Raw genomic sequence first — 56,764 nt, forward strand, 5'->3', positions numbered from 1 at the left:
CCTGCCTCCTGCCTCCTGCCTCCTGCCTCCTGCCTCCTGCCTCCTGCCTCCTGCCTCCTGCCTCCTGCCTCCTGCCTCCTGCCTCCTGCCTCCTGCCTCCTGCCTCCTGCCTCCTGCCTCCTGCCTCTTGCCTCTTGCCTCTTGCTCCTTGCCCCTGAAGCAGCGCAACGCGCCGCGCTGCGTTAAGCTTCGTCCTGACCCCACGAATGCCCGGCCCTGACCGCGCCTCGATCGATGGCCTCCCGGCACGAACTCAAACGCTATCGCACGAACCTCGCCGACGAGCTCGACAGCGCCGCGCTGTACGAGACGCTGTCGCGCGTCGAAAAAGATCCGCGGCGCCGCACGCTGTTCAGCCAGCTCGCGAGCGCCGAGCGCGTGCACGCGAACGTGTGGGCCGACAAGCTCCATGCGAACGGCGTGCGCGTGCCGCCGCACCGGCACAGCGTCAAGACACACCTGATGCGCGGCCTGATCCACACGTTCGGGCCGAACTACGTGCTGCCGTCGCTCGCCGCCGCCGAATATGCGGACCGCGACAAGTACGCGAATCAACCCGACGCCGAGCAGCTGTCTAAAGACGAACAGCATCACGCGGCCGTGATGCAGCAGATGGTCGCAGACGTCAAAGGGAGTGATCGGCCGCCGTCCATCGGCGCACAGATCGCCGCCGCCGAGTCGTGGCACAAGAACGTGACCTCGGGCAACGACCTGCGCGCGGCCGTGCTCGGCGCGAACGATGGCCTCGTGTCGAACTTCTGCCTGATCATGGGCGTCGCGGGCGCGGGAACGGGCAACAAGGCGATCCTGCTGACGGGCCTTGCGGGGCTGATCGCGGGCGCGTGCTCGATGGCGCTCGGTGAGTGGCTGTCGGTGACGAACGCGCGCGAGCTGGCGCGCACGCAGATCGCGAAGGAAGCGGACGAAATCGAGCACACGCCGGAAGCCGAGCAGCGCGAGCTGGCGCTGATCTTTCAGTCGAAAGGGATCGACGCGAGCGAGGCGAAACGCGTCGCCGAGCAGGTGATGCGCGACCGGAACAAGGCGCTCGATACGCTGGCGCGCGAAGAACTGGGCCTCGATCCGGCCGAACTGGGCGGCAATCCGTGGACGGCGGCGGGCGTGTCGTTCTGCCTGTTCTCGCTCGGCGCGATCTTTCCGGCGATGCCGTTCCTGTGGGCGCACGGCACGCCGGCCATCTTTCAGTGCATCGCGCTGAGCGCCTTCGGGCTGGCGGCTGTCGGCGTCTTCACGTCGCTGTTCAACGGACGCAGCGCCGCGTTCTCGGCGTTCCGTCAGATCGTGATCGGACTCATCGCGGCGGCCTTCACGTTCGGCGTCGGCAGGTTGCTGGGCGTGTCGATTTCGTGAGCACGATGGCGAGCGAGGATTTGTCCCGCGACGGGCCGCAACGACATGAACGAACCTTCGCGGTGCGCGTCGAGCCGCTCGGCCGCAGGTTCGACGCGCCCGAATCGCTGACCGTGCTCGAAGCGGCAGGCTTCGCGAATCTTCATCTGCCGCGCATGTGCCGCAACGGCACGTGCCGGACCTGCCTGTGCAAGATGACGTCGGGCCGCGTGCGCTACACGATCGAGTGGCCGGGCGTGAGCATCGAAGAAAAGGCGGAGGGCTACATCCTGCCGTGCGTGGCTATCGCGCAGAGCGATCTCGTGATCGAAGCGCCCGATGCTGCCGATCTGCCGACGCCCGCATCGCGGTGATAGGTCCGAACAGCCCCTGAATCGCGCACACTCGCCGCACCAGGCGGAAACCACTAGTTAATCGGCGAAAACCGCGGAACCTTATCGCCTTCGTGCTCGATCACCTCGAAGAACACCGACGCCGGCCGTGTCCAGATGGTGCCGTTTTCGGCGCGATAGACGATCATCGTAATGCTCGGGTCCGATTCGAGCGTCGCTTCGCAGATGAATTCGTAAATACCGCCTTTGTAGTGTCGATATCGCACGGTCACGGTCATGTCCTCGAAAGTGTCTGGAACGGATCAGGCAGCGCGGGCCGCGCGCCACAACCGCCGTCAGCTCGCGCCCTCTTTCATCTGCTTCAGATGCTTATAAACCGTCGCACGCCCCATGCCAAGCACGTTCGCGACATAGTTGGCCGAGCTCTTGCCGCGAAACGCGCCTTCCGCATACAGCGCTTCGACCAGTTCGCGCCGGTGCTCGCGCGTAAGGCCGTTCAGGCCGATCTGCCGCTCGCGCAGCCAGGCGTGCAGGAACGTGTTGATGCGCTCCTGCCAGTCGTCTCGGAACAGCTCTTCCGGCTGCGCGACGACGCCCGCGCCCTTGATGAACAGATCGAGCGTCGAGCGCACGTCTTCGAACACGGCGATGTTGAAGTTAATGCACATCATGCCCGCCGGCTGCCCGTTATCGTCGAACAGGATATTGCTCACGCAGCGCATGCGGCGGCCGTCCCAGTTTAGCTTTTCGTATGGGCCGATCACGCGCTCGCGCGCCGAATGATCGATCTCTTCGAGCGCGGAATCGTCGCCGATCTCCCGCTTCGACAGATTGTTCGCCAGATACAGCACCGTCTGGTCGTGCAGATCGTGGATCACGACTTCCGCGTACGGGAAGAACAGCGCGGCGATACCGTCCGCAATGGGCGCATAGCGGGTCAGCAGCAGGTCCTTGACGGGCGACGTTTTCTTCTTGCGCATCGGCGGGCAGTGGCAGTGTTCGCAGTGTCTCTCTGCGGTGTTCGTCGTGATGCCGCGCGTGCCCGACGGAAGAACGGCGCGCGGCGGCGGCTGATCGACATTGTAGCTATTGTGCGTGCGCCCGATCGCGCGTCAGATGCCGGTAGAGTTCGCTGGCGATCGCGACGTCCTCGATCCCCAAGCCGATCGAGCGGAAGAACGCGTGCCGCTCATAGCCTGGCTTTCCGCAAGTGCCCGCGACGAGCGACGGCAAATCGCCCTTCAGCGTCTCCGGCGACCAGCCGTGCTGCGCGGCGAGCTTCATTTCGCCCGCGCTGCCGGGTGTCGTCGCGCGATAGTCGCAGTACACGTCCATCTCGGGCAGCCACGCCGGATCGATTTCGTGCGCGTTGGCGGCGTTCGTGCTGATCGACGTGATCAGCGCGGGCTTCGTCAATGCGTCGCGCGGCAGAACGGGCGTGCCCGACGACGTGCACAGCATCACGACATCCGCATCCTTCACGCAGTCTTCGATGCTCGTGCTTGCGGCGGCGCGCGCGTCGGCGGCCCTGAACGCGGCGCGCTTCGCGTCGTCGTTCGCGAGACCGGGCGACCAGACGCGAATCGACTCCCACGCGCGCAGCGGCGCGACATGCCGCAGATGCGCGAGCGCGACAGCGCCCGCGCCGACGATCGCCAGCCGCGTCGCATCGGCGCGCGCGAGCCGGTCGACGGCGAGCGCCGTCGTGCCCGCCGTGCGTTCCGTCGTCAGCAGGCCCGCGTCGCACCACATCAATGGCTGGCCCGTTTCCATCGACATCAGCGCCGTCCACGCCGTGATGATCGGCTTGCCGCCCGTGACGATATACGGCGAGAGCTTCGCGCCGAACACTTTCGCGTCGGCGAGCGCGCCAAGATAGGTAATGAAGTCGCCGGCATCGTTCGGAAACAGCGTCAGCGTCTGCGGCGGCTGCACAGCGTCGGCGCAAGCCAGCGCGCGGAACATCGCAGTCAGCGCGCCGCGCACGTCGAGCGCGGGCAACGCTTCGCGGACGGCCTGTTCATCGACGGCAAGTGGCAAGGCGGTCATCATCGGGTCTGTCTCCTTCAGCGGCGAGTGATGTGTATGGTGCGAACGGTGATCCGTTCAAACGTAGACTTATAGTCTACTTGAGACTTTCCCAATCTGGACAAAAAATCTCCGTCGAGACACCCGTTTTGCGAGCGCCATCAGGCCGCTCAACGAGCCTTTTCGCGGCGCTCTTCCGCTTCCCGCAAGGCGCCGCGCGATGCGCGCGGGCATTTTTGATCACTGGACTATCGTATTCCCTATAGTCCATACTGGACTTTCCGTCTATATTTCATCTGCGCCGCCTGCCGCGTCCGCACCGATCATCAACGACAGGAACCGTCATGAACCTGAAGCTCTCTCTCGCCGCCGCCGTCCTCGCAATGACGGCAGGCGCCGCCCACGCGCAATCCGATACGCTGCGCTTCGGCATCGAAGCCGCCTACCCTCCGTTCGAAAGCAAGACGGCATCCGGCCAGCTTGAAGGCTTCGATGTCGACGTCGGCAACGCGGTCTGCGCGAAGCTGAAAATGAAATGCGTGTGGGTCGAGAATGCGTTCGACGGCCTGATTCCCGCGCTGCAGGCGCGCAAGTTCGACGTGATCAATTCGGCGATGAACATCACGACCAAGCGCAAGGAAAGCATCGCGTTCACGCCGCCCATCTATGTCGTGCCCATCGTGATGATCGCGAAGCACGGCTCCAGCCTGCATCCCGACGTGAAGAGCTTGCAGGGCAAGCGCGTCGGCGTGCTGCAAGGCTCGTCGCAGGAGGACTTCCTCAAGGCGCACTGGGCGAATGCGGGCGTGCAGATCGTGTCGTATCAGGATCAGGACCAGGTGTACGCGGATCTCGTCGCCGGCCGGCTGGATGCCGCCGTGCAGGAAGCGCAGACGGCCCAGGACGGCTTCCTGGGCAAGCCGGCAGGCGCGGGCTTCGAGATGGTCGGCGAGCCGCTGAAAGATCCGTCGACGCTCGGCGAAGGCACGGGCTTCGGCCTGCGCAAGGGCGACAAGGCGTTGCAGGCGAAGGTCGACGCCGCGCTCGACGCGCTCAAAAAGGACGGCACGCTGACGGCGCTCTCGCAGAAATACTTCAAGCGCGACATCATCGCGAAGTGATAGGCTTTCGAGCGGAAGCCGGCCGATCCGGCTTCCACAGGCGAGCGCGTGGCGACACGCGCTCGTTGCGCTTTGTGCTTCATCACACATCACATCAAAGACCACTCTGATCGCTATGGATTTCGACGTCATCGTGCTGGGAGCGGGAATTGTCGGCGTATCGTCGGCGCTGCATCTGCAGGATCGCGGACGGCGCGTTGCGCTCGTCGACCGGCGCGCGCCCGGCGAAGAGACGAGCTTCGGCAACGCGGGCCTGATCGAGCGCTCGTCGATCGTGCCGTACGGCTTTCCGCGCAAGCTCGGCACGCTGCTGCGCTACGCGCGCAACCAGTCGACGGATCTCTACTGGGACTACAAGGCGTTGCCCTCTTACGCGACGTGGCTCGCGCGCTTCTGGTGGGAATCGGCCCCACAGCGGCTCGCGGGCGCCGCGCACGACATGCTGCCGCTGATCGGCGCATGCGTCGAGGAACATGACCGGCTGATCGCGCGCGCGGGCGTCGGCGAGCTGGTGCACGACGGCGGCTGGATCGAGGCGTTCCGCACGCGCGCCGAATTCGACAACGAAGCGAGGGCGTCGGAAGACGCGATCCGCGAGCACGGCCTGCGCGTGAGCGTGCTCGACGCGGCCGCGCTGCGCGCGCAGGAGCCCGGTATCGGCGAAGGCCTCTGCGGCGCGCTGCACTGGAAGGACCCGAAGAGCGTGAAGAATCCGGGCGCGCTCGTCAAAGCGTACGCACGGCTTTTCGAAGCAGAAGGCGGCACGTTCGTCACCGGCGACGCGACGACCTTGCGTTCGTCAGGCGATGCGTGGACCGTCGACACGCAACACGGTGCGATCAGCGCGAAGGAAGTCGTGCTCGCGCTCGGGCCGTGGTCCGACACCGTGTTCGGCCCGCTCGGCTATCGCATTCCGCTGCGCGCGAAGCGCGGCTATCACATGCACTATCGTCCCGCGCGGCAGATGCTGTCGGTGCCCATCGTCGATACGGAACGCGGCTACGTGGTCGCGCCGATGGAAGGCAACCAACTGCGCCTGACCACGGGCGTCGAGATCGCGCAGCGTGGCGCGCCGCCGACGGGCATCCAGCTCGAACGCGTCGAGCCGCTCGCGCGCGCGACGTTCGGCCTCGGCGAACGCGTCGACGACAAGCCGTGGCTCGGCATGCGGCCCTGCACGCCGGACATGCGCCCCGTGATCGGCCCTGCGCCGCGCCATCGCGGCCTGTGGTTCGCGTTCGGGCACAACCATCATGGGCTGACACTCGGGCCCGTCACGGGCCGCATGCTCGCGGAGATGATGACGGGCGAGACGCCCTTCACCGATCCGAAGCCCTATCGCGCGGAACGCTTTTGCTAGGCTTCGCGCGCCACCTCAACCCGGCGCGCGCAGATAGAACAGCAAGAGCGACAACGAAACCAGCGAGCCCAGCGTCGACAGCAAAATGGTCTGCGACGTGATGCGCGCCTCGCGCCCGTAGAACTCGGCGAGCATGTAGGGGCCCGTGCCCGTCGGCAGCGCGGCGAGCAGCACGGCCATATCCACGACGTGCGCGGGCAGCGAAAAGACACGCGCGGCGATCCACCATGCGAGCGCGGGCTGCGCGATCAGCTTGATGGCCGTCAGCACGAGCGACGTGACGGACCCGGACGAGCCCTCCGCCGCCGGACGCCTTTCCGCGAGAAAGAGCCCGAGGCTCACCAGCGCGCAAGGACTCGCGGCACCGCTCAACAGCTTGAGGAACGACCCGGCGCTCTGCGGCAAGCTCACACCCGCGCTCGCGAACAGCACGCCCATGATCGGCGATGCGATCAGCGGATTCTTCATCAGCCGCCACAGCACTTTCGCGCCGAGCTTGTGCGGCGTGCGCTCCGTCTGCAAGCCTGCTTCGATCAGCACGATCGCGAGCGCGAACAGCACGCACGCGACGAGGATCGTGGCGATCGTCGTCGGCGTGAGGCTCGCCTTGCCGAACGCGAGCAGTCCGAGCGGAAAACCGATGTAGCCCGTATTCGGATACGACGCCGCGATCGCATCGACGCTCGCATCCGCGAGATTCCGCCCGCTCGCAAGGCGCGCGATCAGCACGACGACGAACACACCCGCGCATGCAATCGAAAACGTCGCGATGAATGCGGGCTGATCGAGCTGCCGCCACGTCGAGTGAGCCATCGTGTCGAACAGCAGCGCGGGCAGCGCGAGCCATACGACGAAGCGATTCAGTTCGGAAGCGGCCGCCGGCCCGAGCAGGTTGCGACGGCGGCAAAAGAAGCCCGCGAAGATCAGCGCGAACACGGGCAGCAGGATTTCGAGCGTGGACAGCATGAAGAGTGACGGCGCGCAGAAATGTCCAAAAGCGGAGACGTGCAAGCGTAAGCCGTTTACCCCGATACAATCCAATACCGAATCAAACCATCGACGATACCTTTTCTGCATCATGCTCGACGTCAAGCCGCTTCGCTATTTCGTCACGCTCGCGCAGACGCTGCACTTCGGCCGCGCGGCTGCCCGCCTCCACCTGTCGCAACCGCCGCTCAGCCGGCAACTCGCGTCGCTGGAAGCGTCGCTCGGCGTCACGCTGATCGAGCGCACTCCGCGCAGCGTCACGCTGACGGCCGCGGGCGAGCGCTTTTATGCCGACGCGAAAGCGATCCTCGCGTCGATCGAACAGGCCGCAAAGAATGCGCGCGCGGCGTCCGTCGGCGATACGGGCCAGTTGACCATCGGCTTCACGATGTGCGCGGCGCACAGCGTGCTGCCCGCCTATGCGCGCGCCTATGGCAGCGCGCATCCCGACGTCACGCTGAATCTGCGCGAAGTCGTGTCCAACGATCTCGCATCGCAGGTGCTCAATGCGCAGATCGACGCGGCGATCATGTTTCCGGGCGCGCCCGACAAGGGGCTCGACACGCGGACGATCTTCACCGAGCCGCTGTGCGTCGCGCTATCGCGCGATCATGCTCTCGCTCGCGCACGGCATCTGAAGATCGCGCAGCTCGCGCGCGAGCCGTTCGTGATGGCATCGGAGGCCGTTGCGCCGAGCCTGCGCGCGACCATCGTCGATCATTGCCTGCAAGGCGGCTTCACGCCCGATGTGCGCTTCGAGGTGCAGTTGCAACAGACGGTGCTGAGTCTCGTCGACGAAGGCGTGGGCATCGCGCTCGTGCCTGAGTCGATGCGCAAGGCGCAACTGCCGGGCGTGGTGTTCACGCCACTCGTCGATGCGCCGACGATCTCCCAACTGCTCGTGTGGTCGCCGTCGAACCGCAATCCGTGTCTTGCGCGGTTTCTGGCGATGGCGGTCGAACGGAAGGGAAGCGGGAAAAGCAGCGGGAAAGGAAGCGGAAAGGACACCGGAGCGCGCCCGCGCGTTCGTGCGCGGACGCGGCGATGACCCGTTACGGATAAGCTGACTTGCGCGCCGCCGTGTCCGACGCGCGCGCAATGCGTTCGCTGCGCTCGACCATCGCGCCGAACAGCAGGCCGATGGTCGCCCACATGAGCGCCTGCATGCCGAGCGCCGTCACGCGGAACTTCCACAGCATGACGGCCGGGAACGCTTCGGGCACTTCGTTGACGGTCGGCAGCGCGATCTGGATCGCAGCGATGATCGCCACGAACACGATGCCGCCCACGATCGACGCGTTCCACTCCCCGAGCCGCGCCAACAGATGCTTGCGGACCTTCATCGCGAACACCATCACGACGAGCGACGTGACGATCATCAGAAAGAAGAGCCCGGTGCGCATGCCGATCGTGTCCGGGTCGCCGACGGAAGGCGGATTCGCCGGATACTTGATGGTCGGCACGAGCACGACGGCGACGAAGGCGCCGAGCGCGAGCCATGCCGACAACGCGCGCGCGCCGAGGTTGCCCACGCGGCCATGCAGATACGCGAAGGTCAGCGCGAACAGCCCGCCGAACGCCATGCCATACGCGACGATGCCCGTCAGCAAGCCTAAGCCCGCCTGCGTGCCGCGACTGACGAGTTCTTCTTCGTGCGCGTCGCCGTGATCGTGTGCCGCATGCATCTTTTCTTCGAGCGAGATTGCCGTATCGACCAGCGGCTCGCCCGCGACGCGCGCGAACGCGAACGTGAGCAGGCCCGCGACGATGCCTGCGAGCATTCCTCGCATCAACAGCTTCCCAGCCATGGTGACGACTCCCCTATGCGATCAATGACCGATCAATGGCAAGGAAAGCCGAGCAGATGGCGGCCGTCGTGCACGAACTCATGCACATACATGCCGGGAATCAGCGAAGTCGCGCCCTGTTCGGCGCCGATGAAATACAACATGAGCAGCAACAGCAGCCCGCCGAAGATCACCCACGGCAGCAGTTCGCGCAGCGGGATCGGCGTGGGTTGGGCGGGTTGGACGGATTGACCGGCGTGGTCGAGAACGGCGTCGTTCATGACGGACATCTCCTTGGGGTTGCGCGCCCCGATAGTCGATTGAGGATGAAGTCGAAGCTTGGGTCTGGCTTCCGGCTTGTGTACTGCATGTCTGTGTACGCATTCACTACCGATTACAGTGGCGCGACCGCGCCGGGCTTGCACCGGCTTCCGCGCTTCGAGTGGCGTCTATTCTACGCGTTAAACTCGCGGACGATTTTCATTTTCTTCCCGTTCCCTGGATAAGAGCCCGCCATGCGCACACGCCTGTTGTTGATCAGCCACCCGGCGACGGCCGCACAGCGCAAAGGCGCATTCCCCGCCGACGAACGGCTCGACGCGCGCGCCATCGCCGACACGGCGCGCTTTCGCGCGTCGAACGGTATGCTGTTGAACGCCGATACTGCGCTGAGCAGCCCCGCTGCGTGCGCGCTCGAAACCGCACAGGCGCTCGGGCTCGACGCCGCCATCGCGCCGGAGCTGGCCGATATCGACTATGGCCGATGGCGTGGCCGACGTCTGAGCGACCTTGCAAACGAAGAGCCCGAAGCACTCGCTGCATGGATGCGCGATCCGTCGGCGGCCCCGCATGGCGGCGAATCGTTCGATGCGCTGATGCTGCGTGTGGGCCGCTGGCTCGGCGCATTCGAGCGCGACGGCATCGCACTCGCGATCACGCACGCGCCCGTGATCCGTGCGGCGCTGCTGCATGTGCTGCATGCGCCAACCGATGCGTTTGCGCGGATCGAGATCGCGCCGCTTTCGATCGTCGAATTGCAGCGCGGCGAGCGCGACTGGACCTGGTGGCCCGCGCAGCGCTCGTAAGCACATAAACTCATAGACCCCGTAAAGCTCATAAGGCCGGGCACGACAACACCTGCTGCGCATTGACGGTCGTGCCGGGCATGCCGCTCGTGGCAGGCGTGCCTTGCACCGGCATCGCGATCAGGCGCACGGCATCCGGGCTCGCATTCGCGAGCACATAGCGTTCGGGGCGGCCTTGCGGCTGCCAGTACGCGCGATAGACGCCGTCATCCGACATCACATGCAGCGTGCCGCGCACCGTCTTGCCGCCTGCGATGAAATCGACGGGCTCGCCGTTGCGCAATGCAAAGCCGCTCGCCGCCGTGACGCTCGATGCGCCCGACGCGGCCGCGCCGCCGCTCGCGCCCGACAGCACGCCGCAGGATGCATCGCCCGTCGCCGCGACCGACAGTTGAGCGACCGTCCATAGCGCGAGGGGCGCAATCGTTCTGAATGTCATGAAGTGCCTCGTGTCGCCTGGGGCATCAGATTGATCCGGCTTGAGCATGAGTGTTGAGAACGCAGATTTCGAGCTTAAAGTGCTGGACTTCGTTCCGGGGATTTGATCGGAGATCGAGCGCCATACGAAGGGTCGTATCCAACATCTCGTGCGCGTGCGCAAATCGCGCGTCATGCACGCGCGCGAATCTGGACCGCATGGCACTGCACATTTTGACTTGCGATAAGGGTCGAGTCCTTCAAAAGCATCCACCGACAAGAGGCAACCGATGGCTACGCTCGAAGCGTTTCGTACCGTGCTCGACGATGCACGCATACCCGGGATCATCCGCAATCGCATCATCGATTCGCTGCGATCTGCGCTGCGCAATCACGGCCAGATCTTCACGTCGAAGGAGATCGAATGGATCGCGAAATGGGACCACGCGCGAATGCCCCTCGCCGCGGCGCGCGAGCTGTGAAAGCGCAGGACCCAAGACGCGCAATAGCCCGACCATCGCGTGCGCTGAGGCCGCCGCTTGATCCGCTTTGCCTGACAGATGCCGGCCCAAGAAAGCCTGCGCTACACAGAGGCCTGTTTTTAGGGCATAATATGTGCATTGCAGTAACTCGCCGGCATAATCTGGCGATCTGCCTGATCGCAACGTTTCAATGTTGTTCAAACGTCTTCATCGCGTTGCGTCAGGTTGCACGAATCGTTGAGCCAATCGTGTTACATCGCAGCCGTTCAGCCACCGCAATAAAAACAGGCGGCAGGCGTCGGCGGTCCCCGTCACTCCGGCAACGCGCTACGCGCCAATACCAAACAGGGTGACATTCGTCATGCGTCCGGTGCCTTCGCGGCATCAACGTAGTGTTCTCCATGGTTCCGCGTGTATCGCGGCTGCGTTCGAGTCAGCGCTTACGGCTCACGCCAACATTTTTCCATTGCGGCGCGCTCATATTGCCGCGCCGCCGGTTGCCCCGTTCGTCGCGCATCGCTCGTCCATTGCGCGCGCCGGCAGCCCGCACGACAGGAGTACGCATATGGTCAAGACCTACAAGGGCTATGAAATTCATCCGCTCGTCTATCCGCGCCGCACGGCGAGCGGCGTGACCAATCGCAATTCGATCGACGGCGGTTACGACGCGTCGGTGCGCATCTGCCGCGTCGGCGCGAGTGCCGCCGACGAAGGCCGGGTGTTCCGCATCGCGCAGTTCCGGCCGTTCGAAGGCGCGGGCAAGGCGCGCATGGCCTGCATGGAACATGCGGCGCAGGTGATCGACGGTCGGGTCGACGGTCAATCCGTTTCCGATCTCTGACGCACGCGCGCCACCCAAGGCGCGTTCCCGCTGCTTCACACGCATCACCGCGACAGCGTAAGGGCTGCCGCGCAAGACACGCTGCGCGCCGCGCGCAGCTCCCTTCCCTCATCGACCAGGAGTTTGCATGGCGAAAGAAGACCTCATTGAACTGGACGGCATTGTCGACGAAGTGCTGCCCGATAGCCGCTATCGCGTGACGCTGGATAACGGCGTCGTCGTGGGCGCGTATGCGTCGGGCCGCATGCGCAAGAATCACATCCGTATCCTCGCGGGCGACCGCGTGACGCTCGAGCTGTCCGTCTACGACCTGACCAAAGGGCGCATCAACTTCCGCCACAAGGACGAGCGCAGCAGCGCACCGCGCAGCGCACCCATGCGCCGCCGCTGACGTCCTCTCTCATCGTTTCCTCATTCACTCACGCGCGTCGCGCCCGACACGGCCGGACGCTGACAACGCTTTGGCGCACGATGCATGCGCATGGTGCGTCGACGCTGCGTTGATGATGCGCCGGCAATACAGGCAACGTATCGCGCGCAACACCTCCCTCCCGCTCACGCGCGGAATACGGCGCTCATATCGTCGCTCGCGCCCGTCTGCATGCGCGTCACGACGCGCTCTTCCAGCTCCGCGAGATGTACACGCATTGCTTCGAGCGCGGCAGGCAGATCGCCGCTGTCGAGCGCCTCGACGAGTTGCGCGTGCTCATCGGCGGAACAGGTCGTGCCCTTCGACGGATCGTAGAGCGCCTTGTACAACTCCGTCTTCGCAACCAGTTGCGCGACGAAGCCCTGCAACTCGGCGCCGCCCGCGATCTGCGTGAGCAGCACATGAAACTGCCCGGCAAGGCGCACCTGCTCGTCCACGCGCCCTTGCTTCAAGACCTTCTTCTCACTCGCGACATGCGCCTTCAGCAGACGCCTGTCCTGCGCCGACAACGCGCCGCATAGCGCCGTGACGATGCCCGCCTCGACGATCTGCCGCGCGCGGTAGACCTGCCGCACGTCGCTCTCCGACGGCGACGGCACGAACGCGCCGCGATTCGCTTCGAGCACGAGCTTGCCTTCGAATCCGAGCCGCGCGAGCACCTTACGCAGCGCACCGCGCGTGCAACCGAACGCGGCTGCGAGATCGCGCTCGACGAGTTGCGCGCCCGGGCGCAGACGGCCTTCGAGCAGTGCCTTCGTGATCGACGCGTAGATGCGTTCTTCGACGTTGTCGTCGTCGGCGGCGGATGGCGGAGTTTTCGGGCGTGAGGCCATGGTGACGTGAGGTAAGCGGATGTAGCCAGGCACGAGCCGCGCAGGCAGCGGCAGAAAAAAGCACCTGAAGCGGCCGTATTGTAGCCATCGGCGCGCGCGGCTGCATCCACATCGGACGATGCCGGTGCAAATACCGGCCATATCGGCTCACGGAAAAATGGTTAACCATTTTAAGCTATCATGGTTGACCAAAATCCACGCTTCTCTTGCGAGGCATTCCAGTGAACCAGACTCCCGGCATCGACACCACGCAGATTTCTCGCCCCAAGGCAGCCACGGGCCTATCGTGGAGCGACGGGATCTGGCTTGCCGCGATCGTCGCGATCGGCCTCAATCTGCGGCCGCTGCTGACGTCCGTCAGTCCGTTGATGGCGACGATTCGCGCCGCCACGGGCCTGAGCTTTTCCGGTGCATCGCTTCTGACGAGCCTGCCTGTCGTCGCGATGGGATTCGGCGCGCTCGGCGCGGGCATGCTCACGCGCATCGTCGGCGAGACGCGCGGCGTCGCGCTGGGGCTGCTGGGCATCGCGCTTGCGTGTGGCGCGCGCTTTACCGCATCGAGCGGCGTGGCCTTGCTGATGACGGCGCTGCTCGCCGGCATCGGCGTCGCGGCCATTCAGGCGCTGCTGCCCGGTGTGATGAAGCAGCGCTTTCATGCGCGCGTGCCGCTTGCGATGGGCCTGTTCTCCGCATCGATCATGGGCGGCGGCGGCCTCGGCGCGAGCCTGAGCCCCTTCATCGCGCGAGCGTTCGATTCGTGGCAGGCCGGTCTCGCCGTCTGGGCCGCGCCCGCCGCGCTCGCCTGCGCATGCTGGCTCGTGCTGCATCGTTCGGCGTCGGGCGATGCTCGCGCCGTGCGTGCAGCGGACCCGCTGTCCCGCGCGCCACACGTCGCGATGTGGCGCAAGCGCCGCGCGTGGTCGCTCGGGCTGCACTTCGGCCTCGTCAACGGCGGGTACACGACGCTCGTCGCCTGGCTGCCCGCTTACTATCAGCAGCGCGGCACGAGCGTCGCGCACAGCGGCTCGCTGCTCGCGGCGATGACCGTGTTCCAGGCCGCATCCGCGTTGCTGCTGCCGCTCGTCGCTTCGTCGTTCCGCGACCGCAGGCCGTGGCTCGTCGCGGGTCTGTCGGCGCAGTTGCTCGGCATCGTCGGCTTGCTCGCGTTTCCCGACGATGCGCCGCTCGCGTGGATCGCAATCGCCGGCGCCGGACTCGGCGGAACGTTCTCGCTGACGCTCGTGACCGCCCTCGATCACGCCGACGATCACCGCATCGCGGGGCGGCTCGTCGCGTTCGTGCAGGGCATCGGCTTTATCGTTGCGGCGATTTCGCCCGTGGCCGCGGGGCGTCTGCGCGATCTGACGGGCAGCTTCTCTGCCGCGTGGATCATGCTCGCGGTCTGCATCGCCGCGATGATCGCGCTGACCTTCGCGTTCTCGCCGCGCACCTACAAGCGATGGCTCGGGCCGCGATAACGCGCCCGCTTCACGCACAAAACACAATGCGCACACAACACGACGCGCGCGCCGTCAGTGCGCTTGCCCGCGCTAAATGAGTGCAGCGTGCCACGTCGCGCACTGCTGCGGTGCAATACAAGAAATCGCTGACCAATCCGCGAAGCCTTGTCCAGCAAGCCTCCCAGCCATTGCTGCCTGATGGCATGCAAGTTGCGAATAGGTGAGCGCTACTTGCAAGGGCGCAAGGCGGCACGAGTGGCGGCGACCGGAAAGCGCGGCCACGCAGGAATCTGGCAACGCGGCACCCTCCCGCGCGCTGCATCGCGCGAGAGAACAGAGAGCCGTAGAGAGCCATAATCGGTCGGGCAATGACGTTCGACGTTCGTCGCATCGGGCAACGCACCCCGGCGCGATCCACGACAGAACATCGATCATGAGCAAACCCCGACTCGTCGTCATCGGCAATGGCATGGCCGGCATCCGCACGCTCGAAGAGTTGCTGACGATCGCGCCCGACCATTACGACATCACCGTCTTCGGCGCCGAGCCGCATCCGAACTACAACCGCATTCTTCTCTCGCCCGTGCTCGCGGGCGAGCAGACGTTCAACGACATCGTTCTCAATCCGCTCGAATGGTACGAAGAGAACGACATCACGCTGCACATGGGCAAGACGGTCGAGCGCATCGACCGCGTGCGCCGCATGGTCGTCGCGAGCGACGGCACCGAGGCGCACTATGACCGCCTGCTGATCGCGACGGGCTCGACGCCCTTCATCCTGCCCATCCCCGGCAACACGCTCAAAGGCGTGATCACGTATCGGGATATCTACGACACGCAAGCGATGATCGATACGGCTGCCGTGAAAAAGCGCGCGGTGGTGATCGGCGGCGGGCTGCTCGGGCTCGAGGCGGCGAACGGTCTGAAGCTGCGCGGCATGGACGTGACCGTCGTGCATCTCGCCGACACGCTGCTCGAACGCCAGCTCGACGCGACGGCGGGCAAGCTGCTGCAACGCTCGCTCGAAGCGCGCGGCCTCGACTTTCAGTTGAGCACGGCGACGACGGAAATCATCGGCAACGAAGCGGGCGAAGTGACGGGCGTGCGCTTCAAGAACGGCGATACGCTCGCGACCGATCTCGTCGTGATGGCAGCGGGCATTCGTCCGAACACCTCGCTCGCGGAAGCGGCAGGCCTCTATTGCAATCGCGGCATCGTCGTGAGCGATGCGCTGCAAACGTACGATCCGCGCATCTATGCCGTCGGCGAATGCGTGAGCCATCGCGGCATCGCGTATGGTCTCGTCGCGCCCCTCTTCGAGCAGGCGAAGGTGTGCGCGAATCACCTCGCGCTGATGGGCATCGGCAGCTACAAAGGCTCGGTGATGTCGACCAAGCTCAAGGTCACGGGCATCGATCTCTTCTCGGCCGGCGACTTCATGGGCACCGAAGGCACCGAGGAAATCGTGCTGTCGGACCCATCGGGCGGCGTCTACAAGAAGCTCGTGATCAAGGACGATCAGCTCGTCGGCGCGTGCCTCTATGGCGATACCGCCGACGGCGCGTGGTACTTCAAGCTGCTGCGCGAAGGCCGCAAGCTCGGCGAGCTGCGCGATCACATCATGTTCGGAGAATCGAGCGTCGGCGATGCGGGCGTGCAAGGCCAGAGCCGCGCCGCCGCGATGGCCGACAGCGACGAAGTGTGCGGCTGCAACGGCGTATGCAAGGGCACCATCGTCAAGGCGATCACCGAAAAAGGTCTCTTCACCATCGACGACGTGAAGAAGCACACGAAGGCCGCGAGCTCATGCGGCTCGTGCACGGGTCTCGTCGAGCAGATCCTGATGAGCACCGTCGGCTCCGACTTTCAGGAAACCCCTAAAACGAAGGCCATTTGCGCGTGCACGGACCGCAATCACGGCGAAGTGCGCAAGGCAATCCGCGACCAGCATCTGCTCACGCATCGCGACGTGTACGACTTCCTCGAATGGCGCACGCCGAACGGCTGCGCAACGTGCCGCCCAGCGATCAACTATTACCTGCTGTCGACCTGGCCGCGCGAAGCCGTCGACGATCCGCAAAGCCGCTTCGTCAACGAACGCGTGCACGCGAACATTCAGAAGGACAACACGTTCTCCGTCATCCCGCAGATGAAGGGCGGCGTGACGAACCCGGCGGAATTGCGCCGCATCGCCGATGTCGCGGACAAATACAACGTGCCGATGGTCAAGGTGACGGGTGGCCAGCGCATCGACCTGCTCGGCGTGAAGAAAGAAGACTTGCCGAACGTCTGGAAGGACCTCGGCATGAAGTCGGGCCACGCATACGGCAAGTCGATCCGCACTGTAAAGACCTGCGTGGGCAGCGAGTTCTGCCGCTTCGGCACGCAGAACAGCACGCAGATGGGCATCGATCTGGAAACGATGCTCGCGAACATGTGGTCGCCGCACAAGGTGAAGCTCGCCGTGTCCGGGTGTCCGCGCAACTGCGCGGAAGCGGGCATCAAGGATGTGGGCGTGATCGCCGTCGACAGCGGCTGGGAACTGTACGTGGGCGGCAACGGCGGCATCAAGACGGAAGTCGCGCAGTTTCTCGCGAAGGTGAAGACGGCCGACGAAGTGAAGGAATACACGGGCGCGTTCCTGCAACTGTATCGCGAGGAAGCGTATTACCTCGATCGCACGGTGCATTACATCGCACGCGTCGGGCTCGACTACGTGAAGCAGAAAGTGGTCGACGATGCGGCGAATCGCAAGGCGCTGTACGAACGCCTGCTCTATTCGCTCGAAGGCTTGCCCGATCCGTGGGAAGCGCGCATCAGCGGCAAACAGAAGCACGAATACATTCCGCTCAAGGTCGTCGCCTGATACGCGGCACAGCACAACGCAAAGGACAAACCCATGGACATGAAGGTCACTCACTCCTGGACGCGCGTGTGCGACGTCGCCGATATTCCGCGCCTGGGCAGCCGCGTGCTCGAACGCGACGGCGGCAATGTCGCGATCTTCCGCACGGCCACCGACAACGTGTTCGCGCTGCTCGACCATTGCCCGCACAAGGGCGGCGCGCTGTCGCAAGGCATCGTGCACGGCGAGACGGTCACGTGCCCGCTGCACGCGTGGAATATCGATCTCGCGAGCGGCACCGCGAAAGCGCCCGACGAAGGCTGCGCGCGTCATTTCCCCGTGCGCGTCGACAGCGACGGCGCAGTGTGGCTGGCCCTTGACTGAGTGTCGTCGCGGCAACATGGAGTCACGATGAAAACCGTTACCCGATCCACCTGCTGCTATTGCGGCGTCGGCTGTGGCGTGCTGATCGAAGCGGAGAACGGGCGCATCACGGACGTTCAGGGCGACCCCGAGCATCCCGCGAATTTCGGCAGGCTGTGCAGCAAGGGGCTCGCGCTCGCGTCGACGGCGCAGAGCCAGACAGGCCGCGCGCTGCGCCCTGAAATGCGCATCCATCGCGCGGAACAACGCCGCCCCGTCGAATGGAACGATGCGCTCGATCACGTCGCCGCGCGCTTCGCCGACGTGATCGAACGGCATGGTCCGGACGCCGTCGCGTTCTATGTGTCGGGCCAGTTGCTGACGGAAGACTATTACGTGTTCAACAAGCTCGCGAAGGGCTTGATCGGCACGAACAACATCGATACGAATTCGCGGCTGTGCATGTCGAGCGCCGTCGCCGCGTACAAGATGGCGCTCGGCGCGGACGGCCCGCCCACCTGCTACGACGATCTCGAACATGCGCAGACCGTGCTGTTCGCGGGCAGCAACATGGCGTGGGCGCATCCCGTGCTGTTTCGACGGCTCGAAGAAGCGAAGGCGAAAAACCCGGCCGTGCGCTGGATCGTCGTCGATCCGCGCCGCACCGATACGGCGTCGATGGCGGACCTGCATCTGCAGATACAGCCGGGCACCGATGTCGCGCTTTTCAACGGCATGCTGCATCACCTGATCTGGGAAGGGCTCATCGATCGCGATTACATCGAGCGTCATACGGAAGGCTTCGATGCATTGAAGCGTCTCGTGCGCGAGTTCACGCCGCGCGCTGCGGCCGAACTGTGCGGCATCGCCGAACACGACCTGATGCAGGCAGCCGAGTGGTTCGGCGCGAGCGATGCCGCGCTGTCGCTCTACTGCATGGGCCTGAACCAGTCGAGCCACGGCACCGACAAGAACCTCGCGCTGATCAATCTGCATCTCGCGACACGTCAGATCGGCAAACGCGGCGCGGGCCCATTTTCGCTGACGGGTCAGCCAAACGCGATGGGCGGCCGCGAAGTCGGCGGCATGGCGACGATGCTGGCCGCGCATCGCGACATCGGCAACGCCGCGCATCGCGTCGAAGTGGCGAAGCTCTGGGGCCTCGCCGACGCCGCGCGCCTGTCCGATCGCCCCGGCCTGCCCGCTGTCGAGATGTTTGAGGCGATGCGCAGCGGCAAGATCAAGGCCGTGTGGATCGCGTGCACGAACCCCGCTCATTCGATGCCTGATATCGCGAAGGTGCGCGAGGCATTGAGGAAAGCGGAGTTCGTCGTCGTGCAGGAAGCGGTCATGCAGACCGACACCGTTCCGTTCGCGGACGTCGTGCTGCCCGCCGCGACATGGGGCGAGAAGTCGGGCACGGTCACGAATTCGGAGCGCCGCATTTCGCGCGTGCGCGCCGCCGTCGAGCCCGCCGGCGACGCGAAGCCCGACTGGTGGATCGCCAACGAAATCGCGCAGCGCATCGAAAAGCGCATCGCGGATTCAGGCTCGACGCTGTTCGGCTATGCATCGACTCAATCAATCTTCGACGAGCATCGCACGCTGACGCAGGGCCGCGATCTCGACATCACGGGCATCAGCTACGCGCTGCTCGACGAAGCGGGTCCGCAGCAATGGCCCTATCGCGCCGATGCGAAGGAAGGCGAAGCGCGCCGCTATACGCGCGGCGTGTTCGCGACCGACAACGGCAAGGCGCGCTTTCACGCGACGCCGTATCTGGGCGTCGCCGATGCCGTCAACGCGCGCTATCCGTTCCGCCTGACCACGGGCCGGCTGCGCGACCAGTGGCACGGCATGAGCCGCACGGGGCGCGTCGGCAAGTTGTTCTCGCATGCGCCTGAACCCGCGCTCACGATGCAACGAGCGGATGCCACGCGGCGTGGCCTGAGCGAAGGCGACCTCGTGCGGATCGCGAGCCGCCGAGGCGCGCTCGTGCTGCCCTTGCAGCTTTCCGTCGACGTGCCGTCTGGCACCGTGTACGCGCCGATGCACTGGAACGGCCAGTTCCTCGCCAGCGGCGGCATCAACGAAACGACGCACGGCGCCGTCGATCCGCATTCGAAGCAGCCAGAACTGAAGCATGCGGCCGTGCGCATCGAACGCGCCGAACTGCCCTGGCGCGTGATCGCCGCGCGCCGAGGCGATACGCTCGCGCTGCACGCCGCCGTGCAGCCGCTGCTCGCGGAATGCGCGTATGCATCGGTGTCGTTCGAGGAAGGCGATCTGATCGTGCTGCGCGCCGCTCACGCCGAGGCGCCGCAAGGCTGGCTCGAACGCGTCTACGCGGCGCTCGATCTGCCCAAGGGCGACGACACGCTCGAGTACCGCGATGCACGGCGTCAAACGGACAAGCGCGTGATCTGGCGCGACAACGTGATCGACGGCTTCGTGCTCGCGGGCGATGTCGCGAACGGCGACACGCTGATGGAGCAACTGCGCGCCGCACAGCCGTGGCTCGGCCCGCGCTTCGCCGCGTTCTCCGCGCAACGCCAGCATGCCGCGCCGCGCGATCGTGTCGTGTGCAGTTGCAAGCAGGTGAAGGAATCGCGCATCAACGAGGCGATCGCGCACGGCGCAACGGTGCCCGAACTGAAAGCGGCGCTCGGTTGCGGCACGGTGTGCGGGTCGTGTGTGCCGGAACTGAAGCGAATGTGCGAGACTGCTGCTGTCGCCAGTTGAAAGCGCAGGGCAGAACCCAACCCGCCATCCGACGCAATGAATCCGCTTGAACCACACCACTCGATGCCGTGCCATCCATGCTGCGCGTTTTGCTCGTAACCGATACCGACAAGCCGATCGGCGAGTTGCGCGACGTGCTCGCGCGGCTCGGCTATGACATGCTCGCCGCCACGGCCTCGCCGCAAGCGCTGCACAAGACCGTCGAAAGCGAACGGCCGGACGTCATCATCATCGACACCGAATCGCCGTCGCGCGATACGCTCGAACAGCTTGCCGTGATGAACGCGACGGCGCCGCGCCCCGTGCTGATGTTCAGCAACGACGCGAACCAGCAGCTGATTCGCGACGCCGTCAGCGCGGGCGTTACCGCGTATCTCGTCGAAGGGCTCGCGACGGAGCGTCTTGCGCCGATACTCGAAGTCGCGCTCGCGCGCTTCGCGCAGGAGTCGCAACTGCGCGAGCGGCTTGCGCAGGCCGAGAACGAACTCGCCGAGCGCAAGCTGATCGACCGCGCGAAACGCCTGCTGATGGACTCGCAGAAGATGACCGAACACGCCGCCTACGCGACGATGCGCAAGCGCGCGATGAATCAGGGCGTGAAGCTCGTCGAGGTCGCGCGCCAGATCGTCGCCGCAGCCGGCTCGCCAGATTGAAGCGCTGCCCATGAACACCTCCTCACACATTCCCTCGTCCGACGAAACGGGCAAGCTCGAGAAAACTCACTTGCGCCTGGGCTTCGTCGCGCTCAGCGATGCCGCGCCGCTCGTCGCCGCGAAGCTGCTCGAATTCGGCCACGCGCACGGGCTCACGATCGAACTGCTGAAGCAGCCGTCGTGGGCCGCGATCCGCGACAAGCTGCTGTCCGGCGATCTCGATGCCGCGCATGCGCTTTACGGACTTGTGTATGGCGTGCAGCTCGGCCTCGGCGGACCGCAAACCGATATGGCCGTGCTGATGGTGCTCAACCGCAACGGCCAGGGCATCACGGTATCGAAGCGCCTCGCCGCCGCGCTCGACGAACACAAGACGCTGCCCGCCGCGCTCTCGACGCTCGGCCGCAAGCCCGTTTTCGCGCAGACTTTCCCGACGGGCACGCACGCGATGTGGCTGTATTACTGGCTCGCGTCGCAAGGCGTGCATCCGTTGCGCGATATCGAAAGCGTGGTCATCCCGCCGCCGCAGATGGTCGATGCGCTCGCACAGGACCGGCTCGACGGGCTGTGTGTCGGCGAGCCGTGGAATGCCGTCGCGCAGGAGCGAGGCGTCGGCAGAACGATTGCGGCGACGAGCGAAGTGTGGCCCGATCATCCGGAGAAAGTGCTCGCGAGCCGGCGCGATTTCGTCACGCGCTGCCCGAACACCGCGCGTGCGCTCGTGCAAACGATGCTCGAAGCGTGCCGCTGGCTCGACGATGACGAGCATCGCGTGGAGATCGCGCGCTGGCTCGCTGCCGATGAGTTCGTCGGCGTGTCTGCTGATTCGATCACGGCGCGCTTGCTCAGGGCAGGTTCGGATGAGAAGCGCCATCCCGTGCAGTTCTTCGAAGACGGTGCGGTGAATTACCCGCATCCGTCAGAGGGCGCGTGGTTCCTTGCGCAATTTGCGCGCTGGCGAATGACGGACTGGCGTGGGGATTTTTCAAAGATTGCTAGCGAGGTCAACCAGACGGAGTTGTATCGCAAGGCAGCCTCGATTGTGGGCGTGAATGTCCCTGCGCGATCGCCCTCTTCGCTGTTGATCGATCGACGCGAATGGAACGGCATTGCCGATGAGGCGTATGTGAAGGGATTCGCGATCAGGGCGTGAAGCATGCTTTGACTGCGCTCCGACGTGAATCGCGGCACGCCGGAGCCCAACGCCGCGGAGACTCAATGCGCCGCGATATAAGCCTTCACAGCCGGCAACCCATCCTTCCCATCGATCGTCTGCACGCCCGCGAGCCATTTATCCAGCGCTTGCGGATTCGCCTTCAGCCACGCGAGCGCGGCCTTGTTCGCGTCTTCCTTGTTCATGATCGGGACCATCACGTGATTCTCGATCGACGTCGTGAACTGCAGGTTCGACACGAGCTTCGCCGCATTCGGGCAACGCTGCGCATAATCGGGCGGCGTGGCCGTAAAGACTTTCGCCTCGCCGTAGTTCGGCCCGAATACATCGTCGCCGCCGGCAAGATAATCGATCTTCATCTGCACGTTCATCGGATGCGGCTCCCAGCCGAGGAACACGATCCACTTCTTCTCGCGGATCGCGCGGTTCACTTCGACCAGCATGCCCGCCTCGCTCGACTCGACCAGCTTGAACTTGCCGAGTCCGTACTGGTTGCCGTCGATCATCTTCTTGATCAGCGCATTGCCGTCGTTGCCCGGCTCGATGCCGTAGACCTTGCCGTCGAGTTTGTCCGCGTACTTCTGAATGTCGTTGAAGTTCTTCAGGCCGCCGTTGTACACATAGTCCGGCACGGCGAGCGTGTATTTCGCGCCCGTCAGGTTCGGCGTCGCGAGCACCTTGATCGAGCCTGCCTTCACGAACGGCTGGATGATCGGGTCCATCGTCGGCGCCCAGTAGCCGAGGAATACGTCGATCTGCTTGCTCTTGATGCCCGCGAACGTGATCGGCACCGACGCAATCGTTTTCGTCGGGTTGTAGCCGAGTCCCTGGAAGATCGTCGACGCGAGACCCGTCGTCGCGGCGATGTCGGTCCAGCCGACGTCGGCGAAACGGACGTTGCGGCACACGGCGGGATCGGCGGCGTGCGCGGTCGCGGCGGCCGTGCCCAGCAGGGCAGCCGCCATCATCAGCTTGCGTTTCATTGCATTCTCCTCGGGATAATTTTGCTAGCTCGCCTGACGACGTTCGACGCTCGGCGCATGACCGAACTGCGCACGATAGGCCTTGCTGAAATGACACGGCGAATGAAAACCGCACACGGCCGTCACGCGTGCAATCGATGCGTCCGTCGTGCGCAGCAGATCGCGCGCACGCCGCAAACGCAGCGACAGGTAGTAGTGGGTCGGCGACACGCTCAGATAGACCTTGAACATGCGCTGCAAATGACGTTGCGACAGCTGCACGAGCCGCGCGAGTTCTTCGAGCGACAGAGGCTCTTCGATATTCGCTTCCATCAGCCGCACGACTTCGATCAGCTCGGCGCGCGAAAAGCCGACGCGCGCATCGACGGGTATCGGCTGCGGATCGCTTGCGCTGCGGATGCGTTCGAGAATGAACTGCTCCGACACCTGCGCCGCGAGGTTCTGTCCAAAGCGGCCACTGACGAGATTCAGCATCAGGTCGAGTGGCGCAGTGCCGCCCGTGCAGGTCAAGCGGTCTCGATCGATCACGAACAGTTCGTCGGCGAAGCGCACGTGCGGATATTCCTTGTGCAGCACCGACATATCTTCCCAATGCACCGCGCAGCTATATCCGTCGAGCAGTCCCGCCGCCATCAGCGCATACGCGCCCGTGCAGATGCCGCCCAACGGCACGCCTTGCGCGGCGACGTCCGCGAGCATGGTCCTGATGTTCGCATCCACGGCATTGCGGATCTGCGTGCCGCCGCAGACGATCAGCACATCGGGCATGCCCGCTTCTTCGAGCGAGCTGGTTGGCTTGACGGTCATGCCATTGCTTGCCCGCACGGGCACGCCGTCATGCGTGAGGACCGACCAGCGATAGTGCTGCGCGCGCGACACATAGTTCGCCATTCGCAGCACTTCGACCGCGCTCGTGAACGCGATCATCGAAAAACTGGGCAACGTCAGAAAGCCCACATGCGCAAGATTCGACAACGCCGCTTCGGCCCTGGTAGACGTCACGTTGCGCTCCGTGATGCACAAAGAAGAATGTGTTCGGCCACCGCGAGAGCCCTGAGGCTCTCGCGTGACGACCACTTATTGGTTGTATTGCAGGCGCGCCGGAGATTTGGCGCCAGTGTCCGATACGACAGCGATTTAGCTTTGCGCGACCACCGCCTGTTCGCGGCGCACGCGCATCACGCTGCGCAGTCCGGCGAAACGCGGCGCGACAGACGTGCCGGGCGAGCGGCCGAAGCTCTCGGTGATGCGGTCCAGAATGATTGCGAGCAGCACGACGGACAGACCGCTTTCGAATCCGAGGCCGATATCGAGGCGCTGAATGCTCGCGAGCACGTCGTTGCCGAGACCGCCCGCGCCCACCATCGACGCGATGATCACCATCGACAGCGCCATCATGATCGTCTGGTTCACGCCCTGCATGATCGACGGCAGCGCGTTCGGGAACTGCACCTTGTAGAGCAGCTGCCACGGCGTGCATCCGAACGCCTGCCCTGCTTCGACGATTTCGCGGTTCACGTGCTTGATGCCCAAGCTCGTAAGACGCACGGCGGGCGGCATGGCGAAGATCACGGTGGAAAGAATGCCGGGCACGCGGCCAAGGCCGAACAGCATCGCGGCAGGGATCAGGTAGACGAAGGCGGGCATCGTCTGCATCAGATCGAGAATCGGGCGCACGATCATCTGCACATGCTTGTTCTTCGCGGCCCAGATGCCGAGCGGAATGCCGAAGACGAGGCTGATCAGCGTCGACGACAGCGTGAGGCCCAATGTGATGACCGTCTGGTCCCAGAAGCCTGTCGCGTAGATCAGCAACAGCGAAGCGGTGGCGAATATCGCGAAGCGCCAGCCCACGCGCCATAAGCCGATCGCGATGAAGAACGCCATCAATGCCCACATCGGAATGGCCTGCAGGCCATGTTCGATCATTGCGGCGAAGCTCTCGATCGCCTTGCCGATCGAATCGAACGTGCTCGCGTCGTGGTCGAGCAGATAGTGAACGGACTGGTCGACCCAACGGCCGAGTGGAATGATCTCAGACATGGGCACCACCTCGATTGCGAGTAATGACTTTCAGAACAGCCGCCTGATCGACGGAACCGCAATAGCGGTCTTCGTCGTCGACCACAGGCAGCGCGGTCGTGCTCGCGCACACGCGCGACACGACATGTTCGAGCGGCGCGCCGCGCGAAATGCATTCGATCTTCCTGAGCGACGCTGTCCCGTTCCCGTTACTCACGTTACTCATCCCATCGCGCGTGACGAAGCCGCGGATGCGCCGCTCGGCGTCCAGCACGAACGCGTATTCCGCGCTGCCGTTCAACGACTCGGCGACGCTCGTCTGGTCCAGATCGCGCACGATGGGCACGCCGTTCGCCTGCATCAGATCGCCTGCCGTCAGATAGCGGCTCGTATCGACGCCTTCGAAGAACGCGCGCACGTAGTCGTCGGCGGGATTCGCGATGATGTCTTGCGGCGTGCCGATCTGCACCACGCGGCCGCCCTCCATGATCGCGATGCGGCTGCCGATGCGCAGCGCCTCTTCCAGATCGTGCGACACGAACAGGATCGTGCGGCGCTGGTTCTTTTGCAGTTCCAGCAGCACGTTCTGCATCTCCTTGCGCTTCAACGGATCGAGCGCGGAGAACGCTTCGTCCATGATCATCAGCGACGGGTTCACCGCGAGCGCACGGGCAAGACCCACGCGCTGCTGCATGCCGCCCGACAACTCCGCCGGCAGCTTGCCCGCGAACGTCGCGAGGCCCACCTGCTCGAGCACGTCGAGCGCGCGCTTCTCGCGCTCCTTGCGCCCCATGCCCGCCACTTCGAGACCGAACGCGGCATTCGCCAGCACCGTGCGTTGCGGCATCAGCGCGAACGACTGGAACACCATGCTCATGTCGGTGCGGCGCAGCGACGTCAGCTCGGACCGCTTGATGGCCGCCACATCGCGACCATCGATGATGACCTTGCCGGCCGTCGGTTCGACGAGCCGGTTGATGAGACGGATCAGCGTGGACTTGCCGGAACCCGACAGGCCCATCAACACGAAAATCTCGCCTTCCTGTACGTCGAAGGACGCATTGTGAACGCCCACGACATGCCCCGTTTTGGCGAACACCTCGTCTTTCGACGCGCCTCGCGAGAGCATGTCCTGAGCCATTTTCGGGTTGGGCCCGAAAACCTTACATAAACCTTCGACCACGACCTTTGGGGATTTCATTGAGTCCGTCTCCTCGTGGTGCAGGCGCCGGCCCGCACAGTGTGACTACATAGTTGCCAGAAAAAACCCCGCCTAGCCGACTAATTGCGACAGACGCTTGCGGAAATACGACACGGATAAAAGCGAACGGCCGTTAGGGGATGGCCGTGAGGCTTGCCCAGCAAGGGTTTGTGACGATGGTGCAGTGCGTGATGAGCGGATGCGCATGTCGCTTGTGGAAAGGTCCGCGTCCATTCAGCGGTTCGGGCGATGCGTCGCGCGGCTTGTACGGCCGAGCCCTGCCACAGGACGGCTGCGATGTCGATACGGTTTTGTCCTTGCTCGCGCTCTGCTGCAATGCAAGGCTGTGCCCGGTGGCGATGAGCCCATGCCTCATGTGTACGTGCATCGCGCGGCGAATCGGCTAAGCTCACCTTGAAGAGACAGGACAACGAAGAAGCAGACAAAACGAAGCAGACTCAGGAGACACCATGCGCAAACTTCGCTCGCAGAACTGGTTCGGCGGCAGTGACAAGGACGGCTTCATCCACCGCTCGTGGATGAAAAATCAGGGCATTCCTCACGACGAATTCGATGGCCGCCCTGTGATCGGCATCTGCAATACGTGGTCCGAACTGACGCCCTGCAACGCGCACTTTCGCGAGCTCGCCGAGTACGTCAAACGTGGCGTGCGCGAAGCGGGCGGCCTGCCGCTCGAATTCCCCGTGATGTCGCTCGGCGAATCGAATCTGCGGCCCACGGCGATGCTGTTTCGCAATCTGGCTTCGATGGATGTCGAAGAGTCGATACGCGGCAACCCGATCGACGGCGTGATCCTGCTGGTCGGTTGCGACAAGACCACGCCTGCGCTGCTGATGGGCGCGGCGTCGTGCAATCTGCCCGCATTAGCGGTGTCGGGCGGGCCGATGCTCAACGGCCGCTTTCGGGGACGCACGCTCGGCTCGGGTACGGGCGTGTGGCAGATGTCCGAGGAAGTGCGCGCGGGCACGATGAGCCAGCAGGAATTCATCGACGCGGAGTCTTGCATGAACCGCTCGCGCGGCCACTGCATGACGATGGGCACGGCATCGACGATGGCGTCGATGGTCGAATCGCTCGGCATGGGCCTGCCGCACAATGCAGCGATTCCCGCCGTCGATGCGCGTCGCCAGGTGCTCGCACATCTCGCGGGACGACGCATCGTCGAGATGGTGCGCGACGATGTGACGATGGACAAGATCCTCACGCGCGAGGCCTTCGAGAACGCGATCCGCACGAACGCTGCCATCGGCGGATCGACGAATGCCGTCGTGCATCTGATCGCGCTCGCGAACCGCATCGGCGTCGACCTCACGCTCGAAGACTGGGAACTCGGATCGAGCGTGCCGTGCCTCGTGAATCTGCAGCCGTCGGGCGAGTACCTGATGGAAGATTTCTACTACGCGGGCGGCTTGCCCGCGGTGTTGCGTCAACTGGGCGAGCAAGGTCTTCTGCATCGCGATGCATTGACGGTCAACGGCAAGACGATCTGGGACAACGTCTGCGACGCGCCCAACTACGATCAGAAAGTGATCACGACATTCGCCGAACCGTTCAAGCCGCACGCGGGCATCGCCGTGCTCAGGGGCAATCTCGCGCCGAACGGCGCCGTCATCAAGCCGTCCGCAGCGACGGCTTCGTTGCTGAAGCATCGCGGGCGCGCCGTGGTATTCGAGAACGTCGAAGAACTGCACGCGAAGATCGACGACGACGCGCTCGATATCGACGAGCACTGCGTGATGGTGCTCAAAGGCGCGGGGCCGAAAGGCTACCCGGGCTTCGCGGAAGTCGGCAACATGCCGTTGCCGAAAAAGGTCCTGCAAAAAGGCATCACCGACATGGTCCGCATCTCCGATGGCCGCATGAGCGGCACGGCCTACGGAGCAGTCGTGCTGCACGTGTCACCTGAAGCGGCGGCGGGCGGTCCGCTCGCACTGGTGCAGACGGGCGACATGATCGAACTCGATGTCGACGCGCGGCGCCTGCATCTCGATGTATCCGATGAAGAACTCGAACGGCGCCGCGCCGCATGGCAAGCGCCAGAACTGCCGGCGCGCGGCTACTACCGGCTGTACGTCGAGCACGTGTTGCAGGCCGATCAGGGCGCCGATCTCGACTTCCTCGTCGGCGCGAGCGGCGCGCCCGTACCGCGCGAATCGCATTGATATGGCATCGATCATGACGTCACGCCTCGATTCTTTTTCGCCGCGCGGCATGTGGCCCGTGCTTTATGCGTACTTCGACGCCGACAATGCGCTCGACAAACGCGCCATTCACACGCAGATCGATCGCGCGATCGAAGCGGGCGCAAGCGGTATCGTGATTCTTGGTCTTGCGACGGAGGTGAACCGTCTGTCGCTCGAAGAGAAGCAACGATTTATCGAATGGGCCACCGAACACATCAATAAACGCGTTCCACTGGCCGTCACGATCACGGGTGATACCGTCGATGCGCAACTCGCGCTGGCGGATTACGCAGTGGAACACGGTGCGTGGTCGCTGATCCTTCAGCCGCCTTCCATGCGTGACAAACCCGAATCGTTCTACTTCGATTTCTTCTCGCAAGTCATGGCGCGCCTGAACGTGCCCGTGGGCATTCAGAACGCACCTGAGTATCTGGGCGTGGGATTGTCGGTGCAATCGCTCGTCGAGCTTTCGGAGAAGTGCCCGCAATTCCAGTGGCTAAAGGGCGAAGGCCCTGCCACGGTCATTCAATCGACGATCGAACGCCTGCGGGAACAAGGTAGTCCACTGCCCGTTTTCAATGGACGCGGCGGACAGGAGCTAATCGACAATCTGCGCGCCGGTTGCGCGGGACTGATCGTCGCGCCGGATACATTCGACTGGCAGGCCGCTACTTACGAAGCCTTTGCCGAAGGCGATCACGCGAAGGCAGAAGCGCTGTATGAACGCATCCTGTCGTCAATCGTATTCGTGATGCAATCTCTCGACGCGTTGACGTGCTACGGCAAACGCATCGCCGCATGGCGCATGGGTTTCGACGTCGTTCATGATCGCGGCATGCGTCCAACCGCCTTCGGACTCGATTGCGCGCGCCGGTTTGCGAGCCGGCTCGGTCCGTTCGCGGATGGGCGCGAGACGCGCGCCTGACGCAAATGCAAAGGGGAAGACGCTTGCGCGCTTCCCCCTTCAGTCTCAGCGCGGCGCGCTCGTTACTGCGTTGCCGATGCTGCTTCGTCGCTGGCTGCCTTCGGCGCTGCCTTGTGAGCGTGGTGCTTCTTTGCGTGATGCTTCTTTGCGTGGTGCTTTGCGGCGGGCGCCGATGCAACAGCCGGTGCCTGTTCCGTGGCGGAGGGAGCCGATGCCGTGACGGCGGGAGCCGATGCCTGCGCGAATGCCGCGACCGAGAACAGACCTGCCAGGGCGGCAGCGATGATGTGCTTGTTCATTGACTTGATTCCTCAAAACCTTGCGTTGATTAAACGGCTCACGGGCCGCCGACCTGATAGGTCATCGCTCTAAACGTCTCGGCTGACGAAGCGTTGACGGCTTTTTTCCCGGCCCTTCATTTTTGACAGTTCTTGACGAACATTTGAACGCTCAACGAAGCAACGTGTTGATCTCGACGACATCCGTGAGACTCAACGTCGACGTATCGCCTTTCAACTGCAACAACGTGACGACGGCGTCGTAGCGCGCGGCAAGCAGATCGCGCTGCGTCGAATAGAGCGTATCGATGGCGCGCAGTACATCGGTGCTCGTGCGCGTGCCGACCTTGTAGCCGACCCGCGTGGCCGCGAGCGTTTCGCGGCACGACGCGACCAGATGCACTAGCATGTCCACGCGTGCGCGGCCTTGCTGATAGCGCGCGTAGTTGTCGCGAGCGGATGCGTCGGCCGTGCGCGTCGCACCGACGAGCGCCTGCATCGCCTCGTCCTGCAGCGCCTCGGTTTGCCTGACTTTCGATTGCGTCGCCCCGCCCGCGTAAAGCGGTATCGACACGGCGAGCATGCCCGTTGCCGTCGTCGTCGGTCGTGCGTAGCCGGATGCCGCGCCCGATGGCGTATAGCTGCTCGTCAGAAAGACGGACGGATAGTGCTCGCCCTTTGCCTTGCCGACATCGAATTTCGTGACCTGCCATTCGAGCTGCTTCTGTTGCACCGGATAGCCGTGATCCTTTGCCTGATTCGCCCACGCATCGGCGTCCTCGGGCGCGAGACGCGGCAGCGCAAGCGTATCGGGCAAACGAGACAGCGCGGCGAACCGCACGCCCGTCACCTGTTCCAGCGCGCGGCGCTTCGCGGCAAGTGCGCTTTGCGCGTCCGACTGCTGCAACGTGACCTGCTCGCGAGCAGTCAGCGCTTCGCGCATGTCGATGACGGTCGCCTCGCCGGCCGCGCGGTTGCGCTGCAGAATCCGGATCTGCGCGTCGACGGCGGCGCCGTAGTCGGACGCGCGCTTCACTTCGTCCTCCGCCGCGAGCTCGTCGAAGTACGCGCGCACGGCGCGCAGCAACGCCGTCTGCTGCGCGAAGTCCACGTTGACTGCGCCCAGCGCTTCGACGTAATCGGCCTGCCTGTATGCCTCCCATTTGGTCCAGTCGAAGATCGGCTGCGTGAGCGACACGGTCCAGCCGTTCTGCCAGTACGACGTGCGGGGGAAGCCTTGCGTCGCGATGCTGTTGTACGTGCGTCCCCAGCCCCCGGATATCTGCGGCAAAAGGGCTGCGCGCGCTTGCGGCACCGCCTCTTTCGAGGCGACCTGAGCGGCCCGCGCCTGCGCCAGGTCGGCATCGCGCCCGAGCGCCTGCTGCACGACGGTGACGAGATCGGCGGCCTGAGCGCTTGCGCTCGCGTTGAGCAAACAGAGTGCTGCCGCCGTCCCGATTGAGTGTTTGAAACTACGCATGCAACGGTTCCACTTCGATATGGTCATGATTTGACGGCTCGCGCATCAACGCGCCGTCGATGAGCCGGTAGCGCGTGCCGAAACTCGCGGCAAGCGACATGTCGTGCGTAATCACTACGACCGTGCAATCGAGGCGCTGCAGCAGCGCGCCGATGTGCTTGACGGATGCAGGATCGAGGTTCGACGTGGGCTCGTCGAGCAGCAACAGGCTGCGCTGCTGATAGAGCGCACGGGCAAGCAACAGGCGTTGACGCTGCCCCGCGGAGATGTTGGCGATCGTGTCGCTGATGACGGTGCGAGTGCGCATCGGCAGACGCATCACGTCGTTCCACAGGCGCACGTCTTCGAGCACCGATTGCACGCGTGCCTCGTCGATGTTCCCCGAGAACAGCGCCACGTTATCCGCGATCGAGCCGTGCAGGATCAGATCGCCCTGCCGCATGTGCGCTGTGTGACGGCGGATTTCATCGACGGTGAGGTTCGGCCATGCGATGCCGTTGAGCGACATGTCTCCATGCTGAAGCGGCACTGCCGCAGACAGCAGCTTGAAGAGCGTCGACTTGCCCGCGCCCGATGGTCCTACGATCGCAATCTTGTCACCCGCGCTGATGTCGATACTCGCGTTCTTCAGCACCGGTTGGTCGGACACGCCATAGCTGAATGTCACACCGCGCACGTCGATGCGCTCGAACGTGTGCACTTCCATTGCACGGTTGGTATCCGAAGGCGGCGTGTAATTCTCCTCTTCGCATTCGACGATATCGTCCACGCGCGCGACGGGCACGCTAAGCATGAAATGCGAGAACACGCCGTTGACGGTGCGCGCAAAGCGCTCGGACATCAGCGATTTGTAGATCAAAAACGAATAGAACACGCCGACCGATACCTTGCCGCCCAGCATCAGCCTTGCGGAGAACCCGGTGATCGCGAGCGTATCGGCGTACTGCACCGCTTTGAGGATGGCATCGCGCGCGCTGCTCAAGCGGTTGTCGGTCAAGAGCGCCGCTACATACTCGCGATACTTCGTCATGAAGATTGCCGTGCGCCGAGTCTCGCCTCGCGCGAGCTTGATCAGCGACGCGGCGCGTATCGTCTCGATCAGCGCATCGTCGCAGCGCGCGGAAGTTTCGAGCACGAGCGCGTGGTTATCACGCATCCGGGCGAACATGCCTAGCGCAATCGACAGATAGATCACGAAGATCGCCAGCGCGACGGCCGTCAACCGTAGGCTCTGGATCAGCATCAGCGCGAGCGCGAGCACGCCGACGACCGTGTCCACGCACATATGCGTGAAAGTGCGGACGGCCTGCACGCTGATTTCGTCCTGTGCCTTGAGACGCGCAAAGACGTCGCCGACATGGCGCTTCTCGAACCACGACATCGGATTGCGCAATAGCTTGCCCAGCAGCCCTTCCGTCGTGTTGATCTGCGTGCGCTGATGCAGCAGTTCGATCAGCCGCGCTTCCACGTACTGGCTCAACGCGCCGACCGCGAAAATGCCTGTGAACGTCAGCACTAGCACGTTCAACAGATTGATGTTGTCGCCCACGACGACGTAGTCGAGCACCAGACTGCCGAGGTACGGCGCAGCGAGAATCGCGAACTGGCTTCCGAGCATGACGAACATCACTTTCGCGAGATGCCTGCGCAGATCCGGATTGAGCGCACGCACGCGCGCCAGCGCTTTCGGAACCTGGGATTTCATCTTCACGCGCGGCATACTGGGTGTCGGCGAGCATTCGAGCAGGAAGCCCGACACCGCAGCGGCGAACGTGTCCATAGAAATGCGCCGACGTCCCGTCGCCGGGTCGATGACCTGAACATAGCCGCTTCCGCGCTTCTCGAAGACCACAAAATGCGCGCCGCCGAAGTGAAGGATCGAGCCGCGTTTAATGGTTGCCACGTCTTCGAGTCCGAAGCGATAGGCCTGTACCGCCAGTCCAAACTCCGTGGCCATGTCATAGAGGTCCATCAGCGAGAGGCCGTTCGCGGAAATGGGCCGATATGCGGACAGTTCGCGCACTTCGGTCGCGCGGCCGAGATGCGTGAGCACCATCGCAAGACACGCGTAGCCGCATTCCGCGACTTCGTTTTGATAGATCGTGCGCATTCCTTCAACCTCTGATCATGCGAAACAACGGCTCAAGTACCCACTCCGCAATTGTTCTGCGTTCGACGACGATACTTGCCGTCGCGCGCATGCCGGGCAGGATGTCGAAGTGCTGCTTGCCGTAGTCGAACGTCTTGCCGCGCAAGGTCGCCCATGCCATGAAATCGCCGTCGCCGTTGTCCTTCGCCCCCGTTGCCGTCGAGGGCGTCGGCGACATCGGCGACTGGACCGTGGTCTGCGAGATCGCGTCGATGCGCGCTTCGTAGGTGCCGAACTTGACGTAGGGAAACGCGTCGAACTTGAGACGCACTGTTTGTCCCGTCTGCACAAAGCCGCGACGGCGCGACGGGATGCGCAGCGCAGCGCGTAGCGCGCCTTTGTCGTCGGTGGAAATGACGAGCGCAACATCGGCGGGGTCCAGCGTGCGGCCCGGCACGAGCGCGGAAAACGTGACGATGCCCGACTTCGGCGCGGAAATCGTGGAATTCTGGCGCGACTGCTCGAAGTGCATCTTGATGTCCTGAACATCGCGAGCGTGTCTGGCATCGTTCTCCTTCAGCTGTGCTGCCAGATCGCTTTGCGTGCTGCGCAGCGCCGCAATTTCGCCGTTCAGTTGCTCGCGCCGCGCGACGCCTTGCGCGACCGAGACCTTCGCCTGGTGCATGTCGGCGCTCGCCTGCTCGATGCGGTCGGCGCTCACGTAGTCGGACACCGATTGCAGCCGGCCCAGCTTGCGCTGCGCCTCGGCGACGAGTTGCCGGTTTTGCGTGACCTGTTCGTCGAGCGAGGCCGCCTCGGCGCGGCGGCTTTCCGCCGTCGCATTTGCCGCGTCGAGCTGCGCGCCCAACTGCGCCTTGCGTTGCTCGTACTGCTGATCGGCGGTGCGGATCTGTTCATCACGCATCTGTTCGTCGAACATGGGCCGCTGGCGCCCATCGCTCGCAAGCGACAGGTCGCGTAGCACGCTGAAAAGCGGCATGCCCGCGATCACGCGCTCGCCGGGACGTACATAGACAGACGAAACGAACCCGTTCAAGCCCTGCACCTTCACGTCGGATGGCGAGACGATTTCGCACTGGACGTCCTGCTTGAGTTCGACCTGATGCACAAATCCGAATGTGACGGCCGCGACAACGATGCCTGACGTGCAATAGGCGATCCATCGCCACGGCACATCCTTGAATTGAGGAAGACTGGTTGGTTCCATGATGTTCTGCGCGACTGCTACAGCCCGCATCGACTCTTTAAGGCCTATTAAGCGCTATTTCGCGGGCGCAAACGCGTACAGGGAAGGATGACCCGCGACGAGCGAGCGCTCGAAGTTGGTCATGAGAGCCTGCTCGATTTCGCGCGCGACACGTTGCGGCGCGTCGGGATCGGCGAGCCGTATTGGCTCGAGAACTGTTCCGTCGAACCTGCCGTGCTCGAAGCGCAGATAGAACGGCAGCAGGATCGCGTCGAGCGGCGCTCCCATGCGGAACACGCCGTTGTGAATGCGCGCCGCGCGGCCGAAAATCGACACGCCAACGGTCTCCATCGGATAGCGATGCAAGGTGTACGGCGGCACGTCGGCAAAGATCACGACGACGCCATTGCGCCTGAGCGAGCGCGCGACCTGCAGGCCGAGGCCGCTGCGATTGTCCTGACTGTAGGTGTACAGCACGTCGACGTTGGGAATCATCGCGTCGTCGCTGCCGTAGAGATCGCGCGGCACGCCGGACACGACACCGATGCGCGAAAGGCCGAGCTTCGCGCGCAAATCGTCGATCACGTAGATGTTGGCGTACTGCGATACGAAATGAAAAGGCGAAACGACGATGGGACGGCCGGGCGCTTCGCGCTTCAGGCGCGCGATATTCTGTGCAAGCGTGCTGGCGATGCGTTGAAGGTCGGGCCATGCTTCCGCGAAATGGCGCTGGCGGCCGAAGTGAAGGCGCTGGTCGATCAGCTTTTCGTGGGCGCGGGCTGCGAGCAGGCGACGGCTGCTCAGGCCGCACTTGTTCATCACATCGAGCGCGAACTCGCGGCGCTCGATCCCGCTCCAGCGGACGTTGGGACTGTACAGGCGCTGAAACAGCACGATCGCACCGGCGATCGGCTCTATCGCACGGAGCGGCATGCGCGACATCAGCGCGCGAACGACGCAACGGCCGATGCTTTTGAAAGCGCAATCCAGGCGGTGCCGAACAGCGCCAGGCCATTCGAGCGGAGACTTCCACGACGTCATACAGTGAGGGCTTCAGGAATCTGGATCGGATAACAGCCGTTCAATGAACGACGAGCTATTGGACGGATCGACGCACGGCTGAGCACGACATGCCGGCAAGCAAGCGCAAAAGCCCCACGCTCGGGGCGTAGGGCTATTTCAGCGCTATGCGGTCAATAATGACCAGGATGCACTCGATCGGCGATTACAGACCGTGGCCACCGTCGTTGCCACCCGCCGGCGGCGGCGTCGGCGTCTTCGGCTTGCAGCAGCACTTGCAGCAACCGCCTGCGACTTTCGATTGTTCCAATGCGTTGCGTTCGACTTTTTGCATTTCTGTTACCTACTAAATAAGTTATAAAAAATACAACTACTTCTACTGCCAACACCAACAGCGATATTGCTATCTCTGTCAATCCCTGAATCTTTCGATATTCCGTTGTCATTGATAGGACATCGTGAACGTGGCCGTTCCATTTGCCGTACCTCCGCGGATGGTTGACGTTGTCTGCACATAGCGCGCGGTCAGCGGAATCGTAGTTGCGGTGCCATTCACCTGACCAATCATGATCTGACTGGTCGTGCCGGCAATGCTCGAGTCGGGGCCGTATGAAACAGCCGTCCCATTGCGTAAGATCTGGATGCCGACACCGCTGGCCGTAGACGTCGAGCTCAGCGGCAACGTGTTCGTCCGGTTCGACGGGTTAGCCGCGTCCGTGAACGTAATACCTAGATTTGTCGTCAGTCCGGTGCAATCGACCCCGATGTTGAAGGACACCGGCGTCGACCCCGATCCCACCGTCGTGAACTGCTTGCCGGGTACTGTTCCGAGATCGACGTTGATCGACGGCGTCGTAACGGAACAGGTCTGGCTCGTGATCTGGATAGGATTCGAGATCGATACCGTCGAAGACAACAATCCGCCAATCGTGACATCCATATACTTGCCGCCCGGCAACAAGGGGTTGTTGAGTGTCTGCTGCAATTTGACGAGTTGCATCGTCACGGTGGGCCCCAAGGTCACGTAGCAAGGTGACGAGAGGCATGTTCCGCCTGGCGCGAAGAAGGCTGCATTCAGATTCCTTGTGCCCGTCACATAGGTGCTGCCAAGGTTCGACACCAGTGTGTAGCCGATTCCCGTAGTGCCAATCGGCGTTACGTTGCCCGAGGAGGGGCCGCCTTGATAGTTCGTTAAAATGGCGGGAACGTTTTCGGAACCGGTAAACGTGCATGTGACTCCATATGTTCCATCGACCTGCACCGTATACGCAAATGATGCGCCGGGTATGGGGGCATTGACGGGCAAATCTCGTGGCACAACGATCGAAGAAGGGACGCTCATCGTGAACTGGGCTTGAGGATGCGCCGTGCACGTCGCCGCGCTTGCGCCAGTTGGCAGCAAAGCCCACATCAAAACGCACGACAGAAGTCCGAGCCATCTTGCCTTCCGCTCGCCGTGTGCAAAGCTCGCGATTAGGCATGAGAAAAGCGCGCGCATTACAGCGCCCTCCCGCCCCGTCCACCACCTGACTGTCTAGCCGACTGAGCGGCCGCATTGGCACGCTGATTCGCAATCGCCGCCGAAGCGCCGACAGGTGCGGCCGTGATCGCCGGCTGAGTGACGATGGGACCGCGCGGACTCACGCCGCGCATCATGAACTGCTGCGTGAACGGCCCAACCATAGGCCCGCTCGCCAGCGCGCTGCTCGTGAAAGTTATCGTCGCTGCGAAAGCGGCAGCCGTCGACGTAGTTCGCGCCACCCGATACAGATATCCGTGCATTTCATTTACCTCTCTGATTTCATCCGCCTGTGCGATGCATGCCTCGCAAGCATTTCAACGCCTGCACGATGCTGCGTCATTGCCCAGTTCCACTGTCCATCGAGACGACCGATAAAGTCGACACGCGTGCCCTGGTCGTCACAGGCACTGCGCTCATCAACTGCATCAACCGCCCGGCGCCGTCTGTCTGATCCGTCGTCGCGACATTGGACGCGACCGTTTCTTCGATGACAGGCGCCGCGTGGCCCGTGCTGACAACAGGCGCCGCGCCGGCTGGCTGGCTTTCGCCCGCGGACGCGGCCGGCTTCGGCTGCCAGTCGTCCCATGCCGACGTGCGCTTGACGACCTCTGGCGATACGCGCAGCGGCGCGTTAGCCGCTGGCGAGAGCGCCGGGAAGGTGGGCACGGGCCTGATCGCGCTTGCCGCTGCCACAGGCTGAACGGGTGTCGCCGGCACCGTGTGGCGCGCAGCTTCCTGCGCGCTGGGCGCCGTAGTGGCGGCAAGCGCATGTCCGGTGGACTGCGTACCGTCCGTCGCTGCGACGGGCTTGCTTTCGGCGGTAACGGGCTTCAACGCGCCCGCCTGCTTCGACACGCCATCGGATGCAATGACATCGCCGCACACACCCGTTACGTGTGCATATGCGCCCCTGTCCTCAGACCTCGGCGGCAAGCGGTACGTGATCTCGCATGTCTGGTCCGCCTCGCTGCCCCACTTCGCGACGAGCGTGCCTTCGTCCGCGACGCCGCTCACGAATAGCTGGCTGTTCTGACCAATTGCACCAACCTCAGTGCCTTTGTCGTCCGTGACCGTCGCGCCGAACGGCAACTGCGCACCATTGGGCAGACGCGTTGAAATGATGGCCGACCGCCCCTTCGAAGTCGGGAAGCGCACCATCACGACCGAGTTCGCCCGCGGCGCAATCTGCTGGCTCGTAGCCTTCAGTTCGACATCGAGCGGGATGCCCTTCGGATCGATCTCGACTGTGTTGAGGGCATACGGCGACAGGTACGGCACGACCGCATAGCCACGGCTGTCAATGCGCACGCCCGATGCATTCGTGACGCGCGCGCCCGCCGCATCCTTCGCTTCCACGACAGCAATTGTGTCCCCCAGATAGTTCGCGAGCGTGAGACCGCCCGGATGCGCGACAACCGCCCCCTGGATGCCCGCCGACACCTGCGAGTAGCCCGATCCGCCGCTGGCGCTGCCGGAGAAGGTCGCGAACGGTGCGCGGTACTGCGCATTGCCGCCGCCCGTTGTCGAGTTGTCCGAATGCGAGCCGAACACGCCGTACGTGAACTGGTTGTCGGTGCCCGCCGCACCCGCGAGCATCGCCTGCTCCGACCAGCCGGAATTGCTGTCGCGCATGACAGCCGTCGTGAGCGACGGAGCGTGCTGCGATTTGCCGAGTGGCACGGACAGGCTCGCATACACCTGATTGCTCACCTGCCCATACACGCCATTGGTCTGCCGCGACAACGACAGGTTGTAGCTGACGTTCGTGTCGAGCACACGCAAGAAGTTGTTGTAGCCGACCTGGAACTGCGTCAGCGTGCCACGACGGTTCCAGTAGTCCGACGTCGAACCGACGGCATACAGGTTGCCGTACTTGTCGCCGAGGCTTTGATTCAGCGTGATCTGAAGCTGGTTGCGCTGATGGTCGACGCGATTGGGATCCTGGCCCTGGTCCACCCAGCTACGTGCGACCATTGCATCGCGCAGCGTCCAGAAGCCGCTCGACGAATAGCGATACGCTGCAACAGCGACGTTCGTGTTCGTCTGCGGCATAAACTTGCTGAACCCGATGCGGAAGCTCTGGCCCGTCGTGCCCTGCGTGCGCGGAATATCCGACTGCGCTTCTGTGAAGTCGGCCGACAGCGCCCCAATCGGCGTATTGAGGGCCGCGCCAACCAGCGCGGCGATGTACCCGTCCGCGAGGATCGTGCCCGCGTAGCCTGTGACCAGATTGCTGAAGCCGCGCTGAATCGTGCCTTGCACGAGCGCCTTGTGACGGGACACCTCGGCGTCGCGTATCACGCCAGCGACCACGTTGTAACGCGTCGCGCCCGGCCTCAGCAGTTGCGTCACCGATGCGTACGGCACCGTGAAGCTATGCTGGCTTCCATCCGCCTCCGTCACGGTCACGACCAGGTTGCCGCCGTACCCGGTAGCGTACAGGTCGTTGATTTCGAATGGGCCCGGCGCGACGACCGTTTCATACAGACGATTGCCGTTCTGCGTCACGCTCACGCGCGCGTTCGAGGTCGCGATACCTCGAATGACGGGCGCATAACCGCGCAAGGAATCGGGCAGCATGCGATCGTCGGTGATGAGTTGCACGCCTTCGACACCGATGCTGTCGAACACTGCGCCATCCGTATAGGAATCGCCAAGAATCAGCTGGCTTTTCCACGACGGAATGTCGTGTTGAAGATAAGTCGCGATGTTCTGATACGACGTGCCTTGCCGAGTGGCCTGCTGGATCGAAGACTGCTGGCGCAGATGCCAGCTGCCGATATTGATGCCCGCCGTCAGGCCAAGAAAGGACTGCGTACCTGAGAAACCACGCCCCGAATAGTGGAATGTGTTGGCGTTATAGCCGAGCGTCGCGGACGTGACGCCCTCATCCCATAGCTCGGGGCTGACGTACCCTTGCGGATTGCGTAGCACGATTGCCTGAGGAAGGCTCACGTCGAGGCGCAAATCGGACATGTCGAACTGATATGACGCGCTATCCGAAATACCCGACAGGTTCGCGCATTGCCCTGCCACGGCCTTTGCGACTTCCGCTCGCGCGGGGTCGGGAAGCGCTTCGATGTTCAGGCCGAAATGCGTCAGCAACGACTTGTCGAAACAGGGCTCCGCACTGTCGCGACCGTCCCGCGCAACGAAGCGCACCGTGCTCTTTCCTGCCCAGTTGCCATTCACATAGACGTCGACGGGAAAATCGCCGGCCGGTACAGGATTGCCACGCTCGAAGCGGGAAATATCGAGGCTTTGCCCACGCGGCTTCATCAGCAACTGATCGTTGAAGTGAACGTCCGCGACTGTCATCGTTTGCGCGTAGCCCGCCACGGGAACCCAGGCCGCAAGTGCGCCGAGCACCAATGCGTGACTACGCCTGAGCGCGGGGCGATTCAGATCGCAGGCAAAACCAGTCTTTTCGATGAAGCGCATATCAAGGATCGCAGTTCGTGTGGTACGGTTGCGCTGCGCGCAGACACCCAACGCGGAGCCGGATGGCAGACGCGTCAAGTCTCAGTGACGTGCAATGGAATTCAGTGTTCCGCATGCGAGCGGTACTTCCCGCTCACGCCCGCGCCGTAGTCGTCGATAAAGCCGTAGTCCACTTCAGTCGGCACGGCGCCAAGCGGCGGCGTGTTGCCGACATCGAACTCGGCAGTCGCCCCTGGATTGACCATGCCCCCCGTCTGATTCATCCATTTCGACGAGCCGACTGTCGCCGTCATGTTCGTGAACGTCACGTGATACGGCGTCGGGTTCGTCGCCTGCAATGCGTATCCGCCGTTGTGACCGGACACGAACTTCCATGTCACCTGCGCGGGTGCTTCACGGGCATTACCTGGCAATCCTGCTGGACGGAAGAAAAACTTGATGCGAGAGCGAAACGCAAGTTGCAGCATGTTCTTTTCTGTATTCGCGCTACTCGGAGGCACTTCGAGCACGTTGAGCCAGAAGAGTGTTTCCTTGTCTTGCGCGAGTGGCTCCTGCGTGTAGACGACACGCATCGTCTGCCCTTTCTTCGAATCGAGACGAAAGAGCGGCGGTGCGAGCGTGAACGGCACCGTGGTGTCCTGAGGCAATGTCCGGGGGTCGCCGTCGTCCAGCCACGCCTGCACGAGCGCGGGAAGGCTGCCTTCGTTGGTGAGCTTGACCGTGACTTCCCGCTCGTCCGACGGGTAGATCACGCGCGTTCCGTTGATGACGACACCGGCATTGGCGCAAGCCGCGGCGATCGCCAATGCAACCGCCGTCAGAGTCGTTATCAGTTTGTTCCGCACTGCCATTTCACTTCGCTCGCTTGACTTCGCGAACCATAGTTCGCAGTAAAATTCGTCGCAGCCACCCTTGCGTGAGCGGTGGCTGCATGGTCACGCGCCTCAACATGCAACGTCGATCGCTTACTGATAGATGATCGTGTACAGTGAGGTCGTCTGAACCGTGCCGGCACCCGCCGCGCCGCCCTTTGCCACGTACTGTGCGTAGTAGTTCAGAGTTGCGCTGCCGGAAGAGATCGAAACCATCTTCACGTTCTGCGAGGTAGCGCCCTGACCCAGATTGATCTTGCTGTAGTCGTCGTTCAGCAGACCCACTTCGACTTTCGTCGCCGTGCCCGTTGCGTTGATCAGCTGCCCCGTCGTTGTATCGACCGTCGCGCCCGGTTCAAAATACACGCCCGCATTGCTTGCACCAGCGATATTCGGCGTGCACCCCGTCAGCGCGATGTTGAATGGCGTACGGCCCGCCGTAGCACCATCGGTAGCCAGTGCACTCACCTGCACCGTCGGCAGCGTCACGGTGAAGTCTTTGCCTTGACCATTGCCACTGGGCACACAGGTTTGCGGCACGATGTTGCCGCTGATCGTAATCGTTCCATCCGACGCAAACGAAGCCGTCGGCAACGCAGCACCCGCAGCCACAATCAGCGCGATCAGCAATCCTGACTTTTTTACTTTCATGTTTTTTCTCACAAATAGAATCGGGAAGCAGCAAACTGTTTGACGGCATCTGCACAACCAGAGAGTGCCTCGAACCGTCCGACGAAATTATGCTTATCGTTGGTGCGTTCCGGTATCGGATTTCTTCGAAATATCTAACGATTGCGATAGAACCGGCTCATCCGCGAATATTTTCGTCATCCTTACGACATACGTTTGATTCATCGGCACACTGCGATATAGAATCCGCGTCACTTCAGAACTGCGGACAAGTCGCCACCGATCAGCAGGTCTTCATCTCAAATCTTCCGCATGCGGCGGACACGGGGCCCGCGCCGCGCCGCCTTACTAACATGAATGCCACACGCGAGTTCAGGATTGCCATTGCCGATGACCATCCTGTGATCCGACATGCTGTCATCAACGCGCTAAGCAGCCTTCCCGGCTTTACCGTCGACGCGGCCGTGAAGTCGGGAGTGGAGCTGCTGGAGACGCTGTCCAGCGGCCAGTGGGACCTGATCGTCACGGACTTTTCGATGGACAGCACGCAGCGCGATACCGACGGACTCGCGCTGATCGCTCGCCTGCGCAGGCAATGCCCGCGCATTCCCATCGTCGTGTTCACGATGCTCAACAACGACGACACGCTGATCCGGCTGTCCCGCTCCGGCGTGTCCGGCATCGTCGACAAGACCGAGGGCATCGCGGAATTTCAGGCCGCGGTGCACGAAGTGGCCAGCCATCGACGGCCCTACTTTTCGCAGAAGATTCGCGCGCGCCTGTTGCGTCGCGTGGGCGGCGACGCACTTCAAAGCGGCAAGCCGATGCTGACGAAGAAGGAGCTGGAAGTAATACGGCACTTCGCAGCAGGCGCATCGCTGACCGACATCGCGCGACAGGTGAACCGGTCGATCTCGACGGTCGCCACGCAAAAGAGCACGGCGATGAAGAAGCTCCGCCTGGAGACGAACGCCGATCTCGTCAAATACGCGCACGAACACGGGCTCGCCTGATGCTGCTGCGCGGCTCGCCGCGCTCACGACGTGCGCAGCAAAGAAAAAGGCCGCTTGCATCGCGCAAGCGGCCTTTCTTCCGTCACACAAACTGAAATGCGTCAGAAATTGAAGTTGTCGATATTGTTCGCGTCGAACGTGGTCGGCGGTCCGAGAATGATCTCGCCTTGCGGGCCGATCGTGCGCTTGCCGAGCTTGCCCGCGTCGAACGATTCACCCTCTTTTCCCGTGATCGCACCCGACGCGAGACTGGCGGCCGCATACGCGGCGAGATAGCCCAACTGGCCCGGGTCCCACAACTGGAACGCCTTCACGGTGCCGTTCTTGACGAACGCGCGCATCTGGTTCGGCGTGCCGAGGCCCGTGACGGCGACCTTGCCCTTGCTCGACGACGACGAGATATACCGCGCCGCCGCCGCAATCCCCACCGACGTCGGCGCGACGATCGCCTTCAGGTTCGGATACGCCTGCAACAGCCCTTGCGTCTCGACGAACGACTTCTGATCGTCGTCGTTGCCATACGCGATCTTTACGAGCTTCATCTTCGAATACTCGGGCTTCTTCAGTTCCTCCTGCATCCACTTGATCCACGTGTTCTGGTTCGTCGCGTTCGGCGTCGCGGACAGGATCGCAAACTCGCCCTCGCCGCCCATCAGCTTCGACACCAGTTGGATCTGGCCGCGCCCGATGCTCTCCGCGTTCGCCTGATTCACGAACAGCTGGCGGCCCTCGGGCGCCGTGTCGGAGTCGAATGTCACGACCTTGATGCCTTGCGACATCGCCTTCTTCAGATACGGCACGAGTGCGTTCGCGTCGTTCGCCGCGATCACGATCGCGTCCTGACGCTGCGTCGTCAGCGTGTTGATGTACGACACCTGCGACGAAGCCCCCGCGTCCGACGGCCCGACCACCTTGCCCGCGCCGTTGAATTCCTTGATCGCGGCCATGCCGCCGTCGTCGGCGATCACTTCGTACGGGTTGTTGATCTGCTTCGGCACGAACGCGATCTTCAGGCCGGACTTGATGCCGGCCGCGCCCGCCGCGGCGCTGATGCCGAGCAAGGCCGCGCAGAGCATCAATGCTCCCGCGTGACGCAGTGGTCTGTTCATGTGTTGTCTCCTGGTGGTGGATCGGACTTGTGCTGTCCGGGTTTGTAGATTGAACACGTTGCCCGTCTGACGCTTCTTCTATCTTCTTCTACCTTCGTCTACGGTAGGGCCTTCGTTTGCGCAGCAATCAGCTTGCGGTCGCGCATCGCGCGCCAACGCGCGACCACGTTCGGAATCAGCACCGATGCGAGCAGCAGCGCGCCCGTCACGATCGTCAGCGTTTCGCTGGATACATCGTCGAGCGTCAACGCATTCTTCAGCACGCCGATGATCAGCAGCGACAGCAGCACGCCGATCATCGATCCGCGTCCGCCGAAGATGCTCACGCCGCCGAACAGCACGGCCGCGATCACCGAAAGCTCGAAGCCTTCGCCGTTGTCGCCGCGCGCGCTCGTGAAGCGCAGCGTGTAGACGATGCCCGCGAGCGCGCTCACAAGCCCCGACAATACGAAGAGACGCAGCCGCACTTTGGCGACCTCGATGCCCGAAAACGCAGCCGCCGTCGAGTTCGCGCCGACTGCATACAGGCTTCGACCGAATGCCGTGGCCTGCAACAAGACGGTGAAGAGCACCGCGCATACGATCACGATCACGAACGGCAGCGGAATGAAGGTGCCGCCGAGCGTGTCCATGCCGAACGCGGTATAGCCGGCCGGAAAATCCGCGACGGCCTGATCGCCGAGCAGCACGTAAGCGAGCCCGCGAAACAGCGCGAGCGTGCCGATCGTCACCGCGAGCGAAGGCAGATTCAGCTTCACGATCACGAGCCCGTTGAGCAGCCCCGCAAGCATGCCGAAAAGCAGCACGAGCGCGATCACGACAGGCATCGGCAGTCCCATGTGCCACAGCACGCCCATCAGCGCGCTCGACGCGCCGAGCACCGACGCCACGGACAGATCGATTTCCGCCGCGACGATGATCAGCGTCACCGGCAGCGCCATCAGCGCGATCTCGGTCAGATCGGCGAGCACGTTGCTGAGATTCGCGCCCGTCAGGAACACGGGCGACAGCGCGCGCCCGAGCCCCAGCGACGCGATCAGCACGATGACGAGCAGCGTTTCCCAGCGCAGCGGCGTTTCGCGCTTGCGCGTGAGCAGCGCGGAGTCGGGTTTAGCCATGATCGCGTTTCCTCATCATGCGTTTGGCGACGGAGCGGGCGAGCAACGTATCGGCGGCGATGGCCGCGACGATCAGCGCACCTTCGATCGCCTGCTCCCAGAACGGCGACACGTGCAGCACGACGAGCGCGATGCTGATCACGCCGAGCACGAGCGCACCGAGCGTCGCGCCGAGTATCGTGCCGACGCCGCCCGTGATCGCCACGCTGCCGACCACGGCGGCCGCCACGACCTGAAGCTCGATGCCCTTCGCGGTGCTCGCGTCGACAGTGCCGAAGCGCGCGAGCCACAACGCGCCCGCAAACCCGGCGATCGCGCCCGATAGCAGAAAGCCCGACATCACACGACGTTCGACGTTGACACCCGCGAGCCGCGCCGCTTCGGGGTTCGAGCCAATCGCGTAATGCTCGCGTCCCGCGCGGAAATGCTTCAGGTAGAACGACAGCGCGAGCAGCACCACGGCTGCGATCAGCGCGAGCGTCGGAATGCCGAGCAACGTGCCCGTCGCGAGACGCGAGTACGCATCCGGCAGGCTCGTCGCGTTGATCTGGCCGCCATGCACCCACGCGTAGTCGGCGCCGCGAACGATGTAGAGCGTCGAGAGCGTCGCGACGAGAGACGGCACACGCCCCACCGCGATCAGTAGCGCATTGATCCCGCCCGCGACGAGCCCGATCGCGACGCCCGCAACGAGCGCCACGAGCACGGGCATATGCGGAAACACGACGTACAGGCTGCCGACAGCATACGCGCTGATCCCCACCGTCGAGCCGACGGACAGATCGATATGCCGCATCAGGATCACGACCGTCATGCCCGCCGTCAGCAAACTGATGATCGACACATTGAGCAGCACGTCGCGCAGATTCTGCAGATTCAGGAACTGTGGCCGCGCGAGCGACGTGCCCAGTATCAGCAGGATCAGCACGATGAAGAGCGTCGTCTCGCGGCTCTTCGCGATCGTCGCGACGAAGCCGCCACGGCCCGTGCGCGTGTGTTGCTGCGGCGCGTGCCCGATGGGCGCCGCGTGCGACGGAGCGTGTGAAGAAGTATGTGAAGCAGTCGAATGCCGGATCATGCTGCGCGCCCCAGTAATGCTGCCGATTGCCCGAGCGCCGCGCTCATGATGCGTTCTTCGTTCGCGTCGGCGCGCGCGATCTCGGCGCTGATGCGGCCTTCGTGCATCACCAGCACGCGGTCAGCCATACCGAGCACCTCGGGCAGCTCGCTCGAAATCATCAGCACGGCCATACCTTCCTGCACGAGCTCGGACAGCGCGCCATACACCTCGGCCTTTGCGCCCACGTCGATGCCACGCGTCGGCTCGTCGATGATCAGCACTTTCGGGCCCGTCGCGAGCCATTTGCCGAGCACCACTTTCTGCTGATTGCCACCCGACAGCGTGCCGACAGGCGCCGACGGATCGCTCGCCTTCAGCCGCAGCCGCGTGCCCCAGCGCGTCGCGAGTTGCGTTTCGCTGCGTGTCGAGATCAGGCCGTGGCGCACGAGGCGTCCGAGCACCGTCATCGACGCATTGCGCGCTATGCTCAGCTCGAGCGCGAGTCCTTGCTGACGGCGATCTTCGGGCACGAGCGCGAGACCCGCACGCACGGCCGCGGCGGGATTGCCCGTCTTCAGGCGCTTGCCAGCGATATGCACGTCGCCCGAGTCGATGGGATCGATGCCGAAGATCGCGCGCGCCACTTCGCTGCGGCCCGCGCCGACGAGCCCCGCGAGCGCGACGATTTCGCCCGCGCGCACGTCGAACGACACATCCTTGAACACGCCGATGCGCGTCAGGTTGCGCACCGACAACCGCACGTCGCCGGGCTTCACGTCCGCCTTCGGATAGAACGTTTCCAGATCGCGCCCGACCATCTTCGCGACGACCGATTCCGTCGTCATTTCGGAAGTCGGTGCATCGAACACCTTCGCGCCGTCGCGCATGATCGTCACGTGCTGCGTCAGCGCGAACACTTCATCGAGCCGATGCGTGATGAACAGAATCGCGACGTCGCGCTCGCGCAGCTTGCGCACGATCGCGAAGAGCCGCTCGACTTCGGGCAGCGACAGCGCGGCTGTCGGCTCGTCCATGATCAGCACGTTCGCGTTCAGCGACAGCGCCTTCGCAATCTCGATCACCTGCTGGTCGGCAATCGACAGACCGCGCACGAGACGCTCCGCACGCAGATCGACGCCGAGCGACGCAAGCAGGCTGTCGACTTCGCGGCGTATCGCGTCGTGCTGGATGCGCCCGAAGCGATCAACAGGCTGCCGTCCCATGAAGATGTTCTCGGCGATCGACAGATCGAAGAACAACGTCGGTTCCTGATAGATGACGGCGAGTCCCGCATCGCGCGCTTCAGCAGGCGTCGCGAAGCGGCGCTCGATGCCGTCGATGCGCAGCTCGCCCGTATCGGGCTGATGCACGCCTGCGAGGATCTTTACGAGCGTCGATTTGCCCGCGCCGTTTTCGCCGAGCAGCGCATGCACTTCGCCGGGCCATAGCACGAGCTCGCCGTCCGACAGCGCGCGCACGCGTCCGAACGATTTGCTCGCGTGCCGCAGTTCCAGCCTAGGCACTTCCTGAATGTGTTGCTGCACCCTCTCCTCCTTCATGCTGCGACCGCGTGTTGTCGGATGCTTCGATGCCCGGATGCTTCAGATGCGATAGAGCCGTTCGGCGTTGCGCACGAAGAGCGCGTCCTTTTCCGCGTCGCTCGCCGCGCCGACGATCGACGCATACGCGCGCCACAAGTCGCCATACGCACCGAATTGTCGCTCCACCGGAAAGTTCGATGCGAACATCGCGCGCTCGACGCCGAACGTATCGATGGTTTCGAGCACGTAAGGGCGCAGGCTTTCCACTGTCCACTGATGATCGAACATCGCGAGCCCGCTGATCTTCACCGCGACGTTCTGGCATTGCGCAAGCGTTCGCATCCCTTCGCGCCACGCGCGATAGCCGGCGACGCTATCGCGGTCGACGAACATGCCCGCGTGATTGACGATGAACTGCGTATCGTGATGCTCGTTTGCGAGCGCAGCCGCTTCGTCCATCTGCGACGGATAGAGCTGCATGTCGAACGACATGCCGTATCGGCGCAGCAGCCCGAAGTTTTCACGCCACGCCGCTTCGCGCATGAAATGACGACCCACGTAGTCATACAGCTTGTCGTGGTGCACGTTGAGGATCTGCCGCACGCCGCGCGTGTTGGCGAACGCCGCGTGTCCTTCGAGGATCTGCGCGGCATTCTTCGTCGACAGATCGATGCCCGCGACAATAGCGTTAGGCATCGAGCGCGAGCCCGGCGCCTGTGCCACCGATTGCAGCCAGCGCGTCTCCTCGACGGGATCGGCGGGATCGTGATTCGCCTCGACGTGCACGCACTTGAGCAGCTCGATATCGCCCGCGTCGCTCAGCAGATCGGCGATCAGATAATCGTGCTTCAGATCGCGCGCATCGCCGGCAAACGACACGCCCGGATTGGCGAGCCACGGGTAGTGATGCGTCTTCAGATCCCACAGGTGAATGTGCGGGTCGACAACTTTCATGGCGCGTCCTTTGTCGCCGGCGCATGTGCGCGGCGAGCGTCGCGAATCAGTTGAAGGGATGCTGCAATTCAAATACAGAGACGAGCGGCTCTTGCAGCGGTGTATGGTCGGGCGCCGTCTGCATGATGTCGGCCATGTAATCCCACCATTTGCGCATCACGGGGAGTTCGGGAAGACGCTCCATCGAATGATCAGCCGTGCGCGTCAGGATCGCGAACAGATGCTGCGTGTCTTCGTCGAGAAAGATGCGATAGTCGCGCACGCCCGCCTGATGCAGCGCCTCGACGAGCTCAGGCCAGATCTCCCGATGCCGGCGCTCGTACTCGTCGCGCATGCCGGGGTTCAGCACCATCCGGAAAGCGATTGTCTCCATGCCGGGCGTGTCTCCAATCTTGTTCATTTATACGTTGCGCTCTCTGAGGAAGCGTCTCGATGCGACTATAATTCGGGCGTCGATAGCATCTCAATCCGTTGTTGGGATTGGGCGATACGCAAACCGAATCGCTGACTGCCCCATACTGCCGACCTTTCATGAGCCAGAACGCCGCCACCGTCGCCCTCGTCAACCGGCTCAAGTTCAAGCATCTTGCGCTGCTCGTCGCGCTCGACGACGCCCGCAACGTCCATCAGGCTGCCGACGCGATCAACGTCGCGCAGCCGAGCGCGAGCCGCATGCTCGGCGACATCGAAGAAGCGCTCGGCTTTCTGCTGTTCGAACGCAACGCGCGCGGCATGCAGCCGACGCCGCTCGGCGTCGTCACGCTCGCCTACGCGCGGCGCGCGCTCGCGGACCTCACGCGCTTTGCCGACGACCTCGACGTGAAGCGCAAAGGCGGCCACGGGCAGTTGACCGTCGGCGCGATCATGGGCGCCGCGCCCGATCTGCTCGCGATGGCCGTCGCCGCGCTGAAGACCGAGAGACCGCTGCTGCACGTGTGTATCCTCGGCGAAACGAGCGATCAGGTGGTCCAGTTGCTGCATCGCCGCGAGATCGATCTGGCGCTCGGACGTCTGACCGATCCGCTGCAGCACAATGATTTCAGCTTCGAGCCGCTCGCGCGCGAGACGCTCGTGCTCGTCGTGCGCGCGGTGCATCCGCTCGCGAAGCGTGCGTCGATTACGCTGCCCGAGCTGATGGCCTGGCCGTGGGTCGCGCAGCCGATCACGAGTCCGGCGCGCGTGCTGTTCGAAGAAGAGCTGGCGCGCGCGGGTCTCGGCACGCCCGCGAACCTGACGGAATGCGCGTCGATCTTCGCGACGCTGCAACTGCTCGAAAACTACGACGCCGTCGCGATGCTGCCGGAGTCCGTCGTACGCGATCACGTGCGCGGCAAGCTGCTCGTCGCACTGCCCGTCGAGATCGGCAAGAGCCTCGCGGGCTTCGGCATCCTCACGCGCAAGGATGAAGCGCTGGCAGAACCGGCACAGCGCTTCGTCGAGTTGCTGAGGGTGCATTCGCACCGGCTGGCGGGTGAGGAGACCTTGGCGGTTTGAGTTTTTTGTTGTCTGCGACACTGTCGGTTTTTGCCCTTTTCGCAGGCATCCGCGATTGCGTGGTTGATTCAGCGTGCCGCTGGCATCTGCGATTGCGCCTCGCGGATGCCCGCGCAAGGCAAAAACATCAAAACAAAAGCCGTTGCAAACAAAAGCGAGTGCCGCCCCGCACAGGGGCAACGCCCGCGCCGCGAGGCGCATCGCGGATGCCAGCGCAACGGCAAAAACAAAGAGCGTCGCAGACAGAAACCGCTACTGAAGATTGACAAACAACCCGCCATCGACGAGAAGCGCAGCGCCCGTCACATACCGCGCGCGGTCCGACGCGAGAAACACGACGCAATCGGCCACATCTTCCGGACGGCCTAACCGGCCCAACGGAATTCGCTTCTCGAAGTACGCTTTCTTCGCCTCATCGGCGAGATCGTCGGCGTTCAGATCGGTTGCGATCGTGCCCGGCATCACCGAATTGCAGCGGATGCCATACGGCCCAAGCGCAATCGCGCACGACTGCATCAGCGAATGCACGCCCGCCTTGGTCGGCGTGTAATGCGTCTGCATGCCGCCGCCGACGAGCGCGCTGATCGAGCTCGTCGCGACGATCGCACCGCCCGTGCCCTGCGCCTTCATCTGCTGCGCGGCCGCCTGCGTGACGAAGAACGCACCGTTCAGATTCACGGCGACAGTGGTTTCGAGCACATCGGCGGGCATGTCGAGAAACGCATGGAACGGGCAAATGCCCGCGTTGCTCGCAAGCACGTCGACTTTGCCGAACGCGTGGACCGTTTGGCGCACGAGTTCGGGGCCCGTCTCTTTCGCCGCGACGTTGCCTTCGACGGCGATCACGCGCCGCCCCAATGCCTCGATCTCGCCGACCACTTCTTCGACGGCGGAACGCCGGTTATACGACGCGTCGTTGTCGCCCCAATAGTTGATCGCGACATCGGCGCCCTCTTTCGCGCACGCCACCGCGATCGCACGACCGATGCCGCGCGAACCGCCCGTGACGATCACCGCCTTGTCTTTCAGCAGCACGTGCCTCTCCTTCAATCGACGTGTGGATCAATGCTGATAAGGCCGCTCGAGCTTGCACTCGGGGTTCAGGCGCACGCCGAAGCCCGGCGTATCGGGCACCTTCATGCGGCCGTTGACGGGCACGGGCTCGTCGAGCAAGAGCGGCGTGAACATCGGCACGACCTGGTCGGCCTTCGGCGCCATCATCAGAAACTCGGCGAACGGCGAGTTGTGGCGCGTGACGACGAAGTGATAGCTATACACCGACGAACCGTGCGGCACGACCATCACGTTGTGCGCATCGGCGAGCGCGGAAATCTTGATCAGCTCGGTGATGCCCCCGCACCAGCCCACGTCCGGCTGAATCAGGTCGCAGCAGTTCATCTCCAGCAGCATCCGGAAGCCCCAGCGCGTCGCCTCGTGCTCGCCCGTCGATACCATCATGCCGCGCGGCACATTGCGGCGCAGTTCGGCGTAACCCCAGTAATCGTCGGGCGGCAGCGCTTCTTCGATCCACTTGAGCCCGTGTTCGTGCGCAGCCTTCGCGAGCTTCGTCGCGTACGTGACGTCGAGGCTCATCCAGCAGTCGTACATCAGCCAGAAGTCGCTGCCGACGCGGCTGCGCATCTCCGCCAGCTTGTCGATGTTCTGCTTCAGGCCCGCTTCGCCTTCGGCGGGACCATGCTGCAACGGCAGCTTGCCGCCAATGAACCCCATCTGCTTCGCGAGATCGGGCCGCGCACCCGTCGCGTAGAACTGAAGCTCGTCTCGCACAGGGCCGCCCAATAGTTGATACACAGGCTCCTTGCGCACTTTCGCGAGCAGATCCCACAGGGCGAGATCGACGCCGGAAATCGTGTTGAGCACGATGCCTTTGCGTCCGTAGTAGAGCGTCGAGAAGTACATCTGATCCCACATCTTCTCGATGTCCGTCACCAACTGCCCTTCGAGAAAGCGCGCGAGATGCTTCTCGACGATGAACGCGCCGATCTCGCCGCCCGTCGTCACCGCGAAGCCGACAGTGCCGTCGCTTGCTTCGATTTCGACGACCAGCGTGCCCAGCACGTTGATGCCGAACGACTGGCGGCTTTGCCGGTACTCGGGATAACGCGCCATCGGCGTCGAGATGTGATCGTCGATCCAGTGTCCGTCGGCCTGGTCGTGATAGTCCGCGCCGCCGCCGCGGACGACGAAGGCACGCACGTGCCGGATAGTGGGCATCGCCATGTTCTAGAGCTCCGTTCGTGGTTTGCGCGCGCCTTGTGTCAGCGGACGCGGTGAATGGGTTGCGAGAAAGCGGGCGTTGCGCGCGCGGTGCGAAGGCGAACCGCCGTGCCGATCAGCAGCGCGGCGAAGAGGCTCGCCGCGCCCAGCAACAGCAGCCCCGCCGACGTCGACTGGAACGCATGCTCGGCGCTCGTGCGCAGCGTCGGCGCAATGAAGCCGCCCAGGCTGCCGAGCGAATTGATCAGCGCGATCCCGCCCGCGGCCGCCGCGCCCGTCATATAGCGCGTCGGGAACGTCCAGAAGAGCGGCTGCGCGGCGATGAAGCCGCTCGCCGCGCAGCACAGCGCGAGCAACGCGACGAGCGGACTATGTGCGAGACCCGACACGCCGATGCCGCAACCCGCGAGCACCAGCAGCGCGACGGCCCAGCTTCGATGCGCGCCCGTGCGATCGGCGCGGCGCGGCACGATCCAGGTCAGCGCGAGCGAGCAGATCCACGGCACGGCCGCGACGAGACCGACGCGCAAGCCCACCGATTCGCCCATCAGCGCGGCCACTTGCTGTGGCAGATAGAAGATCACGCCATAGACGCTCATCTGGATCAGCAGATAGATTGCCGACAGCAGCAACACGCGCCGGTCCACGAGCGCTGCGGCGATGTTGCGCGGACCATGCGCGGCGGCGGCGCGGGCATCGTCGTCGAGTGCCGCGCTCAACGTCTTGCGCGCGCCCGGCGTGAGCCACGTGGCGTCTTCGGGCCGGTCGTCGAGATAGAAGAACGCCCACACGCCGACGATCGACGCGAGCCCGCCCTCGATCAGGAACAGCCACTGCCAGCCCGCAAGGCCGAGCACGCCATGCAGATCGAGTAGAAGGCCCGACAGCGGACTGCCGAACATGAACGCGAGCGGCGCGCCGAAATAGAACACGCCGACAGCACGCCCGCGCGCCGCTTGTGGAAACCAGCGCGTGAGGTAATAGATGACGCCGGGAAAGAAGCCGGCTTCCGCGACGCCCAGCAGGAAGCGCAGCGTGTAGAAGGCCGTCGCCGTATGCGCGAGACTCATCGCCGCCGACACGATGCCCCACGTGACCATGATCCGGCACATCCACAGCCGCGCGCCGACGCGATGCAGCAGCAGATTGCTCGGCACCTCGAAGAGCGCATAGCCGACGAAGAACACACCCGCGCCGAACGCAAACGCCGCGCTCGAAATGCCCGTGTCGTGCTGCAACGCTTTCTGCGCAAAGCCGATGTTCGCGCGGTCTAGAAACGCGAGCACGTACATCAGCAGCAGGAACGGCAACAGCCGCCGCATGACCTGGCCGACGATGCCGTCGATGGATTCGGGTGAGGTCCGGCTCATCGTGTCTCCTCGTGTCTCCTGTATCGCGCGAGCGCGCGGACGGCATCATGTGCCGCTGTTGTTCTTCGTGGCGTTGCCGGGGGTGCGGCGCGCTGCGCTCAATAAGTCGCGCGGCCGCCCGACAGATCGAACACCGCGCCCGTGCTGAACGCGCAGTCTTCCGACGACAGCCACAAAATCAGCGACGCCGCCTCTTCAGGCAGCAGGAAGCGGTTCATCGGTATCTTCGAGAGCATGTAGTCGATGTGCTGTTGCGACATCGAATCGAAGATTTCTGTTTTGGCGGCAGCGGGCGTGACGGCATTGACGAGAATGTTCTTCGTCGCGAGCTCCTTGCCGAGCGATTTGGTGAGACCGATCAGCCCCGCCTTCGACGCGCTGTAGTGCGACGCGTTCGGATTGCCCTCCTTGGCCGCCACCGATGCGATATTGACGATGCGGCCATAGCCCTGCTTCAGCATCTGCGGAACGACCGCGCGGCACACGAGATACGGGCCGATCAGATTGACGTCGATCACCTGCCGCCATACGTCCGGGTCGAGTTCCCATGTCGTGCCGTTGCCGCCCGTGATGCCCGCGCAGTTGATCAGCACGTCGATCGCGCCATGCGCGGCGAGCGTCTTGCTGACAGCGGCATCGATCTCGGCCTCTTTCGTTTGATCGACGATGACAGCGGAGACCTTGCCGGGGTCGCCGACGAGTTCGCCAACGAGTTTGCCAAGCTCGCGCTCGCTGCGCGCGAGCCGTTCGACGTCCCTGTCCCACAGCGAGACGCTCGCGCCCGATTGCAGCGCGCGCTGCGCGACCGCATAGCCGATGCCCCGCGCGCCGCCCGTGATGACGACGACACGGCCCTCCAGATCGATACGATTCATGCTTGCTCCAATGTTCCCGATGCGCGGTCTCGACGTGCCGCGCATTCTTCGTTGTGGGTCCGTGGTCAATCGCGGCCCTCGGTGTACGCAATATAAATCGGTGCCCGATACGGGAACAATCCGAGGTTTGGATGGGGCGATAACAAAAGCGGATCGCGTGGTGATGAACCACCTGCTGAACCCCTATCGACGCCGAAAAAACACGGCTCAATCCGCATCGATGACCTAACCTGATGGAACATGCCCGCGCTGGCCACATGCGCCGCACGAGCGAACGACATACGCCACACGCGCCGAACCATCGACCCGTCCCTATCCGCCGAGGAGCATCGCCATGACCACTGCCACCGCCGAGCAGGCGACCGCGTTCGTGACGGACGCTGTTCTGCCCGACCATCGCCGGCGCGGCGCGGATCCCGGCGCGCCGAACCTGCAGCCGCCCGCGTTCGACGCGAGCAAGGATCAGGCGATCGTCGCGGGCTCGGGTGTCGTGTCGTTCAAGTCGGGCGTTCCGGCGAACCGGCGCCAGGCCGTCGCGGACTCGCTGTTGCTCGCGCAACTGATCCTCAAGCGCCAGGGGATTTCGCCCGACGACACGCAGAACTGGTATCGCGGCTATGGCGGCGTGCTGTCGAACCTCGGATGGCGCGTCGAAAGCTGCGAGATGACCGACTATGTATCGGGCGATGCGGGACTCGACGTGCACGAAGCGATCACGGCCGTCGCGGCGCTGCTGCTCGGGCCGGGCGCCATCGCCGCCGCGCCGCTGATCGACGCGACGCTGAAGGCGCTGCGTTCGATGGATACGTCGACGCCGTGGATCACGCTCTTCAACCGCGAAAGCCGCCGCGCGAACACGGCGAGCTTCCAGATCGCGCTCGCGGAGCCGACTGAAGCGGGCGACCTCAGCGTATCGCTGATGGCGTTTTCGCTGGCGGCGAGCATGACGATCACACAAGTGCTGTTCGTCAAGGTGCAGAACAACGAGGCGAATCTCAAGCGCTTCTCGACGACGGCGCAGATCAACCTGTCGGTGCTCGACGCCGTTCAGGCCACGCTGCAACAGAAGGTGGCGAGCTTCACGAGCAGCTATCTGAGCGCGCTGCCCGATCTGTCGTGACGAACATGACGAACGTGGCGAACGCTACGAACACCGCAAACACCACGAGCGCTCACGGCGACGGTTGCGGCTGCTGCTGCGGTTGCGGCGGCTCGTCCTCATGCACCCATTGCTTCAACATATCGAGCAACTGCGAGACGGCGGCTTTCTCGCCGTCTGCGATAGCCGGCTGGCTCGCATACGGGTAGAGCACGAAATCGTATTGATCGAGCACGGAGCTCCAGTTGCTTCTCGACGGCACGCGCGTGTGCAGATCGACGAAATCCGCGCGGATCGCGTCGAGGCTCGCTTCGAGCCGCTTCGCCGCGAGGCTCTCGTATATCCGCAGCTCCGTCATCGCCGAGATGTTCCAGAAGTCCGGTTCCCCATGTGCGCACTGTTCGAGCATTTGCCTGAGCCTGTCGACAGACGCGGCGTCGAAGCCGTCCGCTGACGGCGCGCCCATGCCCAGCATCAGTTCGGCCGCGAGCCGGTTGATCAGCGGATAGAACGTCGCGGCATCGCCTTGCGCGTCGCCGAGCCGCTCGGCCTCCCGATACAGCGCGAGCATCTTGCCGATCGCACCCGACTCCGCCGCTTCGTTGCCCGCGAGCCGCTCGACGAGCGCGATCCGCTTGTACGCCGCCGCGCAAATGCTCAAACGGTCGACCGTGCGCCGCACGTCGAGCAGCGACTGAAGCAGCGCGA

At 63.7% G+C, this 56,764-nt stretch carries 53 protein-coding genes (1 of these 53 cut by a window edge); 20 read left to right on the forward strand and 33 right to left on the reverse strand.

The window, feature by feature from the left end; genetic code table 11:
- Positions 1-234 precede the first annotated feature (234 nt).
- A complete protein-coding gene (locus AB4Y32_RS34325) occupies positions 235-1,371 on the forward strand; it encodes a VIT1/CCC1 transporter family protein (RefSeq protein WP_368725564.1) in 1,137 nt (378 codons plus the stop codon).
- A gap of 5 nt (positions 1,372-1,376) precedes the next feature.
- Positions 1,377-1,724, forward strand: a complete 348-nt coding sequence (locus AB4Y32_RS34330; RefSeq protein ID WP_368725565.1) for a 2Fe-2S iron-sulfur cluster-binding protein — start codon at positions 1,377-1,379, stop codon at positions 1,722-1,724.
- Between the two features lie 53 nt (positions 1,725-1,777).
- Here the strand turns inward: AB4Y32_RS34330 and AB4Y32_RS34335 are convergent, their stop codons facing one another.
- The 3 genes from AB4Y32_RS34335 to AB4Y32_RS34345 form a co-directional block, all read right to left on the reverse strand.
- Positions 1,778-1,981, reverse strand: coding sequence for a DUF1653 domain-containing protein (locus AB4Y32_RS34335; protein WP_368725566.1), 204 nt, complete (start codon positions 1,979-1,981; stop codon positions 1,778-1,780).
- 57 nt (positions 1,982-2,038) lie between these two features.
- Positions 2,039-2,683, reverse strand: a complete 645-nt coding sequence (locus AB4Y32_RS34340; RefSeq protein WP_368725567.1) for a transcriptional regulator — start codon at positions 2,681-2,683, stop codon at positions 2,039-2,041.
- A gap of 106 nt (positions 2,684-2,789) precedes the next feature.
- Entirely contained in the window at positions 2,790-3,755 is a 966-nt protein-coding gene (locus AB4Y32_RS34345; protein ID WP_368725568.1) for an ornithine cyclodeaminase family protein, read from the reverse strand.
- 320 nt (positions 3,756-4,075) lie between these two features.
- On the opposite strand from AB4Y32_RS34345, the gene AB4Y32_RS34350 reads away from it, so the two are divergent.
- Together AB4Y32_RS34350 and AB4Y32_RS34355 are read left to right on the forward strand one after the other, a co-directional pair.
- Positions 4,076-4,852: an ABC transporter substrate-binding protein gene (locus tag AB4Y32_RS34350; RefSeq protein WP_368725569.1), complete on the forward strand. Its 777-nt coding sequence runs from the start codon at positions 4,076-4,078 to the stop codon at positions 4,850-4,852.
- A gap of 115 nt (positions 4,853-4,967) precedes the next feature.
- Entirely contained in the window at positions 4,968-6,212 is a 1,245-nt protein-coding gene (locus tag AB4Y32_RS34355; protein WP_368725570.1) for an NAD(P)/FAD-dependent oxidoreductase, read from the forward strand.
- 15 nt (positions 6,213-6,227) lie between these two features.
- Here the strand turns inward: AB4Y32_RS34355 and AB4Y32_RS34360 are convergent, their stop codons facing one another.
- Positions 6,228-7,178, reverse strand: a complete 951-nt coding sequence (locus tag AB4Y32_RS34360; RefSeq protein WP_368725571.1) for an AEC family transporter — start codon at positions 7,176-7,178, stop codon at positions 6,228-6,230.
- Between the two features lie 112 nt (positions 7,179-7,290).
- Here AB4Y32_RS34360 and AB4Y32_RS34365 point away from each other — a divergent pair, with 112 nt between their 5' ends.
- The gene (locus tag AB4Y32_RS34365; RefSeq protein WP_368725572.1) at positions 7,291-8,247 is read left to right on the forward strand and encodes a LysR substrate-binding domain-containing protein; all 957 of its coding nucleotides are present in this window, start codon (positions 7,291-7,293) and stop codon (positions 8,245-8,247) included.
- A gap of 4 nt (positions 8,248-8,251) precedes the next feature.
- On the opposite strand, the gene AB4Y32_RS34370 is transcribed toward AB4Y32_RS34365, so the two are convergent.
- Entirely contained in the window at positions 8,252-9,007 is a 756-nt protein-coding gene (locus AB4Y32_RS34370; protein ID WP_368725573.1) for a CbtA family protein, read from the reverse strand.
- Positions 9,008-9,039: 32 nt separating this feature from the next.
- Positions 9,040-9,267: a CbtB domain-containing protein gene (locus AB4Y32_RS34375; protein WP_368725574.1), complete on the reverse strand. Its 228-nt coding sequence runs from the start codon at positions 9,265-9,267 to the stop codon at positions 9,040-9,042.
- Positions 9,268-9,501: 234 nt separating this feature from the next.
- Here AB4Y32_RS34375 and AB4Y32_RS34380 point away from each other — a divergent pair, with 234 nt between their 5' ends.
- On the forward strand, positions 9,502-10,071 hold the full coding sequence (locus AB4Y32_RS34380; protein WP_368725575.1) for a histidine phosphatase family protein: 570 nt from the start codon (positions 9,502-9,504) through the stop codon (positions 10,069-10,071).
- Positions 10,072-10,099: 28 nt separating this feature from the next.
- Here AB4Y32_RS34380 and AB4Y32_RS34385 read toward each other — a convergent pair whose 3' ends face one another.
- On the reverse strand, positions 10,100-10,510 hold the full coding sequence (locus tag AB4Y32_RS34385) for a hypothetical protein (RefSeq protein ID WP_368725576.1): 411 nt from the start codon (positions 10,508-10,510) through the stop codon (positions 10,100-10,102).
- 268 nt (positions 10,511-10,778) lie between these two features.
- Here AB4Y32_RS34385 and AB4Y32_RS34390 point away from each other — a divergent pair, with 268 nt between their 5' ends.
- From AB4Y32_RS34390 to infA, 3 genes are all read left to right on the forward strand, one after another.
- A complete protein-coding gene (locus AB4Y32_RS34390) occupies positions 10,779-10,970 on the forward strand; it encodes a hypothetical protein (RefSeq protein ID WP_368725577.1) in 192 nt (63 codons plus the stop codon).
- 565 nt (positions 10,971-11,535) lie between these two features.
- A complete protein-coding gene (locus AB4Y32_RS34395) occupies positions 11,536-11,811 on the forward strand; it encodes a hypothetical protein (RefSeq protein ID WP_368725578.1) in 276 nt (91 codons plus the stop codon).
- Positions 11,812-11,938: 127 nt separating this feature from the next.
- Positions 11,939-12,202 carry a translation initiation factor IF-1 gene (gene infA / locus AB4Y32_RS34400; protein WP_087739287.1) on the forward strand — a complete coding sequence of 88 codons (264 nt, stop codon included), beginning with the start codon at positions 11,939-11,941 and terminating at the stop codon, positions 12,200-12,202.
- A 164-nt stretch (positions 12,203-12,366) separates the two neighbouring features.
- On the opposite strand, the gene AB4Y32_RS34405 is transcribed toward infA, so the two are convergent.
- Positions 12,367-13,074, reverse strand: a complete 708-nt coding sequence (locus AB4Y32_RS34405) for a GntR family transcriptional regulator (RefSeq protein WP_368725579.1) — start codon at positions 13,072-13,074, stop codon at positions 12,367-12,369.
- 221 nt (positions 13,075-13,295) lie between these two features.
- On the opposite strand from AB4Y32_RS34405, the gene AB4Y32_RS34410 reads away from it, so the two are divergent.
- The 6 genes from AB4Y32_RS34410 to AB4Y32_RS34435 all read left to right on the forward strand — a co-directional run bounded on the left by AB4Y32_RS34410 (position 13,296) and on the right by AB4Y32_RS34435 (position 22,290).
- A complete protein-coding gene (locus tag AB4Y32_RS34410; RefSeq protein ID WP_368725580.1) occupies positions 13,296-14,552 on the forward strand; it encodes a cyanate transporter in 1,257 nt (418 codons plus the stop codon).
- Positions 14,553-14,967: 415 nt separating this feature from the next.
- Positions 14,968-17,400: a nitrite reductase large subunit NirB gene (nirB, locus tag AB4Y32_RS34415; RefSeq protein WP_368725581.1), complete on the forward strand. Its 2,433-nt coding sequence runs from the start codon at positions 14,968-14,970 to the stop codon at positions 17,398-17,400.
- 33 nt (positions 17,401-17,433) lie between these two features.
- Complete coding sequence (gene nirD / locus AB4Y32_RS34420; protein ID WP_368725582.1) at positions 17,434-17,763, forward strand: nitrite reductase small subunit NirD; 330 nt, start codon at positions 17,434-17,436, stop codon at positions 17,761-17,763.
- 27 nt (positions 17,764-17,790) lie between these two features.
- Positions 17,791-20,484: a nitrate reductase gene (locus AB4Y32_RS34425; protein ID WP_368725583.1), complete on the forward strand. Its 2,694-nt coding sequence runs from the start codon at positions 17,791-17,793 to the stop codon at positions 20,482-20,484.
- Between the two features lie 77 nt (positions 20,485-20,561).
- Entirely contained in the window at positions 20,562-21,137 is a 576-nt protein-coding gene (locus AB4Y32_RS34430; RefSeq protein WP_368725584.1) for an ANTAR domain-containing response regulator, read from the forward strand.
- A 10-nt stretch (positions 21,138-21,147) separates the two neighbouring features.
- Positions 21,148-22,290: a CmpA/NrtA family ABC transporter substrate-binding protein gene (locus tag AB4Y32_RS34435; RefSeq protein ID WP_368725585.1), complete on the forward strand. Its 1,143-nt coding sequence runs from the start codon at positions 21,148-21,150 to the stop codon at positions 22,288-22,290.
- A gap of 62 nt (positions 22,291-22,352) precedes the next feature.
- On the opposite strand, the gene AB4Y32_RS34440 is transcribed toward AB4Y32_RS34435, so the two are convergent.
- The 4 genes from AB4Y32_RS34440 to AB4Y32_RS34455 all read right to left on the reverse strand — a co-directional run bounded on the left by AB4Y32_RS34440 (position 22,353) and on the right by AB4Y32_RS34455 (position 26,517).
- Positions 22,353-23,294: a choline ABC transporter substrate-binding protein gene (locus tag AB4Y32_RS34440; RefSeq protein WP_368725586.1), complete on the reverse strand. Its 942-nt coding sequence runs from the start codon at positions 23,292-23,294 to the stop codon at positions 22,353-22,355.
- A 24-nt stretch (positions 23,295-23,318) separates the two neighbouring features.
- Positions 23,319-24,296, reverse strand: coding sequence for a GlxA family transcriptional regulator (locus tag AB4Y32_RS34445; protein WP_368725587.1), 978 nt, complete (start codon positions 24,294-24,296; stop codon positions 23,319-23,321).
- 135 nt (positions 24,297-24,431) lie between these two features.
- Positions 24,432-25,337, reverse strand: coding sequence for a choline ABC transporter permease subunit (gene choW, locus AB4Y32_RS34450; protein ID WP_368725588.1), 906 nt, complete (start codon positions 25,335-25,337; stop codon positions 24,432-24,434).
- Positions 25,330-26,517, reverse strand: a complete 1,188-nt coding sequence (locus AB4Y32_RS34455; RefSeq protein ID WP_368725589.1) for a glycine betaine/L-proline ABC transporter ATP-binding protein — start codon at positions 26,515-26,517, stop codon at positions 25,330-25,332. The genes choW and AB4Y32_RS34455 overlap by 8 nt, the downstream gene beginning before the upstream one ends.
- Before the next feature lie 470 nt (positions 26,518-26,987).
- Between AB4Y32_RS34455 and AB4Y32_RS34460 the strand changes: the two genes are divergently transcribed.
- Together AB4Y32_RS34460 and AB4Y32_RS34465 are read left to right on the forward strand one after the other, a co-directional pair.
- Positions 26,988-28,700: an IlvD/Edd family dehydratase gene (locus tag AB4Y32_RS34460; RefSeq protein ID WP_368725590.1), complete on the forward strand. Its 1,713-nt coding sequence runs from the start codon at positions 26,988-26,990 to the stop codon at positions 28,698-28,700.
- A gap of 13 nt (positions 28,701-28,713) precedes the next feature.
- Positions 28,714-29,646: a dihydrodipicolinate synthase family protein gene (locus AB4Y32_RS34465; protein WP_368725591.1), complete on the forward strand. Its 933-nt coding sequence runs from the start codon at positions 28,714-28,716 to the stop codon at positions 29,644-29,646.
- A gap of 62 nt (positions 29,647-29,708) precedes the next feature.
- On the opposite strand, the gene AB4Y32_RS34470 is transcribed toward AB4Y32_RS34465, so the two are convergent.
- The 10 genes from AB4Y32_RS34470 to AB4Y32_RS34515 form a co-directional block, all read right to left on the reverse strand.
- Positions 29,709-29,945 (reverse strand): hypothetical protein, encoded by a 237-nt coding sequence (locus AB4Y32_RS34470; RefSeq protein WP_368725592.1) that lies wholly within the window; start codon positions 29,943-29,945, stop codon positions 29,709-29,711.
- A gap of 151 nt (positions 29,946-30,096) precedes the next feature.
- Complete coding sequence (locus AB4Y32_RS34475) at positions 30,097-31,404, reverse strand: TolC family outer membrane protein (protein ID WP_368725593.1); 1,308 nt, start codon at positions 31,402-31,404, stop codon at positions 30,097-30,099.
- A complete protein-coding gene (locus tag AB4Y32_RS34480; RefSeq protein ID WP_368725594.1) occupies positions 31,397-33,514 on the reverse strand; it encodes a peptidase domain-containing ABC transporter in 2,118 nt (705 codons plus the stop codon). Before AB4Y32_RS34480 ends, AB4Y32_RS34475 begins: the two co-directional genes overlap by 8 nt.
- Positions 33,515-33,518: 4 nt before the next feature.
- A complete protein-coding gene (locus tag AB4Y32_RS34485) occupies positions 33,519-34,721 on the reverse strand; it encodes an HlyD family secretion protein (RefSeq protein WP_368725595.1) in 1,203 nt (400 codons plus the stop codon).
- A 54-nt stretch (positions 34,722-34,775) separates the two neighbouring features.
- Positions 34,776-35,633 (reverse strand): hypothetical protein, encoded by an 858-nt coding sequence (locus AB4Y32_RS34490; protein WP_368725596.1) that lies wholly within the window; start codon positions 35,631-35,633, stop codon positions 34,776-34,778.
- A 529-nt stretch (positions 35,634-36,162) separates the two neighbouring features.
- A complete protein-coding gene (locus AB4Y32_RS34495; protein WP_368725597.1) occupies positions 36,163-37,131 on the reverse strand; it encodes a fimbrial protein in 969 nt (322 codons plus the stop codon).
- Between the two features lie 86 nt (positions 37,132-37,217).
- Positions 37,218-37,403 (reverse strand): hypothetical protein, encoded by a 186-nt coding sequence (locus AB4Y32_RS34500; RefSeq protein ID WP_368725598.1) that lies wholly within the window; start codon positions 37,401-37,403, stop codon positions 37,218-37,220.
- 175 nt (positions 37,404-37,578) lie between these two features.
- The gene (locus tag AB4Y32_RS34505) at positions 37,579-40,683 is read right to left on the reverse strand and encodes a fimbria/pilus outer membrane usher protein (RefSeq protein ID WP_368725599.1); all 3,105 of its coding nucleotides are present in this window, start codon (positions 40,681-40,683) and stop codon (positions 37,579-37,581) included.
- Between the two features lie 101 nt (positions 40,684-40,784).
- On the reverse strand, positions 40,785-41,489 hold the full coding sequence (locus tag AB4Y32_RS34510) for a molecular chaperone (protein ID WP_368725600.1): 705 nt from the start codon (positions 41,487-41,489) through the stop codon (positions 40,785-40,787).
- Positions 41,490-41,648: 159 nt separating this feature from the next.
- Entirely contained in the window at positions 41,649-42,206 is a 558-nt protein-coding gene (locus tag AB4Y32_RS34515) for a fimbrial protein (RefSeq protein ID WP_368725601.1), read from the reverse strand.
- Between the two features lie 332 nt (positions 42,207-42,538).
- On the opposite strand from AB4Y32_RS34515, the gene AB4Y32_RS34520 reads away from it, so the two are divergent.
- On the forward strand, positions 42,539-43,198 hold the full coding sequence (locus AB4Y32_RS34520) for a response regulator (protein WP_368725602.1): 660 nt from the start codon (positions 42,539-42,541) through the stop codon (positions 43,196-43,198).
- Between the two features lie 101 nt (positions 43,199-43,299).
- Here AB4Y32_RS34520 and rhaS read toward each other — a convergent pair whose 3' ends face one another.
- The 6 genes from rhaS to rhaM form a co-directional block, all read right to left on the reverse strand.
- Positions 43,300-44,307 (reverse strand): rhamnose ABC transporter substrate-binding protein, encoded by a 1,008-nt coding sequence (gene rhaS / locus AB4Y32_RS34525; protein ID WP_087739263.1) that lies wholly within the window; start codon positions 44,305-44,307, stop codon positions 43,300-43,302.
- Between the two features lie 98 nt (positions 44,308-44,405).
- A complete protein-coding gene (locus AB4Y32_RS34530) occupies positions 44,406-45,425 on the reverse strand; it encodes an ABC transporter permease (protein WP_368725603.1) in 1,020 nt (339 codons plus the stop codon).
- Complete coding sequence (locus tag AB4Y32_RS34535) at positions 45,418-46,503, reverse strand: ABC transporter permease (RefSeq protein WP_368725604.1); 1,086 nt, start codon at positions 46,501-46,503, stop codon at positions 45,418-45,420. The genes AB4Y32_RS34530 and AB4Y32_RS34535 overlap by 8 nt, the downstream gene beginning before the upstream one ends.
- The gene (locus AB4Y32_RS34540; RefSeq protein ID WP_368725605.1) at positions 46,500-48,044 is read right to left on the reverse strand and encodes a sugar ABC transporter ATP-binding protein; all 1,545 of its coding nucleotides are present in this window, start codon (positions 48,042-48,044) and stop codon (positions 46,500-46,502) included. Before AB4Y32_RS34540 ends, AB4Y32_RS34535 begins: the two co-directional genes overlap by 4 nt.
- 42 nt (positions 48,045-48,086) lie before the next feature.
- The gene (locus AB4Y32_RS34545) at positions 48,087-48,980 is read right to left on the reverse strand and encodes an amidohydrolase (RefSeq protein WP_368725606.1); all 894 of its coding nucleotides are present in this window, start codon (positions 48,978-48,980) and stop codon (positions 48,087-48,089) included.
- A 46-nt stretch (positions 48,981-49,026) separates the two neighbouring features.
- The gene (gene rhaM, locus AB4Y32_RS34550) at positions 49,027-49,353 is read right to left on the reverse strand and encodes an L-rhamnose mutarotase (protein ID WP_368725622.1); all 327 of its coding nucleotides are present in this window, start codon (positions 49,351-49,353) and stop codon (positions 49,027-49,029) included.
- Positions 49,354-49,511: 158 nt separating this feature from the next.
- On the opposite strand from rhaM, the gene AB4Y32_RS34555 reads away from it, so the two are divergent.
- Entirely contained in the window at positions 49,512-50,474 is a 963-nt protein-coding gene (locus tag AB4Y32_RS34555) for a LysR family transcriptional regulator (RefSeq protein WP_368725607.1), read from the forward strand.
- Between the two features lie 252 nt (positions 50,475-50,726).
- On the opposite strand, the gene AB4Y32_RS34560 is transcribed toward AB4Y32_RS34555, so the two are convergent.
- The 4 genes from AB4Y32_RS34560 to AB4Y32_RS34575 form a co-directional block, all read right to left on the reverse strand.
- Positions 50,727-51,509 carry an SDR family NAD(P)-dependent oxidoreductase gene (locus tag AB4Y32_RS34560; protein WP_368725608.1) on the reverse strand — a complete coding sequence of 261 codons (783 nt, stop codon included), beginning with the start codon at positions 51,507-51,509 and terminating at the stop codon, positions 50,727-50,729.
- Positions 51,510-51,536: 27 nt separating this feature from the next.
- Complete coding sequence (rhmD, locus tag AB4Y32_RS34565; protein WP_368725609.1) at positions 51,537-52,715, reverse strand: L-rhamnonate dehydratase; 1,179 nt, start codon at positions 52,713-52,715, stop codon at positions 51,537-51,539.
- 38 nt (positions 52,716-52,753) lie between these two features.
- Positions 52,754-54,082: an MFS transporter gene (locus AB4Y32_RS34570; protein ID WP_368725610.1), complete on the reverse strand. Its 1,329-nt coding sequence runs from the start codon at positions 54,080-54,082 to the stop codon at positions 52,754-52,756.
- Between the two features lie 98 nt (positions 54,083-54,180).
- Positions 54,181-54,957 (reverse strand): SDR family NAD(P)-dependent oxidoreductase, encoded by a 777-nt coding sequence (locus tag AB4Y32_RS34575; protein WP_368725611.1) that lies wholly within the window; start codon positions 54,955-54,957, stop codon positions 54,181-54,183.
- Positions 54,958-55,291: 334 nt separating this feature from the next.
- Here AB4Y32_RS34575 and AB4Y32_RS34580 point away from each other — a divergent pair, with 334 nt between their 5' ends.
- Positions 55,292-56,077, forward strand: coding sequence for a hypothetical protein (locus AB4Y32_RS34580; RefSeq protein WP_368725612.1), 786 nt, complete (start codon positions 55,292-55,294; stop codon positions 56,075-56,077).
- Positions 56,078-56,129: 52 nt separating this feature from the next.
- Here the strand turns inward: AB4Y32_RS34580 and AB4Y32_RS34585 are convergent, their stop codons facing one another.
- Positions 56,130-56,764, reverse strand: partial view of a CHAT domain-containing protein gene (locus AB4Y32_RS34585; protein WP_368725613.1) — the 3' end only. It continues 2,281 nt past the right edge of the window; only the last 635 of its 2,916 coding nucleotides appear in the window; its start codon lies off the right edge, out of view; the stop codon is at positions 56,130-56,132.

Source organism: Paraburkholderia phymatum (assembly GCF_040965635.1).
Lineage (GTDB): Bacteria > Pseudomonadota > Gammaproteobacteria > Burkholderiales > Burkholderiaceae > Paraburkholderia > Paraburkholderia phymatum_B.

Excerpts from the sequence above, each read along its gene's own strand:
- AB4Y32_RS34325 (WP_368725564.1), top strand. The coding sequence starts at position 235 with ATGGCCTCCCGGCACGAACTCAAACGCTATCGCACGAACCTCGCCGAC.
- AB4Y32_RS34330 (WP_368725565.1), top strand. The coding sequence starts at position 1,377 with ATGGCGAGCGAGGATTTGTCCCGCGACGGGCCGCAACGACATGAACGA.
- AB4Y32_RS34335 (WP_368725566.1), bottom strand. The coding sequence starts at position 1,981 with ATGACCGTGACCGTGCGATATCGACACTACAAAGGCGGTATTTACGAA.
- AB4Y32_RS34340 (WP_368725567.1), bottom strand. The coding sequence starts at position 2,683 with ATGCGCAAGAAGAAAACGTCGCCCGTCAAGGACCTGCTGCTGACCCGC.
- AB4Y32_RS34345 (WP_368725568.1), bottom strand. The coding sequence starts at position 3,755 with ATGATGACCGCCTTGCCACTTGCCGTCGATGAACAGGCCGTCCGCGAA.
- AB4Y32_RS34350 (WP_368725569.1), top strand. The coding sequence starts at position 4,076 with ATGAACCTGAAGCTCTCTCTCGCCGCCGCCGTCCTCGCAATGACGGCA.
- AB4Y32_RS34355 (WP_368725570.1), top strand. The coding sequence starts at position 4,968 with ATGGATTTCGACGTCATCGTGCTGGGAGCGGGAATTGTCGGCGTATCG.
- AB4Y32_RS34360 (WP_368725571.1), bottom strand. The coding sequence starts at position 7,178 with ATGCTGTCCACGCTCGAAATCCTGCTGCCCGTGTTCGCGCTGATCTTC.
- AB4Y32_RS34365 (WP_368725572.1), top strand. The coding sequence starts at position 7,291 with ATGCTCGACGTCAAGCCGCTTCGCTATTTCGTCACGCTCGCGCAGACG.
- AB4Y32_RS34370 (WP_368725573.1), bottom strand. The coding sequence starts at position 9,007 with ATGGCTGGGAAGCTGTTGATGCGAGGAATGCTCGCAGGCATCGTCGCG.
- AB4Y32_RS34375 (WP_368725574.1), bottom strand. The coding sequence starts at position 9,267 with ATGAACGACGCCGTTCTCGACCACGCCGGTCAATCCGTCCAACCCGCC.
- AB4Y32_RS34380 (WP_368725575.1), top strand. The coding sequence starts at position 9,502 with ATGCGCACACGCCTGTTGTTGATCAGCCACCCGGCGACGGCCGCACAG.
- AB4Y32_RS34385 (WP_368725576.1), bottom strand. The coding sequence starts at position 10,510 with ATGACATTCAGAACGATTGCGCCCCTCGCGCTATGGACGGTCGCTCAA.
- AB4Y32_RS34390 (WP_368725577.1), top strand. The coding sequence starts at position 10,779 with ATGGCTACGCTCGAAGCGTTTCGTACCGTGCTCGACGATGCACGCATA.
- AB4Y32_RS34395 (WP_368725578.1), top strand. The coding sequence starts at position 11,536 with ATGGTCAAGACCTACAAGGGCTATGAAATTCATCCGCTCGTCTATCCG.
- infA (WP_087739287.1), top strand. The coding sequence starts at position 11,939 with ATGGCGAAAGAAGACCTCATTGAACTGGACGGCATTGTCGACGAAGTG.
- AB4Y32_RS34405 (WP_368725579.1), bottom strand. The coding sequence starts at position 13,074 with ATGGCCTCACGCCCGAAAACTCCGCCATCCGCCGCCGACGACGACAAC.
- nirB (WP_368725581.1), top strand. The coding sequence starts at position 14,968 with ATGAGCAAACCCCGACTCGTCGTCATCGGCAATGGCATGGCCGGCATC.
- nirD (WP_368725582.1), top strand. The coding sequence starts at position 17,434 with ATGGACATGAAGGTCACTCACTCCTGGACGCGCGTGTGCGACGTCGCC.
- AB4Y32_RS34425 (WP_368725583.1), top strand. The coding sequence starts at position 17,791 with ATGAAAACCGTTACCCGATCCACCTGCTGCTATTGCGGCGTCGGCTGT.
- AB4Y32_RS34430 (WP_368725584.1), top strand. The coding sequence starts at position 20,562 with ATGCTGCGCGTTTTGCTCGTAACCGATACCGACAAGCCGATCGGCGAG.
- AB4Y32_RS34435 (WP_368725585.1), top strand. The coding sequence starts at position 21,148 with ATGAACACCTCCTCACACATTCCCTCGTCCGACGAAACGGGCAAGCTC.
- AB4Y32_RS34440 (WP_368725586.1), bottom strand. The coding sequence starts at position 23,294 with ATGAAACGCAAGCTGATGATGGCGGCTGCCCTGCTGGGCACGGCCGCC.
- choW (WP_368725588.1), bottom strand. The coding sequence starts at position 25,337 with ATGTCTGAGATCATTCCACTCGGCCGTTGGGTCGACCAGTCCGTTCAC.
- AB4Y32_RS34455 (WP_368725589.1), bottom strand. The coding sequence starts at position 26,517 with ATGAAATCCCCAAAGGTCGTGGTCGAAGGTTTATGTAAGGTTTTCGGG.
- AB4Y32_RS34460 (WP_368725590.1), top strand. The coding sequence starts at position 26,988 with ATGCGCAAACTTCGCTCGCAGAACTGGTTCGGCGGCAGTGACAAGGAC.
- AB4Y32_RS34465 (WP_368725591.1), top strand. The coding sequence starts at position 28,714 with ATGACGTCACGCCTCGATTCTTTTTCGCCGCGCGGCATGTGGCCCGTG.
- AB4Y32_RS34470 (WP_368725592.1), bottom strand. The coding sequence starts at position 29,945 with ATGAACAAGCACATCATCGCTGCCGCCCTGGCAGGTCTGTTCTCGGTC.
- AB4Y32_RS34475 (WP_368725593.1), bottom strand. The coding sequence starts at position 31,404 with ATGCGTAGTTTCAAACACTCAATCGGGACGGCGGCAGCACTCTGTTTG.
- AB4Y32_RS34480 (WP_368725594.1), bottom strand. The coding sequence starts at position 33,514 with ATGCGCACGATCTATCAAAACGAAGTCGCGGAATGCGGCTACGCGTGT.
- AB4Y32_RS34485 (WP_368725595.1), bottom strand. The coding sequence starts at position 34,721 with ATGGAACCAACCAGTCTTCCTCAATTCAAGGATGTGCCGTGGCGATGG.
- AB4Y32_RS34490 (WP_368725596.1), bottom strand. The coding sequence starts at position 35,633 with ATGCCGCTCCGTGCGATAGAGCCGATCGCCGGTGCGATCGTGCTGTTT.
- AB4Y32_RS34495 (WP_368725597.1), bottom strand. The coding sequence starts at position 37,131 with ATGTGGGCTTTGCTGCCAACTGGCGCAAGCGCGGCGACGTGCACGGCG.
- AB4Y32_RS34500 (WP_368725598.1), bottom strand. The coding sequence starts at position 37,403 with ATGGTTGGGCCGTTCACGCAGCAGTTCATGATGCGCGGCGTGAGTCCG.
- AB4Y32_RS34505 (WP_368725599.1), bottom strand. The coding sequence starts at position 40,683 with ATGCGCTTCATCGAAAAGACTGGTTTTGCCTGCGATCTGAATCGCCCC.
- AB4Y32_RS34515 (WP_368725601.1), bottom strand. The coding sequence starts at position 42,206 with ATGAAAGTAAAAAAGTCAGGATTGCTGATCGCGCTGATTGTGGCTGCG.
- AB4Y32_RS34520 (WP_368725602.1), top strand. The coding sequence starts at position 42,539 with ATGAATGCCACACGCGAGTTCAGGATTGCCATTGCCGATGACCATCCT.
- rhaS (WP_087739263.1), bottom strand. The coding sequence starts at position 44,307 with ATGAACAGACCACTGCGTCACGCGGGAGCATTGATGCTCTGCGCGGCC.
- AB4Y32_RS34530 (WP_368725603.1), bottom strand. The coding sequence starts at position 45,425 with ATGGCTAAACCCGACTCCGCGCTGCTCACGCGCAAGCGCGAAACGCCG.
- AB4Y32_RS34535 (WP_368725604.1), bottom strand. The coding sequence starts at position 46,503 with ATGATCCGGCATTCGACTGCTTCACATACTTCTTCACACGCTCCGTCG.
- AB4Y32_RS34540 (WP_368725605.1), bottom strand. The coding sequence starts at position 48,044 with ATGAAGGAGGAGAGGGTGCAGCAACACATTCAGGAAGTGCCTAGGCTG.
- AB4Y32_RS34545 (WP_368725606.1), bottom strand. The coding sequence starts at position 48,980 with ATGAAAGTTGTCGACCCGCACATTCACCTGTGGGATCTGAAGACGCAT.
- rhaM (WP_368725622.1), bottom strand. The coding sequence starts at position 49,353 with ATGGAGACAATCGCTTTCCGGATGGTGCTGAACCCCGGCATGCGCGAC.
- AB4Y32_RS34555 (WP_368725607.1), top strand. The coding sequence starts at position 49,512 with ATGAGCCAGAACGCCGCCACCGTCGCCCTCGTCAACCGGCTCAAGTTC.
- rhmD (WP_368725609.1), bottom strand. The coding sequence starts at position 52,715 with ATGGCGATGCCCACTATCCGGCACGTGCGTGCCTTCGTCGTCCGCGGC.
- AB4Y32_RS34570 (WP_368725610.1), bottom strand. The coding sequence starts at position 54,082 with ATGAGCCGGACCTCACCCGAATCCATCGACGGCATCGTCGGCCAGGTC.
- AB4Y32_RS34575 (WP_368725611.1), bottom strand. The coding sequence starts at position 54,957 with ATGAATCGTATCGATCTGGAGGGCCGTGTCGTCGTCATCACGGGCGGC.
- AB4Y32_RS34580 (WP_368725612.1), top strand. The coding sequence starts at position 55,292 with ATGACCACTGCCACCGCCGAGCAGGCGACCGCGTTCGTGACGGACGCT.